Genomic DNA, 52,608 nt, shown 5'->3' on the forward strand with positions numbered 1-52,608 from the left:
CCCGCTGCGCTACCGCGCGGCCCGCGCCTGGCTGATGATCTCGACGCTCCTCGGGCTCGTCGGCTTCACGTTGATGCCGACCTGTCCGCCGCGGTTGCTGGACGCGACGCACGGCTTCGTCGACACCATGGCCCAGTACAGCTCGTACGGCTGGTGGGGCGGCGAGGCGAGCGCACCGCGCGGCATGGGCAATCTGACCAACCAGTACGCGGCGATGCCCAGCCTGCACGTCGGCTGGTCGCTGTGGTGCGGCGTGATGCTCTGGCGCCACGGGCGCACCCCGCTGCTGCGCTGGCTGGGCGTGGCGTACCCGCTGGTCACCACGATCGTGGTGATGGGCACCGCGAACCACTACTTCCTCGACGCCGTCGCCGGCGCCGCGGTGATGGGCCTGGGCCTGCTGCTGACGCGGCCCGCGCTGCGGGTGCTGGACCGGATCCAGGGCCGCGCGGGCGGGGCGTCCGTCGTGGCCGGTGGTGCTGACGGTACGCCCGAGGGCGCCGAGGCGGCCGGTGAGCAGGAGCCGAAGGGAAACGCGGAGGGTGCGGAGGGCGCGGTGAGCGGCGCCGGGACGCCCCGGCCGTCCCGCGAGCCGCAGAACTCCCCACCGTCGGACGGGACATCCCCCGACGCCGCCGACGACACCGGATCCCCGATTGTCGGTGCGGGGTGCCAGACTTCCCCGGGTGAGCGAATCCCTGGACAGCGGACCACCGCGGCAGGCCCCTCCGCGGGAGCCGGCGACAGCACTCCGGCAGCGGCTCGCTGAGCTGCGCGGCCCCGCCGCACGGCCCAAACCGCTGGACGCCCGAGCCCTCGCCGCCCTCGCGGCCAACCCCGGCTGCGAGCGGCGCGCGCTGTTGGACGGCGCCGGGGTGGACAAGACCGCGCTGGCCGCCGCCCTCGGTTCGCCGTCCGGTTTCGGCCAGTCCCAGTTCGCCTTCATGCGGGGCAACGCCTTCGAGGCGCGCGTCACCTCGGACGGCGGCGCCGCGCTGATGAAGCTCCTCGGCGTCGATGAGGGCGGGGCCTTCCGGCTGCCCGACCTCACCGCGGCCGGCCCGGAGGGCCGCGCGGCCCGCACCGCGCTGGCCCTGCGGGAGGCGACCTCCGCGGCCGAGTGGACCCTGCTGCGCCACCCCCTGCTGGCCCTGGAGATCGCCGGGTCCCCCGCCTACCTGGAGCCGGACGCGGTCGTCGTCCACCCCGACGGGCGGTGGACGGTCGTCGAGATCAAGTCGTTCCCGATGATCGACGCCGCCGCCGACGCCGCGAAGGTGGGCGCCGCCGCGCGCCAGGCCGCGGTGTACGTCCTCGCGCTGGCACGGGTCGCGGCCCGCACCCCCGGCGCCGAGGTCGCCCACAGCGTGCTGCTGGTCTGCCCCAAGGACTTCTCCAACCTCCCCACCGGGTCCGCGGTCGACGTCCGCAAGCAGGTGGCCGTCACCCGCCGCCAGCTCTCCCGCCTCACCCGCATCGAGGACATCGCCGCCGCCCTCCCCGAGGGCACCACCTTCGACCTCGACCGCACCCCGGCCGAGCTGACGGCCGCGGTGTCCGAGGTCCCCGCCGCGTACGCCCCCGAGTGCCTCTCCTCCTGCGAGCTGGCGTTCCACTGCCGCGACCGCGCCCGCTGCGAGGGCGCCGTCGAGTCCCTCGGCCGCTCCCTCCGCGGCGAACTGGGCGGCCTGACCACCATCGGCGCGGTCCTCGCCGCGGCCCGCGGCGAAGCCGGCGACCCGGACGACCCGGCTGTCGCGGCCCTACGCCGCGCGGCAGCACTGCGCGCGGACGCCCTCTCGACGCCCCGTTCGACCACGGACGCCCTGCCGGCGCCCGGTGCGGCGAAGGCGCAGGGCGTGCCCGCGGCAGGCGGTACCCACGGCCCGGTGCGGGACGTCCGGCCGTCGCCGGGCGACCCCGCGGCCCGTCCGCCGCACCCCCGCTCCGGCAGGGACCACAGCACCCGCGAAGGACACGCATGAGCCTGATCACCACCCTGGCGCGGCTCGAAGCCGTCGAGTCCGGGCGGGCGCAGCCGCTGGCGACCGTGCGGCATCGGCACGTGGCGGACCGGCCGCTCGTCTTCGTGCCGTTGACGACCGCGGGCGAGGCCGGGGCGCCGCTGGGGGCGCTCGTCGGGACCGAGCGGGACGCGCCGCGGCTGCTGACCGTCGCGCAGCCGCGCGACCGCGAGCTGCGGTTCGCGTTCCTCGCCGAGCTGGCCGACGTCGTACTGCCGCACCTCGACGCGTACGCCGACGACGTCGAGCTGATCGAGCGCACCGCGGCCGACCCCGAGACCGGCAAGCGGACCACCGTCGAGGCGGAGCTGTGCGCCGACGCGCCGCAGATCGTGGTGCCCGGCCGGGCCGGCGTCGAGTTCGTCCGGCTGCTCGGCCGCTCCATGCGCTTCCGTCGCACCTCCGAGCAGGACCCCGACGCGCCCTACCCGGCGCCCCCGCGGGTACCGCTCCTCGGCCGCTGGTTCACGCACTACGGGGAGCGGGCCCGGGTCCCCGGCTCGTCGCTGCTGCTCGCCGCCACCGACCTGCTGAACCGCCACTGGGCCACCGGCCAGTCCTCCCTGGAGGACCAGCACCTGGGCGCGCTGCTCGCCTGGATCGACCCGCCGGCGGGGGAGTCGGGCGCGGACGCGGCGCTCCGCGCCGAGCTGGGCCGGGACGGACAGGGCCAGTTGCTCTGCCCGCCCGCCGGCCCCGCGACCGACCCCGCGTTCGACAACCGCCTCCTCGCCCCCGCCGTCGAGAGCTACGACCGGCTGCGGCTGCGGCTGGCCGCCGCCGAGGAGGGCGCGCACGCGGAGGGCTGGCTCGGCGAACTCTCCGTCGCCGAGCGGGAGATCCGCCGACTGCTGGCGACCCAGTTGAAGCCCACCTGGGACGCGGTGTGGCACGCCCTGGACCTGCTGCGCCGACTGCCCGATGGCGCCCGCGTGCCGGACCGCTGGACGCGCGACCGCTGGTCCTTCACCGCCCACCGCGACCGGGTGCGCGCCGGCGAGCCGCCCCAGCCGCGCCGCGACGACGCCGTGACCGCCGCCCGCAAGCTCGCCACCCGCGAGACCGCGCAGGCGGAGTTGGAGGCCCAAGAAGCCCTGGACGACCCCCTGGTGCTCGCCGGCCGTCGGCTCAACGGCGAGGCGTTCACCTGCGAGGTCACCGAAGTCGTCATGGCCTGGTCGGAGTCGAAGCGCCCCGCGCCCCGACCGCTGGTCACCGTCCGCACCGACGACCGCCCCCACCTGGGCGAGCGCGTGAAGGCGTACCGCTCCCTGGACGGCAAGCCGCAGTCCGCCGAGTTCGTCCGACAGGAGCCCGACGGCGCGCTCGTGCTGCGGCTGCTGGACCGCATGGGCCGCGCCAAGGAGCCCGCCGAGGGGTCCGTGCCGGAGAAGGGCGACCGGATCGCCTGGACCCTCTTCGAGCACGACCAGCGCGGCGGACCCAAGCTGCCCGAGCCGGAAGACACGCCGTGGACGCACGGCGGCCCGCCGACCGCGTCCGCGGAGGACCCGGACCCCGTGACCCCGGAGGACATCCTGTGACGATCCTTCCCGGCCCGCCCCGCGTCCCCGGGGCCGCCCCGTCGGGCGGTGCCCCCGACGGCGTCGCCGACCGCGCGTTCGACGCGGCCGCGGCGGCGGCCCGCGCCACCGAGGCGATCCTCGCCGACACCCTGCACGGCACCAGCCGCGGCGTCGTCGTGGACTCCCCGCCCGGCGCCGGCAAGTCCACCCTCGTCGTCCGCGCCGCCCGGGAACTGGCCGCGGCCGGCCACCCCCTGATGGTGATCGCCCAGACCAACGCCCAGGTGGACGACCTGGTGCTCCGGCTCGCCGAGAAGGACCCCGAACTGCCCGTCGGCCGGCTCCACAGCAGCGACCCCGACCCCTACGACAAGGCCCTCGACGACCTGCCGTCCGTACGGAAGTCGGCCAAGGCGGCGGACCTCGTCGGCCAGGACGTCGTGATCTCCACGGCCGCGAAGTGGGCGCACGTGCGGGGCGTCGAGCCCTGGTCGCACGCCATCGTCGACGAGGCGTACCAAATGCGCTCCGACGCGCTCCTCGCCGTCGCCGGACTCTTCGAACGCGCCCTGTTCGTGGGCGACCCGGGGCAGCTCGACCCCTTCGCGATCGTCGGCGCCGACCAGTGGGCGGGGCTGTCGTACGACCCCTCCGCCAGCGCGGTCTCCACCCTGCTGTCGCACAACCCGGACCTGCCGCAGCACCGGCTCCCGGTGTCCTGGCGGCTGCCGGCGTCCGCGGCGCCGCTGGTCTCCGACGCGTTCTACCCGTACACCCCCTTCCGCAGCGGCACCGGCCCCGAGGACCGCCTCCTCTCCTTCGGGGTGGCGTCCGACGGCTCGGCGTACGACCGGGTCGTCGACGAGGCCGCGGCGTCCGGCTGGGGCCTGCTGGAGCTGCCGGCGCGGCACACGCCCCGCACGGACCCCGAGGCGGTCCGCGCCGTGGCCCGGGTGGTGCGGCGGGCGCTGGACCGCGGGGGCGCGGCGACGAGCATGCGGGGGGCGGAGCCGACGCCCGTCACGGCCGACCGGATCGCGGTCGGCACGGCCCACCGCGACCAGGCGGCGGCGATCCGCGCGGCCCTCGCGGAACTCGGCGTCCACGACGTCACGGTGGACACCGCGAACCGCCTCCAGGGCCGCGAGTTCGACCTCACGGTCGTGCTGCACCCGCTCTCGGGCCGCCCCGACGCCACGGCCTTCCACCTGGAGACCGGCCGTCTGTGCGTGCTCGCCTCGCGCCACCGCCACGCCTGCGTCGTCGTCTGCCGCGCGGGCGTCGCCGACCTCCTGGACGACCACCCGTCCACGGAGCCGGTCCAACTCGGCGTCCAGGTCAAGTTCCCCGACGGCTGGGAGGCGATGATGTCCACCTGGGACCAATGGTCCTCCCACCGCGTCCCGCTGCGCGGGGCGTAGCGCGCCGCGGCCGGACGTGTCCCCTGACGCGCCTGCCCTCTCGCCGTTGCCCCGCGAGTACGTCGACCTCCGCGGCCCGGTGGCGGGCTGTTCGCGCAGTTCCCCGCGCCCCTGTTTCGCTGCGCCCGTCATCTGTCTGCCGGCTGAGGGCAGGGGTTTTAGGGGCGCGGGGAACTGCGCGAACAGCCACAGTGCACCCGCGGAGGCCAACGCGCCCGCGAAGCAACGGCGGTGGTGGCCAGCGGGTGCCCGAGGGCCCCCGGGTGCGGGCAACCCCCGGGGTCGGCTGGCTGCCCGCAGGGGGTTACGCGCGGGGGAGGAGGGACTCGCAGCGGGAGAGGAACGTCGGGACGCCCTCCGCCCCCCGATGCGGGGCCAGCACCGTCGCCGTGGTCGCGACCATGGACTGGATCCGCGCCGAGTGGACCCCGTCCAGCAGGTCCAGCACCCCGTGCCCCGCCTCCGCCGCTTCGTCGTGCGCACCGCCGTGCGCCAGCGACGTGGCGAGTTCGGCGCGGTACAGCGCGAGGTTGCGGGTGAAGCGGTGGTCCTGGAGCTCCGCCGCGCGCCGTGCGTGGTGCACCGCGCGCGCCCACGCCCCCAACCGGGCCCAGCACTGCGCCTGGAGGAACTCCAACTCGGGCTCGCCGAAGAAGGACATCCACTCCGGGTCCGCCGCCGCGGCGCCGCGCGCGAAGTGGGTGTGGGCCCGCCCCAGGCACTGCTCGCAGCCCGCGCGGTCACCCAGCCCCGCCCAGCCGCCCGCCTCCCGCAGCGCGAGCAGCGACAGCAGCCGGGGCGACCCCAGGTCGTCCGCCGCGCGCTGGCCCGCCTGCGCGCAGCGCACGGCCTCCCGGTGCCGCCCGGCGTCCCGCGCCAGGAAGGACGCGTTGGAGAAGGCGTGCGCCTCCAGCGCCGCGTCCCCGGCCATCCGCGCCGTCGCCAGCGCCTCCGCGTAGTGCGAGCGCGCGTCGGCCACCCGACCCGAGTCGTGGGCCAACCAGCCCACCGAGAGCGCGAGTTCGCCCGCGCCGGACTGGAGCCGGTCCATCGTCGAACTGCGCGCGGTCAAACCGGCGTCCAACAGGACGTACGCCGCCCGCAGCGGCTGCGCGGCGCGCTGGTACAGCCCGTCCGCCCCGTGCCGGTCGTCCAGCAGTCGGATCCGCCGTACGGCGTCCTCGACGGCGAGGACCTCGCTGTCGCCGATGCGCCGGCCCGTGGGCCCGGCACCGGGCTCCGGCAGGGCGCTCAGTACGGCGCCGAGCCCGAGTCCGAAGGAGGCGGCCGCCACCGTGGCGGAGCCGCCCGTCATGAATGCGCGACGCAACACGTCGCTCTCCTCGTCGTTCTTGCTGTCGTCGGTGCTGTCGGCAGTGCCTTGGGCCGCGGCCTCGACCGCGGGGTCCGCCGCGGTGACTGCCGTGCTCCGGGCGGCGTCGGGCCGTGCCGGAGCGCGCCCCCCGCCCCGTACCCGCTCCCTGGCCGTGAAGCCGAGGTCCGTCAGGTCCAGCCCGGGGAACATGTGCCGGAACACCCGCTCGTACGCGTAGTTCGGGCAACGGATCTCGCCGGCCTCGACGCGCCCGATGTAACGGGCGTCGCACGAGACCTGCTCGCCGATCTCCCGGGCCGCCTTGCGCACGACCGCAGCGAATTCACCGGGGGAGCGCTGGCCGCGCAACCGCCGGAAGGCGAGGTTGGGAACCGCCCGCGATGCCCGTGACGACGACGCCATGGCCGAGCCCTCTCTGGTGCAGCCGTGTTCCCGGCGAGGCATGAACGTACCGGCTGCTGCGCCGGTTTCGCCGGGGGTTTGACCGCAAAGCTGACCATAAAGGCGATAACTCCCCCGGGATCTGCCATGAAGTGCCATCCTTTGCGGCGGAGTGTTGCCGTAGCCCTTGACGCCCCCGGGCGTTGAACCCCTTGGAGGCGCAATCCGTGTCTCGTGGTGAGCGAGGAGGGGATCCCCTTGTTGGAGACCGGCGTCGACGGCGGCACGCGAGAGCCCGTGGCGGCCGTCAGCGACCAGGAGCCGTGCGATCTGGTGACCGTCCCGACCCGACAGGGCCTCGAAGCAGTCGACATCCTGCGGCGCACCGCCGCTCCCGCGGTCGGTCCCGTCCTGCACGACGGCGACTGCGACACCCTCGGCTTCCTCGTGCCGTCCGGCACGGCCGGCGACTGGGACGTGCCCGGCAGCGCGTGCACCCGGACCGAGGGGCCGCTGCCGCGCCTCCCGGGGCACCAGGCCGCCCGGGCGACCTGCGACCGGCGGTGGCTGCTGCCGCCCGGCGGCGGGGAGGAGGTCACCGACCCGGAGGTGCTGCGGGAGGCCCTCGGCGAGGCGGCCCGGTTGATCGAGGCAGTCGACCGATGTAGCTGACGCCCCCGCGCCGCACCGCCCTCCCCCCATCAGGCGAAACGCTTCTTCGATGTCGATAATGGGCGGATGGCGAAGAGCGGTCGGCGGCGCGGAGAGGAATCCGTGGTAGCCCGGGTGGACGGCGGTACGGCGGAGTTGGTGCCGGACCCGGAGCGTCAGCGTGCCTGGACGCTGCTGCTCGACGGCGCCCCGCAGTCCCACGTCGACCTGGCCGACCCGACGCACCTGTCCTTCGCGTACCAGCGGCGCCTGGGCCACGTGGCCGATCTCGTGGCCCCGCCGGGCCGGCCGGTGCGCGTGCTGCACCTGGGCGGCGGCGCGTGCACCCTCGCCCGGTACGTCGCGGCCACCCGGCCCCGCTCCACGCAGCAGGTCGTCGAGGTGGACCAGGCGCTGGTGCAGTTCGTCCGCGCGCACCTGCCCTGGGACGCGCGGGCCCGGATCCGGGTGCGGACCGCCGACGCCCGCGCCGCGCTCGGCAAGCTGCCGGACGCCTGGGCGGACCTGGTGATCGCGGACGTGTTCAGCGGTGCCCGCACCCCGGCGCACCTCACCAGCGTCGAGTTCCTCGGTGAGGTCCGTCGGGTGCTGGCGCCCGGGGGTTGGTACGCGGCCAACCTCACCGACGGCCCGCCGCTGGCGCATCTGCGAGCCCAAGTCGCCACCGTCGCGGCCTCCTTCGGCACCTGTGCGCTGGCGGCCGACCCGGTCGTCCTGCGCGGGCGGCGCTTCGGCAACGCGGTGCTGCTGGGCGCGGACGGCGAACTGCCGATCGCGGAGCTGACCCGGAGGGTGGCGAGCGATCCGCACCCGGGGCGGGTGGAGCACGGCCGTGCCCTCCTCGACTTCACCGGGGGCGCCGCCCCGGTGAAGGACGCCGACGCCCGACCGTCACCCGCGCCGCCCCCCGACGCCTTCCGCTGAGCCGACCCGGGGGACCGTGCGTCAGGGCGAGTTGTAGAACTCGATCTTCGGCGGACCCGCGTTCCACACGCAGAACACCGACTGTTCCTTGCCGTCCTTGGTGAAGGTGGCCCGGATCCAGGTCGGCTCCTTCCAGACCTGCACTTGCCAGCCGGGGTTGGGCGTCGCCAACTCCAGCTCCGCCGAAGCCTCGTGCAGGATGAAAACGACCCGGCCGCCCTCGACCGTCTCGCCCCGGATCTCCCCGGACGGCTTCGCCGGCGGGCCGTCGGACGCGGTGGTCGGCCGGTCCGCGGCCGGCCGTTCGTCGCTCGGCCGGGTGGACGAATCACGGTCCTTCACGAGCGAAGTGCCCGGCGCCTTCCCCGGGTCCGCCTCGCCCTTCTTGTTCCCCGGCTCCTGCGCCGAGGACGTGGGCGGGGGCCGATGGGTGCTGGAGACGCGGGGCTTGGCCTGGGTGGTGGGAGTGTCCCCGGCATTGATGGGCACGGCGCGCGGTCGGTCGTAAGCGGTCCCGGACATCACCGTGTGCACGCCCCACCACGTCAGCGTGACCGCCGCCCCGGTGGACAGCGACCACGCAATGGCATGTACAAGTCCTCTACGCATCGGGGCCATACTGCACCACACAACCCACTCGTGTCCCCAAGAGGATGGGCTTGCTCCGCATATCACGCGGTCGTCAACTACCGCGCCGCGATGGCGAACGACTGCGCGAACGGTCACTCGGGTGGGCCCCCGGGTACTCCATATGGCGTACGGTGCGGCCCATGGCAAGTGTGCTCGTGGTCGAAGACGACCAGTTCGTGCGCTCCGCTCTGATCCGGCACCTGACCGAGGCGTCCCACACGGTGCGGAGCGTCGGCACGGCCCTGGAAGCGCTGCGCGAGGTTGCTCATTTCCGGTTCGACGTGGTCATTCTCGATCTCGGTCTGCCGGATCTGGACGGCTCGGAGGCGCTGAAGATGCTGCGCGGCATCACCGACGTACCGGTGATCATCGCCACCGCGCGCGACGACGAGGCCGAGATCGTACGGCTGTTGAACGACGGCGCCGACGACTACCTCACGAAACCCTTCTCCGTGGAGCATCTGTCCGCAAGGATGGCGGCCGTGCTGCGGCGATCCCGCGTCGCGGCCGGGGAGGACCCGCCGTCACGTGTGATCCAGGTGGGCGGACTCTCCATCGATCCACTGCGCCGCCAGGCCGAACTCGACGGCTCCCCCCTCGATCTGACCCGCCGTGAGTTCGACCTGTTGACCTTCCTCGCCGGCCGGCCCGGCGTCGTCGTGCCCCGCAAGGAACTGCTCGCCCAGGTCTGGCAGCAGAGCTACGGCGACGACCAGACCATCGACGTCCACCTGAGCTGGCTACGGCGCAAGCTCGGCGAGACGGCGGCGCGGCCGCGCTATCTGCACACGCTCCGCGGCGTCGGAGTGAAGCTCGAACCCCCCACCGGACAAACAGAACACCAACGAGGTCATCAGAGATGAGATGGGCGCTGGTCAAGGTCGCACTGGCCGTCACCGTGATGGTCGTGGTCGCCTTCGCCGTACCGCTGGGACTGGTGATCAAGGAGATGGCGCAGGACAGGGCGCTCACCAATGCCGAACGCCAGGCCGCCGCCATCGCCCCCACCCTGTCGATCACCACCGAGCGCGCCCCACTGGAGGTCGCCGTCCAGGCCACCCAGGCGGGGGCCGCCGGGCGGATGTCGGTGCACGTGCCGGCCGGCCGCGACGGCGGCGGACCCGTGGACATCGGGACGCAGCGGGCCGGCGAGGCCGACCAGGAGCTCGTCCAGGACCTGCGCCGCGCCGCCACCACCCACGTCACCGGCGGCTCCGTGCTGCTCCAACCGACCGTGATGAAGGACAGCCGGGTCGCGGTCGTCGAAGTCTTCGTCCCCAGCAGCGAGATGAGCACGGGCGTGGTCACCGCCTGGCTGATGCTCGCCGGCGTCGGCCTCGCGCTGATCGTCGGCTCCGTCGCGGTCGCGGACCGCCTGGGCGTGCGGATGGTGCGCTCCGCCCAGCGCCTCGCCGGCGCCGCCCACGAGTTGGGAGAGGGCCGGCTGGGCGCCCGGGTGCCCGAGGAGGGTCCCACCGAGCTGCGGTCCGCCGCCATCGCCTTCAACGCGATGGCCGACCAGGTCGTCCAACTGCTCGCCAACGAACGCGAGATGGCCGCGGACCTCTCCCACCGGCTGCGCACCCCGCTCACCGTGCTGCGGCTGAACGCCGCCTCCCTCGGCGACGGGCCGGCCGCCGAGCAGACCAGGGCCGCCGTCGAGCAGTTGGAGCGGGAGGTCGACATCATCATCCGCACCGCGCGCGAGGCGAAGCCGCAGACCACGGCGGTCGGCCCGGGCGCGGGCTGCGACGTCTCCGAAGTCGTGCGCGAGCGGATGGACTTCTGGTCCGCACTCGCCGAGGACGAGGGGCGCAAGGTGCGGGTCGCCGGCGTCGACCGCCCGGTGCGCATCCCGGTGGCCCGCCCCGAGCTGGCCGCGGCCCTCGACGCCCTGCTCGGCAACGTCTTCCGCCACACCTCGGAGGGCACGGCCTTCTCCGTGGACGTGCACAACGGCGAGGACGCGGTCATCGTGCTGGTCTCCGACGCCGGCGCCGGCATCGCCGACCCCGCGGCCGCGCTCGCCCGCGGCAACAGCGGCGCCCGCGACGGCTCCACCGGCCTCGGCCTGGACATCGTGCGCCGGGTCGCCGAGTCGACCGGCGGGGACGTGCGCATCGGCAGCTCGGTCCTGGGCGGCACGGAGGTACGGGTCTGGATCGGCCTCGGAGCCGTCCCCGGCGCCCCCGAGGAGCGCCGTCGCGGTCATCGCGGCCCGGACCGCCGGCGTACCCTGATCACAGCGGGACGCCGGGTCCGCGGCGACTTCTGAGCCGCGCTGCACCCCGAGGCGTCCCGGAGATTAACCGAAGCCGATGCTGTCCTTAAGGCGGCCCTAAAAACCGCGCTCCATGTCCGCTATGCGCTGGATGCCGGTTTACGAATCGCTAACGTGCTCTTCACCTCGCCGCGCCGTCGGCGGGGCACCGATCCACCTGCACCACAACCCCCCACCCGCGCGTCCCGGTCGGCCCCACCCCCCCCACATCCGACCGGGACGCGCGCTTTTCTCGGCGGCCCCGGCCCGGTCGCGGGGGATGCTGGCCCAGCCCGATCGCCTGATCCGTCAGACGGGCCCACGGGCGCCCCTGAGGCAGCCACTGGGCACAAAGCCAAGGGCCCCGGTCTCGCGACCGGGGCCCTTGATCAATCAGGGTGAGTGACGGGACTCGAACCAGTTTTTTGACCCTACTGTGACCTGCGACGACGCTGGAAAGTAGGGCAAACCAGCCCAGTTCGATGCCACTCAGAACCACTCAGAACCGCGGGATCGCCGGGGGTGTTCCCGCGGGAACACCCCCTTGGCGATCACCGCAGCACCCACCCCGGTGAGTAGAAACGAGCCAATCCGCAACGCCCGGGAACGACGAAGCCCCCGCCGAAGCGGGGGCGTTCGCCGGTGCTCCCATCCGCCTGGGGGTTGGACCAGGAGCACCAGCCTGATGGGGGGCGAGATGAATGTAGGTTCTGCCCTACATACATTCGATCATGGCCCCGTGAGCGTTGGTCCGTGCCACGCTCCGCCCCGCCCCCTGCCTGGGTCATCGACCGCCGCCGCGTCATTGGCGACCAGATCCGCGCGGCACGGCTCCACCGGGACCTCACGCAGGAGCGAGTCGCCCTGACCATCGGGATGGACCGGGCGACATACAACCGCATCGAGCAGGGGCACGCGTCCCCGCTGTTGGACTCGCTGATCCGCATCGCCGACGCCATCGGCGTCCCGCTGTCGCAGCTCGTCGCCGACGACGCGGGCGAGTAGCGCCTACACCGGGGGCAGGCCCGGCGTCGGGGTGGGCGCCGGCCGGGGCGGGTGCGGGCCAGGGTCGGGTGGCATCTGCGGCGTCGGCTTCCCGTGCTTGCCCGCCTCCACCATCCGCTCGGTGACCCCGTACATCCCGAACGGCGGGAACACCACAACGCGCAGCGGGCAGTCGCCCGTGGCGCAGGAGACGCACAGCAGGGCGCGCCCGCGGGAACCGGTGCGAACGACGGTGACGGGCTCGCGCCAGCAGGACTCGCACGTCGTGACGTCGGTCTCGGTCAGCTTCGCGCGGCGGACGGGGATCAGGATCATCACGCCGCGCTCCTCTGGGGTAGGCCGTGCGGGGCGATGACGAGCCGCCGGCGGGCGCGCGCGGCCTGCTCCTCGAACAGCCGCCGCGCCTCCTCCTTCGTCGGCCCGGTCCACGGGCGGGACCAGGCGCTGGGAACGAACGGCGCCGGCGGCGGGTACGCCGTCAGGTACTCGGCGGTGTGCCGGCCGGGCCGGCGGCGCCGCCGGGTCCGGCGATGGCGAGCGAGGGTAGGCATGGGTGCCTCCTGTTGAACGGGGGGTGGATGCCCCGGCCCTACCTCAGGGCTGTAGGTAGGACCAGGGCGGTGCCCGTGCGCCGGCGCGGGGCAATGCGCAGGCGCACGGGGATCAAGGGGCGGCCGCGGTCGCCTGACGGCCGTACAGAAGCAGCGTCTTGATGTACTCGGCGAGGACCATCAACTCCTCACCGGGCAGCACCGCGGGGTCGACGCCGACGGCCGCGGCGCGCGCGCTCGCGATGCCTGCGATGACGATGCTCCGATGCCCCTCGTCGGTGATGGTGTCGGCGTACGCCTCGGCCGGGCCGGTCAGCGCGCCGATGTGCTGCCGCAGCCGGTCGCGCAGCGCCTGCTGCCGCATCGGGGCGGCCTGGGCCAGAGTCCAGGCCAGGCGCACATCGCGGTGCAGATCGGCGTCGCTCGCGGATATGACGAGTGGGCCGGTCACGCGGGCCACCGCCGCGGCGCGCGGTTGACCTCGCGGGTACGGGCGCGCAGCGCGGTGAGCGTCGCCGAGTCGCTGCTGTCGTTGTCGGGGGCGGGCCGGTCGGGGCAGACGGACTGGCCGCACGTGCACGCCGGCCACCGCTGCGACGCCGGCAGGGCGTCGGCTTCTGCGGGGATGGGTGTGAGCTTCATCGGGGGGCTCCCAAGGAGTGGGCTGAAGCAGTCCCACGACGGTAGGGAGCGACCGCGGTCCTGCGGCAGTGTGTGAAGGGGTGCTGCTGCATTGGTCCTTTCACACACTGTGTGAACCACTCACCGCTACGCTCGGTGCACCGATCGACACAGGGGGCCGCCGTGGAAGCCAACACCCTCCTCGACGCGCTGCTCGAAGAGGCCGGCGTGAGCCGCGTCGGACTCGCCGCCCGCGTCAACCAGGCGCTCCGCGCCCGCGGGACCAAGGCGTCGTACGACCACTCCAGCGTGATCAGGTGGCTGAAGGGCCAACGCCCCCGCGGTCACGTGCCCGACGCGATCTGCGAGATCCTCGGGGCCCGCGTCGGGCGCACCCTCAGCCTCGACGACGTCGGCATGGGCAACACGGACGCTCCCGCAGCCACACCCCTGGGCGGCTTCATCGAGCGATCCACCGCGATGTGGCGTGGCGACGCGCAGGACCGACGCGATGTCCAGGAAGCACCCGTGATCGCGGGTCTACCGGCCGTCGGGCCCGTGTGGGAATGGGAGAACCCGCCGGAGGACGCCGACGTATCGCGCAGCGGCACGATCCACGTCGGTGCGGAGGATGTCGGCGTCCTGCGCACTGCCCGGTCCCACTACGAACAGATGTACCGGAAGGCCGGCGGCGTCGCGACCCGCGGCCGGGTGCTCGCGTTCCTTAACACCGAGACGGCCCCGCTGCTGCACGGCTCGTACAGCGACGCCACCGGGCGCGAACTCCACCGCGCCGCTGGTGGACTCGTTGCGGTCGCCGGGATCTGCGCGTACGACTCCGACGCCCAGGGGCTCGCGCAGCGCTACTTCCACCAAGCGCTACGGCTCGCGAAGGCGTCCGGTGACCGGGCGTTCGGCGGGTACGTGATAGCGCTGCTGGTGAACCAGGCGCTGTTCCTGTCTGACTACCGGCAGGCCGTCGCGTTCGCTGAGGCCGGACTCCGCGCGGCAGGAGCAGCAGTCAGCCACGCATTGGCGTGCGACCTGTACGCGATGCAGGCGAAGGCGTACGCACACCTCGGCGACGCGGGCGCCGCGCACCAGGCCATGTCCCTCGCCGAGGCACGAGCCGGCCTGATCCGCCGCGAGGATGAGCCGGCCGAGACTGCGTACGTGCAGCAAGGGCTGATGGAGACGTGCGTCGGTGAGGCGCTGACGAGCTTGGGTGACCTGGGCGTTGCGGAGGAGTACGCGATAGAAGCCGCCCGGGCGCCCGCTCACCCCCGCGGGCGCGCTCATCGCCTGGCCTCGCTCGCGACCGTCCAGGCTCGGCGAGGACACGCCGACGCCGCGGCGGCCACCGCGCTCGACATGCTGGACGTGTCAGCGGGGATGGAGTCGCGGCGGCTGACCGACCGACTGACCCAGCTACGCCGCGTCCTTGCCGAGGGCGGTCGGGCGGGCGCGGACGCGGTCGCGGCGATCGACGAGACACTGCGTGTCCGCTGGTAGTGGGTGTGTGGTGAGATGAAGAGCATCCCAGCGAGAGGCGTGACCCCCTGTGTCGGTATGGCGGAATCTGTCCGAGCACACCGTGTACGAGAACCCCTGGTTCCGCGTGAACCTCGCTGACGTCGAGCTGCCCGACGGCCGGCACCTGGACCACTACCTCATCCGCCAACGTCCCGTGGCCCTGGCCACCGCGGTGAACGAGGAGAACGAAGTCCTGCTGCTGTGGCGCCACCGCTTCATCACCGACAGCTGGGGCTGGGAGTTGGCCGCGGGCGTCGTCGAGGACGGCGAGGACGTCGAGACGGCGGCGGCCCGGGAGATGGAGGAGGAGACCGGCTGGCGGCCGGGCCCCCTCCACCACCTGCTGACCGTCGAACCGGCCAACGGATTGGCGGACGCCAGGCACCACCTGTACTGGGCGGAAGGCGCAACCTACATCGGGCACCCCGAGGACGACTTCGAGTCCTCGCGCCGGGAGTGGGTGCCGCTGAAGCGCGTGCCCGACCTCATCGCCAGGGGCGAGATCCCGGCGGCGAACATGGCGGCCGGGCTGTTGCTGCTGCACCACATGCGGCTGAGGTGACCGAGCGCGGGTGCGCCCCTCCCGGTGGGTCGGCGGGAGGGGCGCGAGCGGACACCGGATCGGGCAGATGCGTCCGCCGAGGCGTGCTGGTCGACGGACCCCGGGTCCGCTGAGGGGGTCTCCCAGCATGGCACCGGATCCAGCCACACAACAGGGGTACGACCGGATCCGGCTGTACGCGCCGGAGCCGCCCCAGGCCCAGGCGCCCGAACGGAGCGACGCCCTGCCGTAGGATCCCGCCGTGGCAGATATCGAACTCCCGGACGAACTGATCGCGCTGGAGCAGACCGCCTGGGAGGAGATCCAGGCCGGCGCCCTCACGATCCCCACCGCCGCCGCGGTGCAGGCCGCGATCACCGCGCACGCCGAAGCCACCGGGCAGGGGCGCTACGCCGTGGAGAAGGCGCTGAAGCGCGCAGTGCGGCACGGCGTCGAGGACACCGCGGCGTAGCCCGGGCCCAGCCCTGCTCAACCGGCCGTCTCGTACACGCCATCCCAGCGCGCCTGCCAGCCCGGGTGGCCCTCCGCACGTGCGGCCTCGGCGAGGATCAGCACTGCGCGCGACCACGCCGCAGCGGCCGCCTCGGCTGCCGGAGAGGGATCCTCCGCAGCCCTCATCGCGTGCGCGCAGTAGGCGGAGACGATGGTGCTCCGAGCCTCCCGATCAGGGCCGACGGGATACGTCCCGAGTACGCCCAGGTACCAATCGACGATCTCCTGCACGCGCTCCGTGCCGTAGGTCATGCCCCCAGGATGGCCGGGCCGACGCGGGCGGTGTGCACTACCGGTGCACATCGGCCGAGATCTGGCGCACCCCCGCAGACGGCGCCCTGGCCGGGTAGCCTCCCGCCATGACCGCACCCGATCCGCGCGACCAGCACACCGCAGACCTCCGCGCCGCCCTGACCACGGCCAAGGCGTGGCTCTCGTTCTCAGCCGGGATGCTGGCCGCCGACCACCCCGACCACGCTGAGCAGCAGATGGAGGTAGCCGAGCAGATGACGCGAGTCCTGGACCGCACCGCCCCCGGCAACCCCGCAACGGCGGGGACGACTACGAGCTGAGACGGAAACACGGAGCACCCCCGCGACGGCGGGGACGACAGCCCCAGGTCTCGAAGCTGCTGGATGGTCACCGGACAATCCCCGCGCGGCGGGGCGCCGACCACCGTAGCGCAGCCGCCCGCCCGTGACGCCACGCCGGGCCGCGCCGTTGCACCAGCATGGACCTCGACCTCGCCCAACTCCTCAACGACACCGACGGAGACCGCCTCGCCCTCCTCACCGCAGGCGAGGCAGCCGCCGTGATCGCCATCCTCCGAGCTGTAGCCGACGCACCCGGCACCGGCGAGGAGACCGCCGCCGCAGCCGGCGATCTGTGGGAGCGGCTTGCCCGCCGGCTGCCGAGTACGTGACAAATCTCTGACAAAGCGCCGCAACTCCCAACGATCAAGGGGCTGGCGGCCGTACCGTCGTTGGCATGCCCCCGTACACCCACGGCCCGTACATCGCCGCGTGCGCCGCCGCGATCACCGCCGCCGGCGTCCCCCTCGCCGACCCGGTACTCGGCCGCGACCCCACCGATGGCGAGCAGTACGCGATCCTGACCCCCGACCCCGACTGGGTCAGCCAGCACTTCGGCGGTCTCCACGGCTGCGACGACGACGCCGGCTACGGTCTGCTCTGGGGCGAGGGCATCGGATGGAACGTCGGCATCCACGACGAGAACTACGGGCACGAGAGCCACATCCGCCCCAAGATCCCGCTCACGCGCTTCCTGCTGCATGGGGCCCCCACACCCGCAGAGGTCGCCGCCGACGCTCACCACCTCCTGACCCAGGCCCGCGGCTCCCAGTCCAGCAAGCTCAGGATCTACGACGACACGCCCGCCGGCCTGCGCGAACTGGCCGCCGTCCTCGCCACCTACACCAGCACATGACAAAGCCGCCCCCGCCCACCCCACGAAGGGGCAGACGGGGGCAGTCCTCAGCTGTGGACGGACGACGGCAGCACGTCCCGATGCACATCACGGTGCACCAGCTCCACCACGTACCCCGCCGCGGCGGCGTACGCTCGCGCTTGCTGCTCGATCTCCCGAGCCATCCCAACCGCGCGATGCCGACCGCCTACACAGCCCGTGGCGACGGTCACCACCGGGCTACTGGTCTCCGTCAGCAGCATGTGCGCCGCGAGCGTGGTCTGGGAGGCGAGGTGCCGCGCCCCCGGGGTGTCGAGGACGTGCCGGTACACGCGGTCGTCGAGGCCGGTCAGCTCGCGCATGGCCGGGTCGTGATGCGGATTCCTGAGGGAGCGCCGCAGGTCCAAGGTGATGTCCGCCAACGGCGGGGCGGCGTGGCCGTACCCGAAGGACACGACCCGCAGTAAGGGAGTCATGCGGCCAGCGTGCACCGCGACACCACGCGCCAACAGGGGTTTCCCGTTTCCTCTTTCACCGGCCGACGCTCTGCCACAGCGCAACAGCGAGCGCACCCAGCGCGGTCAACGCCGCCATCGACGGCAGCGGCCACCGCGCCCGCTCCAGAGCCTCCACCCGCTGCTCCAGCGCCGCGATGTCGGCCTCCGACTGGCCCGTACGCTGGAGCGCCAGATCCAGCCGGCCGTTCAGCTCGGCAAAGCCCGTACGAATCTCGCCCTTCACCTCCGCCAGCTCGACCGCGACCTGCGTCGTCTGCTCGGGAGTCACCGGCGACTCCGGGGTATCCAACCGACCGTCGACTGATCGCCGATGGCCGTGCCGACGGCGGCCTTCAGCACCGACAGGCCCGCCGGAATCGCCGCGATCGCCGCGGCCTTGAGCGCGGACAGGTCGGTGAGGTCGAAGCCGTCGGCGAGCAGCAGCCCGAGGAGGGCGACGACGTACGTGCCGGCGGTGCGTTCGATCGTGTCGAGGACGAGTCGAGACATGGGGGGTTCTCCGTTCTTCAGGGGGTGATGGTGAAGCCGCGGCGGTCGCGGTGACGCTCTCGTCGGGCAGTTCGGCACGGAATGCACAGACGCGTTCCGCGGTGGTCGATGACCGAGTGGTCGGCGTACGAATGGCCGTTGGAGCAGTGCGTTACCGCTGCCTTCTGGGCTGCAAGGGCCTGCCTGTTGGAGCTGCGTGCCGTGTTCTCGGCCGTGCTTACGGGCTCCAGGTGGTCCGGGTTCACGCAGCAGATGTTGCGGCAGAGGTGGTCGAGCGGCAGGCCGTCGGGGATCTCGCCGACGAGAAGTTCCCAACTCACTCGGTGGGCCAGCCGTGTCTTCCCGCCCTGCCAGAACTTCCCGTAGCCCGCAGGGGTCAGCCCTGCCGACCACTCCCAGCAGAGGCCGACGTCGACCTTGCTCCAGAAGCGCTCGTGGACGTCCGTTGCGGTCACGGCGTCACCTGGAAACCGCGCCTCGCCCCGAGCTTCCTCAACGACTCCAGGCCCGGCACACCGTCGGCGTCGGCGCCCTTGTAGCCGCAGCGCCGCTGCCAAGCCGCGTACGCGCGCACGGTGGCGGTGCCGTAGTGCCCGTCGGCCAACTCGCGGGACAGCAGCCGCTCGGCCACCAGCGCGGATTCGACCGTCTTGGTGCCGTAGTAGCTGACAGGGGTGCCCTTCTTCGGCGGGTCGCTCCGGGCGGCGGCGATCAGCCGGGACAGGTCGACGACGGGCTTCGCGGGCGGTCGCGTCCCGGGCTTCGCGGGCGGTACCGGATCGGAGCCGCCGGGCCGCGGGGCGCCGCGCTCCACCCAGTCGTACAGCGCATCCCCCGGGCACGCGGTCGCGTACCCGTCCCGGTGTCCGCGGACCTCCTGGCCGGCGCCGTGCTCGCGCAGGTACTCGATCGCGTCCCGCAAGCCGTGCAGCATCGCCTCCGTCGGGGTGACGAGGCCCTTGCTGCCGAGGAGCGCACAAATCGCGTAGTGCTGCTCGTTGAGGGCACGGCTCCCGTTGGCGCCCGTGCGGCGGTACGCACCCCGCCCCTCGAAGACGTACCCGTGTTCGCAGACGAGGACGTTGTACGCGATGTCCGAGTAGTTCTCGGTCCTGTCCGCGAGGTGAGCAGCGCGGATCGCGCGAACCTGGTCGTCACACCGGTCGTGCGCACGCGAGGTGTACGCGGTCCCCAAGTAGTGGATCTTCGACCCGCGGACCTTCGCGATCCGATCAGCGGCTGTGGCGGGCGCGCCCCAGTCGGAGCGCCGGACGAATTGCATGATGGGCCTCCAGGGCACACGAGAAAGCCCCAGGCCAAGCACGGCATGGGGCTGAGGAAAGTGAAGGGGGGAACGGGTCAGGTGACCTCGTAGATCACGACCTCCAGGCGCGAGTTGATGTGGAAGAGGCCCGCGCCACCGGACGCGTTGATCACGCCCAGCAGCGTGAACGTCTGCGTCCCTGCGGCGCCGAGGGTGCCGGACCAGGACATCGCGACCGTGTCTCGGTCCAGGGTGTCCATTGCATGGATCGCCAATCCGCTCTGGTCGGTGCCGTTGACCTGCAACTTTCCGACCATGAGGTTCGAGGCGTGGACGGTGGTGACCGAGCAGTCGAACACGCCGCTCGCTGTGTATCTGGCGCCCGCTGTCTCGGTCGCGATCGTCGCGGTGAGCCCGGGAATCGGCTGGTACGTCGTCGTGCCGTTCAGAGCGGCGGTCGCCTCCGCGCTGTACGGCGTCGGCTGCATGCGGTCCAGTGCGGCGGCGGTGACGATCTGGCCTGCCAGGATCGGCATGACCTCTCCATTCTGGTCAGAGCGCGGTGCGCATCGGGTGAGCGAGCGCCACCGCGGCGCCCGCCGAGTGCGCCTTGACGACGCCGTTCACGGAGCGAGTCACCGTCGCGAGCTGCGGCGTGATGATCTCGAACGCGTCGAAGCGGATCTCGGGCGCCGTGTTGGTGTTGCCGTTGAACGCCGACGCGGTGAGGCCGAGTTCGCCGGCGGCGATCGTGTCCGTGGTGATCGTGGCCGTGTGGGTCCAGTCGACGGGCTCCGGCTGGCCGACGGGCCACACTCGCATCTGCACGGTGTGCCCGACGAGCCGCACGCGTACCTCGAACTCCTGGCCCGCGGTGTACGTGTACGGCAGGCTCGGCGCCGAGCCGACCTGGGTCGTGCCGCGCGTGACGGACACCGACAGGGCACCCGCGAGACCGAAGTGCACCCGCGCCCGATAGAACACGGAGGTGCTGACGGCGCGCAGGCAGATGCCGGGGATGAACGCGGCCCCGGTCGCGACCGCCGACACCGACATGCGCACCCGTACCTCGGCATCCGCGACCGGCCCCGTGATCGTCTGGAAACGGATCGACCCAGCGTTGGCCGCCAGGGTGATGACGCCCCGGCCGCTGGCCACCGTCCGATCTGAGGTGGCGCCGCCGACCTCCATCCACGCCTGCCCGGACGACGACGTGCCCCACGTGCCCGACAGGGTGCGCGCGAAGTCGTCCACGCGGTTCGCGATGCCGGACACGGTGACGACCTCCCCGCCCAACCGCAGGTCGAAGGGGAAGTGCGAGGCGTAGCCGGCGCTGTCGATCCAGCGGGGCCCGCTGTCGGTCTGCACCTCCAGAGCCGTCTGCGTCTCTGTCGCTGGGGCGCCGAGGCTGGACGCCTCCGTGTCCGGCCGCCCCAGAACGGCGTCTTCGGCAACCCCCACCGCCCACGGCCCCCCGGGCGCGCACATGAAGTCGATCGTCCACGCGAACTCGGCGAACGTCTCCGACCAGCCGAGGACCATCAGATCCAGCGGCCCCGGAGGCAGATAGTCCGGCAGCCCGGTGATGCGGATGATGTCGCCCTCCCGCAGCGCCGCCACCGCGGGCGCCAGCTCCGGGAACTTGTGGACCATCATCCTCAGCCGCGGGTACCGGTACTCATCCCAGGTACTGAGAGCGAGGCGCCACGCGGCGATCTGCTCCGGCTGCCCGTCGTGGAACAAGTTCAGGCCCACGGAGTCCTCGTATAGGCCGATGCCCGCAGGCGGCTCCGCAACGGACAGCGGCCCGCTGGTCAGCTCGACCGTGGCCGAGGAGCCGTTCTCCCGCGTCACCGTCACGCTGTTGCGGACCGTGTCCTCTTCGACCGGTTCGAACGGCTGCGTCAACTGGGCATAATCCAAGGTCAGAGCCGGCCGCTGGTTGTACAGCCCGACCCGCGGCCGGTACGCCAACGCCAACACGTCCGCGCGCTCCCCGAGCAGCCCGCCGTCCGCAGCCTCCGCGTCCTCCAGCAACTCCAGCAGCGGCCCGGGCAACTGGTAGCCCATCTCGGTGGTGGGGCCGCCGTCAATGACCGCAGCCACGGCCTCCTCGGAGGTGAGGCGCCGCAGCCGGTCCCCCGCTGATTCACCGACGTACGCTTCGTCCGCCCGGTTGTAGATCAGCGTGTCGTCCCGTGCGAACACCCCCAGGTGCCCGATCCGCATGCCGGCGACCGTGGCGGGGGCGCCGATGACCGCGTTGATCCGGGTCACGGCGCCCGCGGTCGCGGCGCTGATGGTCTGGTTGCCCCACGACCCGAGACCGCTCACCGCCATGTAGCCGACCTGGTAGGTGACCTGCCCCGGCAGCGCGCCCGGTTTGCCGATGATTTCCAGCCGATTCCACTCCGACAGGAAAGAGGGGAAGAGCCCGACGGACGTGTCGATGATCAGCGTCCCGGAGGCGTCGTAGCCGTACAGCCGCAGCCCCCAGCCCGCCTCGTAGACAACGGAGAGCCGGCGCACCGTCCCGGACGTCCCGAACTCCAGGATCTCCGTAGGCGCAGAACCGGCCGGCGACGGGTCCAGAAGGAAGACGTACGACACCATCCACGACGACGTAGGCGTGTACGCGGGCACACGGCCCGACATCGTGACGACGTAGCCCTCATCGAGCACCCGCGGGAGCGCCTTCGAGCCGGGCAAACTCCCGTCCGAGCCGTACTCCAGACCCCTCGTGATCAGCGGGCCGACACCGGGAATCCCGGCCGCAGCCTGCGTCGCGTCGCGCGAGTCCTCCATCGGCCAATACGCCCGCACGGTCGACTCACTCGGAATGCGGCGCCGCAGCGTGGACTCCAGGTCACGGCGCCCCGCTTCCAGCCGGCGCAAGAGTCCGCCGGCGGTGATCGGCACGGTCACGTTGTGCCCGCTGCGGTGCCAGCGAGGCTCCCACTTCGGGACCTCCACGCGGGCACGGATACGGCGGCTGGTGATCGCGGCGCCGCCCGAGAGCGACCACGACCGGCCGGCGCCATCGGCGAAGCTGGTCGCGCCCTCGGCCTGAGCGCCGAAGTCGGGGTTCGCCGCGATCACGCCCCCGATGCCGGACCGCAGTTCGAAGCCGTGTACAACACCTTCGGGGCAGGGGAAACCCAGATCACCAAAGCCCGTGCCAACACGCACGGGCGCCGTGCTGGCGAAGACGGACGTCACCCCGGCCGTGACGATCGGGGCGCCGAGCGGCGTCCACGGGCCAGCCAGTGTCGGGGCCGTGTAGAAGACCACGGTGTGGCCGCCGCTGCCGTTGTCGACGTCCAACGTCACGCGGACCGCGAGCCGGCCGGACCGGACCGGGAGCAGCACGGTGGAGTCCCGCTCCAGGGTGCTGGTGCCGGCGGTCGACCATTCGAAGTGCAGCCGGCCGTCTCGGGTCATGAACAGCCAAGAGCGCTGGTTGGTGAGTTGGTTGCCCTTGCCGCACAACTGGAGCGACCCGGAGGGCACCCAGTTCTCGGCCGTCGCGTCCATGCGGATGTCGAGGTCGCCGGTGATGTCGACGGGCGTCCCGGCCGGAGTCGTGGCGTTCTGGAAGCCGCCGGTGGGGCCGAGGTACAGCGCCCGCTGCCCGCTGTCCACGGACAATCGCAGCGGCGTGTTCCTGCCGAGCTTCCCGTAGTACGGCGAGCGCGGGTTGCGGTTGTCGTACAGCCCGCCAGGGCTGTCCAACGTGAGTGCGACCTCGGCCGCGTCCGCCCGGGACCCGCGCGACCGCCGGCCGCGCGTGTGCGTGATGCCCGGCTCATGCCGCACCACGGCCGGCGTCCACACACCGTCGATCTGCAGCTCCACACGCGCGTCAGGGATCGCCATCGGATCCTCCTCTCATCGCTTTCCGAAAGCCCTCTGGACGTCGCCGCCGCCGAGCAGGTCGGCCCGGCTGCGGATCTCTTCAGTCAGGAAGTCGCCATACCGGCCGCCGTCGGAGCGGATCTCCAGCACGATGCGCCGCTCTCCAGCGGCGCCCGCCGTCGCGCCGGCGCCGGCCATAGCCAGCCCCGGCATGCCCGCCCCGGGGAGCGCGAGGCCCGCGCCGAGGGCCTGTTGCGCGGCGGCGAGCATGCCGCCCGCCGCGTGCGCCACCGTGGCCTGCTCGCCCGTGATGCCGGCGGCGAGCGCCTGGCCGATCGACTGCCCGCTGTAGAGGACCCACCCCTTGCCCGAGAAAGGGCCGGTTTTCGCGGGGCTGAAGGGGAAGAAGTCGCGCGCCTTGCTCACGATGCTGCTGACCGCGTTGGCGATGTCGCCCGCGCGGCTCGTGATGCCGTTGATGAAGCCCTGCACCAAGCTGCGCCCCGAGTTGTACAGGGTCGATCCGATGTTGCCGAGCGCCCGCCCGGCACGGCCAGGGAGTCCACGGACCCACTCGACCGCCTTGGCGACCCCGTCCCGCACGGCGGTGATCATCTGTGACGCGGCGGTGCGCGCCGGGCCCGCTACTGCGGACACCAGCCCGCCAAGGGCTGAGAGCGCCTTGCCAGGGAGCCCGGCAAACCACCAGACGATGGCGTTGACCAGGTCGGGAATGATGCTGTTCCCGACGAGCAGGTTGTACAACCAGGAAAAGGCATCGGCGATGCCCTGCGTCAGCCACGTGACGGCCGCGATCGCGGGCTGCAACGCCGTCTGAAGCCCAGCCAGGATCGCCACAATGCCGGAGATCGCCGGGACCACAACGTTCGTGATGACGCCCGTCGCGAGCCGCAGCCAGAGAGACGCGAGCTGCACGAGCACCGGGAGCAGCGGCAGGATCGCCGGCAGCAGCGCGGACACGAGCTGCACGCCCAGCAGGGTGATCTGCGGCAGGAGCGGCGCGATCGCCGTGAGCACCTGCCCGACGGACTGCCCGAGCTGCACGAACAGCGGAGCGAGGACCGGCACCACCGGGATGAGCATCTGGAGCATGCTGAGGGCCTGTGCCGCGCCCTGCTCCACCAGCTCAACCATGACGCTACTCAGGCCCTTGATGACGGGTTGGAGGGTGGAGCCGAGCATCGTCGCGACCTGCTGCACCACCGGCGCCAGCGCCACGAAGACGCTGGTGATCGCGGCCAGCATCGGCGAGAGCGCCGGCAGTAGCGCCGCGACAAGCTGGCCGATCACCGGCAACAACGGCGACAGGGCCACCACAAGCGCACCGACCGCCTTCGCGGCGGCCTGGAGTACGGGACCGAGAGCAGCGATGATCGGCCCGAGGGCGGCGCCGAGCGCCTTGATCAGCACCTGCGCCGGAGGGCCGAGCGCGGCGAACACCGGCCCAAGCGCGCTGAGGGCGGACGCAAGGAGCGGCGCGGCGGTGCGCGCCAGAGTCGCAACGGTCTCGAAGATCGCCCGCAACCCGGCCTGGACGGCCGGCGACGCGAACGCATCCGCGAGCGCCCCCGTGATCTGCTGGAGCACCTGGATGAAGGAGCCGCCCGACGCGTTCGCCGCAGAGAAAATGCTGCCGACGATGGAGAAGACATTCCTTGCGACGTCGACGAGGTCGCCGATGACGACGATCGCCTGTTCGATCGCCCGCCGCATGCCGCCGCTGTTGAACGCCGCCGTCATCTTCTCTGACAGGCCAGTGAACGCGTCACCGGCCCAGCCCGTGAGGTGTGAGAACGCCGGGGCGGCTGCCGCACCGATCTGCACCAGCCCGGTGACGACCTGCCCGGGTATCGACGCCATGTTCGCCAGGCCCGCGTTCGCGCCCTGGATCGCCTGGCCGAGGGTCCCGGACCGGCCGAGCCCAACGGCCGCAGATCCGATGCCCTTCGCCATCCCATTGAGGGCGCCGGCCGAGTTCGTCAGCCCAGTCCGGAGCACGGGCAGCGTGTGCTTGCCCATGGCCTTCAGCGTGCCGTCGAGGCCCTTGAACAGCCGGTCTTGGACCGCCTGCTGCAAGCCCTTGAACGCCGGCTGCATGGTGCGGATCTGCCCGACGAACGCACGCGCGTTGGGTGAGAGCTTCTTGAGGGCCTCGGCGTACGCCTGCGGATCGGACGGGTCCATCGCGGCCGAGACGGCGTCCCCGACCCCCTGCATGCCGATCTTCAGCGCCTTGGACGCCAACTGCACCGCGATCAGGCCCGTCACAGCGACTGCCGCCGCCGGGGCGATGTTGCCCACCGTCGCGGCGAGCCCGGCGGCCACCGGGACCGCCGCGCCGAGCCGGCCGGCGACGGCGCCGATCGACATGGCCACGCCGCCGATCGCGGGCCCGGCGGCGGCAAGGCGGCTGAAGTCCAGGGCGCCGACGCGCTCGGCGACGCGGTTGACCATGCCCGCCAGCGAGGTGCCGAGCCGGCCGGCCTCCTCGCGGAGGCGTGCGAACCTCGCGCGCATCGTCCTGGACTGGGCGTCCGCGACGCTGCTGTACACCGTGACGATCCGGGTACCGGCCCGCTCAGCGTCGGAGAAGCCGTCCGCCAGGGCGTTGCCCATGACCTCGGACTCGCGGATGAAGCGTCCGGAGAGGTCGCGGAGGCGCCCGGCGGTGTCGAGGCGGAAGCCCTCCATGCGGAGCTGCGACCTGGCAATGCCGCGCTCGAAGTCCGAGCCATCCGCGCGGATGTAGCCGACGAGGTCACCGATCGTCATGGACGACATGCCGCACCGCCTCCTTGGTGGTCAGCCGCGGAGGGCGGCGCGGATCAGATCCGGGTCGTCGACGACGTTGAGTTCGTCACCGGCGACGCGGCGGAACACGGACTCAGGCGACAGGCCGTTGAGGAGGACCCAGAAGCGGCGGCGGGTCAGGCGGACGATGTCGCGCGGCCCGATCCCGTACTCCCGCTGGAAGTCCGCTTCGACCGCCCACCACCAGCGGTGGACGGCTTCTTCTGCGCGGCTCGGCGTGCGGCCCGATTCGCCGGCTGCGCCGGCGCTTTTCCCGGGTCGTCACTGGTCAGCGCCTCGTACGCGTCCCGGAACGTGAAGTCGCGCTGACCGCTGCCCTGAGCCATGCCCCACGTGAGTACGGTCATGAGGCCGATCGTCCCGATACCGGCCGCCTCCCACTGATCGAGAACATCGGGCCCGAACAAGGCGTCGACCAGCTCCGCAACGTCCTCCCTCTCAGAGGACTCGGACAGGTCCGCCAAGCGCTCCTGGAACCCGAACGGCACATCCGTCGGCACCTGGACGCGAACGCCTTCGATGACCTCGGTACGGTCGCCGAAGACCTCCTTCTTGAAGCTGTCCCACGACTCCGTCTTGCGGGCGGTCATGCGATGGCCGCCGTGGTCGACGGGCCGGAGCGGGTCACGGTGACGGACCACGACGCCTTGTCGTTGTTGCCGCCGCCGGTGTCACCCAGTTGGAAGTGAGCCTTCGGCCACACCTCCCAGGTGGTGTCACCAGGAGCGGCGAACCTGAAGCCGCACAAGGAGGCATTGCCGAGCCGTTCGGCCTGCGCCTCGATCAGCGCCTGAGCCGGGTCCAGGGCGCCCGTGACCTCGTCCTTCAGCCGGAGCCCCTCCAGCGTCAAGGACTTGCCGATCTGCATGTTCTGGGACTCGGCTTGGCCCTGGCTGCCGAACGTGGTGGTGTCCGTAGTTTCGTACTCGTAGCTCTTGGTGAAGGTGGTGATGCCGCCTTCACCGCTCCCGTTCTGGGAGGTACGGAACTCCAACCAGGTGCCCGGGTTGTTGAAGTCCTCGACTGCGAACCTGCAATCGCGGGCGTTGTACTTGATCGGTGCCATGTCTCCTCCGGGGCATGACGAAGAGCCCGGCACCGGTCGGCGACGGGCTGAAGTGTGTAAGGGGGGTCAGGCGCGGTGCGCCGTGCGGTTGACGATCTCCATGCGGAAGTTCGCCACGTGCTCGTGCCGGGCGTTCTGGTCGACGCCGAGGGAGCCCACGCCGCCGGACAGCGCCACCGCGAGGATCAGCGTCGTGCCGTCCGGCAGGACCACCGGCCCGAGGCCGTGAAGCTCACTGCGGATCCGCGAGCACAGGGCGCGGGACACGCGCGGGTCGCGCCCGCCTCGGACGCGGACCTGCATGCGGGGCTCGTCGTACGGCAGCAGCGAGTCGGGCTCGGTGCCGTCGTCGTACAGCGTCAGCACCGTCACGACGTCCGGAGTGGACGGCATCGATTCAAGGAAGCAGGTCCCGGACACGCCTGCCGGGTCGTACTGGACGATGCCGCGGGCGGCGAGGTGCTGCGCGATGCCGTCGAGGAGGTCAGCCACGAAGCCACCTCCCCAACGGGACCGCCATCATCCTCAGAACCACATCCCGTTCGCGGTTCATGGGGATCTCCAGGTACTTCGCCGACCTGCCGGGGGCGTGCTTCCAGGTCAGCTCCTCGTGTTGCCTCACGGCGTACACGGTGTCGAAGGTGATCATCCCGTCCATCGGCGTGATCATGTTGACGCGGCCGGAGCGCTCAAGGGTGCCCTCGTCCAAGGGCACGATCTTCCGGGCCTCGCCCAGGACGTGTTCGAGACCCTTCTGAAGCCCTTCGGACGCGAGCCGGCGCCCGCGCGACGTCCACTGGCGGCGGGCATCACCCGGCCGGAAGCGGGTGTACTGCGGCATCGCGCACCTCCTAGAGCAGTTGGACTTCCAGATGGGACGGCACCGGGAGCTTGCCGCCGTCCCTGCGGAGCGCGGCGATGACGGTCGTCTGCCGGCCCGAGGGCAGGGTCACGCGGGACTCCGCCGGGCACACGGTGTCGAGCTGGGCGTAGAAGGTCGACGTCGAGGTGACCTCCTGCCCGTCCGCTGCCCGGACCGTGCGGGTCTGGTCGTCGAGGAAGCACCGCACGGTGGTCGCCGGCCCGTACTGCGGCCCGTACGCGCTGTCCCCTATATAGGGGGACACCGTGACCGTGTGCTGGAGCAACCAGCCGGGGACTCTCACGAGACCACCAGCCCGATCGTGAGGATGTCCGGGGTGAGGTCGGGCGACCGCAGGTGATCCCAGACGGCCGGCGCGATCTGTCGCCCCGGCGCGTCGTCCCCGCTGACCGCGGTGACCGACCGGCTGAGCTGGACGGAGCCGATGCTCACGGAGCCCCAGCCGACCCCGGCCGCACCGGTCGTGTCTCCGACCTCCTCGCCCCACTCGGCCTGTGCGCACGTCGCGTCGGCGAAGGCGCTGCGCACGAGCGGGTTGCTGGGGTAGCCGTCCGGGTCCGTCTCGTACCAGCACAGCCGGAACACCCGGGACTCCAGCAGCCGCGATGCGTACGCCAGCAGCCGGCCGACGTCCGCCGGAGCGGGGCTGCCGGTGTACTGCTCGTACTGGGCGCTGGTGGCGAAGATCCGAGCCACCGCCACCACCCCCTACGCGCTGGTGCCGATGATGACGATGTCGTACGTGACCGCCGAACCGGCCGCGCTGTTGGCGACCTTCAGCAAGTCGGCGGTCCCCGCAGTCACGGCGTAGGCGGTCGCGTCCGTCGCGCCGGCCATCACGCCCACGGTCGCGCCGGGGCGCAGCGTGATCGTCCCGGTCGCGCCGAGGAGGGTGGACCACGCGTTCGCGGTCGCGTTCCCGACGACGACGTTGTTCGCGTTGGCCGAGGCCGCGCCGATGAACAGGCCCTTGATCTTGGCGAAGGTGATCGCGCTCCCGTAGACGTCCAGCAGCGTCCCCGCCAGGTCCAGATCCTCCGTCGCCGACGCGGCCAGGGTGCGCCGGTCGTGGAACACCTTGTCGGCCATGCCCGCGGCCGTGCCGGACTCCAGGTGCACACCGCGCCGGAAGTCCAGCGGATCCGACACCACCGTCAGATCCTGCGCCTTCGTCTGCCGCACGAACGCGCTCATCCCGAAGTCACTGACCACCGGCACCGGAGCCACCTCCTGCCTTCCTCGGCTCGCGCTTCGTCTTCAGCTCCGCGGGCTCGTCGACGCGCCGCCACCCGGACGCCGGATCTGCGGCCAGCGCGGCGTACCGCTCCGCATCCTCCGACCCGGGGACCGGCTGCACCCGCTCCGCGACGTGCGGCCCTGAGCCGCGCTCATAGATCGCCATGCGGCATCACACCTTCAGCCCGGTCAGCACGCCGTGCGCCCGCTCGTTGCCGTACTCCAGCCCGGTCTCGCCGTACAGCTGGACCTCGTCGCTCGCGCCGGTCTTGGCCAGCGGCTCCTCGAACAAGGTCCCCTTGCCCGGCACGTTGAGGAACACGGGCCGGCACATCTCCAGCGACGCCACCGTGATGGTGTCCTGCGGCAGGTGCCTGTCCATCATCACGTTGAGGGTCCCGAAGTCGGTGACGATCGTGTCCACCGCGACGCCGCCGACGGTGCGGGACGTCTCGTGGTACTGCCCGTACGCCGAGGCGAACGCCTTCGTCAGGGCGCGCCGCTGCGAGGAGTTCACCACCAGCGTGGCGGTGCCCTGCTCCGAGATGCCGCCGTTGTCGTACACCATCTGAAGCAGGTCCGACACGTGGTCGGTCGTCAGCGCGGTCGCCCACGGCTTGGTGAACGCCAGGGTCGCGGTGCCGAGGGTGATCGGCGCGCCGCCCGCGGACGTGGAGACCTTGAACGTGTCGGTGGTGATCTGGTCGACGTAGTAGGCGCGGCCGGCGACGACGCCGGTGGCGGCCCCGGTCGCGGTGAACACGACGCGGTCGCCGTCGACGAGGCCGTGTGCGGTGGAGGTGATGGTGTCCGTCGCGCTGGTGGCGCCGGTGACCGTGGTGCCCTTCGCGATCCGGTTGGTGGTGATGGCCTGGAGCAGGCCGCGGGTGCGGCGCGCGTTGGCGTTGGTGGTCGGGTTGGCGAACGTTCCGTTCAGGTACGACCAGTTGATGTCCAGGGCGAGACTCTTCAGGGCCTGCTCGACCTGCCAGTCCAGCTCGTTCGTGACGGGGTTCGAGCCGGCCGCGCCGCGGTAGGGGGCGGCGGTCGGGGTGGCCAGCATGCCCATGGTGGCCTGCTTGGTGTAGGAGACGGACACCTTCTCCTGATGGATCTGGACCACGTTGCGGACGTTGGCCCGTACGCGCTCCTCCGCGGTGGGTGCCGCGGCGCCTTCGACCTTGGTCCGCTGGCCGGGGTCGCGCAGGTCGTAGGTCTGCCACTCGAACTCGGTGCCAGCGGTCATGCCGCCGCCGGTGAGGCCGCCGATCGCGGAGAGGAAGGGCGTGTTCTCCGGGGTCAGGGCGAACAGTTCGCCCACGTAGTTGGGGAGGTCGAATGTGGTGCCCATCCCGGTGATACCGGCCATGGTCGCTCCTTAGGTCTGTGCGGCCTTCTGCCGCTTGAGGGCGATCGCGCGCCGCATGTCTCCCTGGGACAGGGCTTCGGCGATCTGCTTGTCGATGGAGGGCTGGTCGCCGGAGCCTCCGGCGCCGAGGTCCCCGCCCGAGCGGCCAGCGCGCGCTGGGGCGAGCTTGGCGAGCTTCTTCACCGCGGCCTCGATGGCCTTGGTGTCCACCTCGCCGTCGTCGCCGACGAACTGCTTCGTGTCGATGAGGGCGGCGGCTTCGCCGAGGTCAAGCCCGGCGCGAGCAGCGGCAGCCTCGAAGGAGACGGCGGCCAACTTGGCGCCGTACTCGGTGGCGGCGGCCGTGCGGCCCTCCGTCCGAGCGGCGTCAACGGCCTTCTCCTGCTCGGTCATCGCGGCCTTGCGGTGCTTCTCCAGCTCGGTGGCCGCGTTGCTGTTCTCCTTGGCGCGCTTCTCCCACTGGCGGGCCATGGCCTTCCAGTCGGTGCTGTCACCGCCGTCGGCGGCGGGAGCCGGAGGCGCGGGTACGGGTGCGGGGGTGGTGGATGCGTCGCCGCCCGCGCTGCTGCCACCCGCGGTGGGCTCGGCGGCGGACGGAGGGGGAGGGGTGGACATGGAAGCTCCCGTTTCGGGATGGCCCGGTGCCGTGCGGCCCCGGGCATGCGGAAGGCCCCGCCGATGGACGGGGCCCGGATGGTGGTGCGGTCAGTGAAGGTCGATACAGGGCCGGTCGGTGGCCCGTGGGGAGACGCGGTCCGCCGGGCCGTACTGCTGCTCGGCGTCCGCCCGCGCACCTACCATCTGCTGCTCCAAGGCGGCCCGGTCGGCCGGGGACAGTGCCTTGAGGGCGGCCAGGCGCTCACGCAAGGGCATGGCGCGCAGGGTGTCCGGGGTGATCACGGGGCCTCCCTGAGCAGTCCGAGCCGCCGGAACGCGGCGTCGAGGGCATCGGCGATGGGGGCGAAGTCGTCGGGGTCCCAGTATCGGGGATAGCCGTCGACCAAGCCAGTCCCGGCAATCACCTGTTCGCCGTTCGCCGGGTCCCGAGCCACCTCCAGGGCGGACAGGAGACGGCGGTCGCCGGACCGTAGCGCGATCCACTGTGCGTAGGCCCGGCCGAACGCTTCTCTCGGGCTGGAGAGGTAGTCGATGTACTGGTGGTCCACGTCGAGCGTGTACCGGGTGCCGTCAGCACGGACGCGGTCCACGAGCGGGGACCCGTTGTCCATGGTCCCCAGGAAGTCCAGCATGCCGGCCTGCTCGCTGTCCTGGACGGCGGTCCACCATGCATGGAGGGTGCCGCCCGGGCGGATCGCCTCGTCGGTGAAGAACGCCCGGCCGCCGGGGCCGAGTCCGGCATGGTCGAGGAAGTGTCCCAGCTCGTGAGCTGCGGTCAGGGCCGGGGCCTGGCCGTCGGGGTTCAGGGTGATCCGACGGCCGGTGTAGGCACCCTGGTAGCCGGGTCGGGTCTCTGCTTCCAGCGGGATCGGGCGCATCCCGGGCGGGATGGTGTGGACGCGGCCGATCGCGGCGAGCGCGCCGGCCATGGCCGAGCCCGCGGGAGTCTCCGGATCGGCACCGGTCACCAGGTCGGCGGCCAAGACCGCTGTCCGGTCGGAAGGGATGCCCTGGCCGTCGTCTGCGGGCTGCTCGGGCCCAGTTCGGTCCGCTGCCTGGGTTGGGGCTGCGGTCTGGATCTGCTCGCGCTCCGGTTTCCTGCGCAGGTCGTCGTGTGCGGCTACGTGCTCGCGCGCGGCCTTCTGCCACCGTCGTACGTAGGTCGCGGCGCGGCGCCGGTCGGCGTCGCTCATCGCGGCGGCCTGCGTGCGCTTCCAGCGGCGGATGTGCCGCTCGATCTCCCGCTGCCGCTGCGTGTCCTCGTACGACGTGCCGGGGGTGGGGTGGTGCGGTGGCCGGGTCGTGACGCCTGGGAGGTAGGCAGCCAGGGAGTGCCTGCAATTCGGGTGGAAGAGCCCCGCGGCGCGGGCTTCCAGCAGGCTGCCGGCGACGTGCACCACCACGGTGGGGGTACGGCGCAGCAGCCCACGGCGGCCGGGCGGATCGGCGTGCGGGGCCCGGATCGTGTGCGGCCCGGATTGCCCGCCCAGGCTGAGGACTTCGCCTTCCCAACGGGAACACAACGGGCACTCCAGCGGGGCGTCCGACACGATGACCAGCCCCACACCGAGTTCGGCGAGGGCATCGGTGTGCCCTTCGACAGCGGCGCGCGCCGTCACGCTGCGCACCGCCATCTCCGCGTAGGCGGCCATGTCCCAGGAGCGTCCAGCGCGGTCGACGAACCCGGTCACACCGCGGGCAGCGAACTGGTTGAGCGCTCGTTGGGATGCTGCGCGGCGGGTGATGCCGGTCAGCAGTTGCGTGCCAGACGCCGTGGCGGTGATGCGCCGGTACGTGTCCGTCACGGCACGGGTGATCCTCGCGTACACCGGGCGGGTGTCGTCCGCCATCGACGCGGCGAGGCGATCGACTGCGGGCGCGTTCGGCAGCGCCGTGCGGGCCGCCAGTTCGCGGCCGATGTCGAGCGCGCCGAGTTCAGCGACGGCAGCTTGCCGGCCGCGGCCGTACGCCTCGATCAAGGCCCGCCGCACGGCGCCGTTGGTGTCGGTCTCCAGCGCGCGGGCGATCTCCTCGACGGCGTTGCGGAGGTTGCCGAGCGCGGCGAACTTGAGTTCTGCCCACCGCGGCGACTCGATGTCGGCCGCGAGCGCCGCAGCCAGCTTCTCCAGGAGCGCCGTCTCTGCGTCGTCGTAGAGGGCGCGCACCTCACGGGCCAGATCCTCCGCCATCGCTGGGGACACCGGCATTCGGCACCCCCCCGGCTCCGGTCCTGGTCGGGTCGGCGACGTCCCGGCCGGACTCCTGGAGGATTCGCTCCGCTTCCGCCTGCACCTGCTTCTCGTCGAAGCCCGGGTTGGTGAGACGCACCAGGGTCTCCGTCGAGGCGGCCTCGGCGCGTCGCAGCAGCTCCGCCGTGGTGGCCAGCTCTACCGGCCCCTCGGTGACCGAGTCTCCGAACTCGACGCGCGGCGGCTCGGTATCCAGGCCATCGACGCCGAACCGAGGGCCGGCCTCGACCGCCAGGAGCGCGCCGAGGATGTCTGAGATCGCTGGCCGCCAGTACAGGGCCTTGCGTGCCCGGGTGGACAGGCTGCGCCGGTCGCGGGCTCGGATCTCCGTCGCGGTGACCGCCGAGCCTTCGCCCTGCTGCCCGAACGTGGACGCCGAGTAGCCGGCTTGGCGTACGGCTTCGTCTCGGAGCGCGGCGCAGGTCTCGCGATGCTCGGCTACGCGGATCTCGAACTGCACGATGCTGATCGGGTCGGCGTCGCCGGGGCGCGGCAGCATGTTCAGCCCGGTGAAGATCTTCTTCTCTTCGTCCCATGTGGCGCCCTTGCCGGGTCCTGCGGACTGGAGCAGGGAGTCTGCGACGATGACGCGGCCCTTGCCGGTCTGGATGTCCCGCATCCAGGAGCTGTAGGTCTCGTCAAGGGCGTCCATCAGTCCCTCGATGCCCTGGAAGTCCGATTGCCCGAGGTAGGCGGCGCTCGGGATGTGTCGCCAGCCGCGCGCGGGGCGGACGTTGGGGACGTAGGCGGCGGTGAGATGGTCGGGCGCGCCTGTGCCGAGCCCGCCTTCGGCGTCGACTTCGGCGGCGAGGGGCGCGGTCGCCGGATGGTCTGCGAGCGGCCGGGGCGCGCCGAGGCTGGTGAGGCCGCCTTCGTAGAGGCCGTGGTAGATGCGGCCCTTCTCGTGACGCTCCAGGTGCCGGAACACGCGCTGGTCGGTAGAGCTGTCGTTGGGGAGCACGGTCCAGAACGTCACCGCGACGAGCCGGCCGTAGCGGAACTCGGGTACGGCGCGGTCCCCGGCGACGACGTCAATCCACGGCCGGTCGGAAACGTCCTCGTCCCAGACGACGCGTAGGTAGGCGCCGCCGATCGCTGCGCACACCTCGCCGGCTTCGAGAAGGGTGGGGTGGAGCCCGCCTTCGGTGAGCTGGTCGAGCCTGTCCTTCGTCGCGTCGTTGGCGCCGAGCAGCTTCGGGGGCTCGGAGAACAGCAGCTCGCTGCTCGCGCGGGCGATGTCGCCGGCGAGCGGCACGTGAAGCTTCGACCGCTTCTCGCCGGCCGTGGTCGGCTGGCCCCAGAACCAGCGGGCGAGCCGGCCGCGCCACCCGTGCGCGTACTGCGCCGGGCGGTTGGGCGGACCCTCCGTCCGGTAGCCGCGGTCTTCGTACCGCTGCTCCAGCCGGTCCGGGTCAGCCGAGTACCAGGCATCCCAGTCGGCGAGGGCGACTTGGACGCGGAGTGCGGTGGGGGGCCAGGGGGTGTCAGCCGTCGGCAGCGGCATCAGGCACCTCCGGCGTCTCATAGGGGATGGTCAGCTCCGTCATGAGCGGGCAGCCGGCGTGCACTTGCTTTCGCCCGGCGTCGTCCGTGACGTACAGCCGGACGGTGATGCCGCGCTGGGGGTCCACGGTCACCTTCGTGGCGAGGTTGAGGGGGATCCCGAGGGAACTGAGTGCTTCCTGTACCTGCGCGAGCGTCACGCTGTTGGGGAGCCCGTTCACGCGGCGACCTCCAGGAGGGTTGGGATGTGGGGGCGCCACAGGGCCTCGGTCGTGCGCACCCCGTAGCGGAGGGCGTCGCACGAGTGGTCGTCCTGCTTGATCGGAGCGTCTTCGCCCTTCTCCGACTTCTCGTCATCCCAGGAGTAGCCCGGGATCTCTTCCACCAGTCCGCGTGCGGACTCGTGGATGAGGAGCCGGCCGGCGGAGAGGAGCGTGCTCGTGGTGCGGATGCCGTCGAGGACTGAGTTGTCGGCCGGGGTGACGCCGTGGACGCCGTCGCGGTGAAGCTGTTCGATGTAGCTGGCGGCCGACGGGTCGACCACGGTCCACTCGGGCTGGACGCCGATGACGGTGGACTGCGGGTGCGGGACCGAGGCGAGCCAGCGGCGGCGCGCGGCGGAGTACTCGGCGTCGGTCTTCTTCCGGCGCTCGGCGCGGGAGTCCCATCGGTACTCGGAGACGACGTACAGGTTGTGGTCGACGCCGAGGCCGAGGAGGAGGTTGGCGTACGGGTTCGTGGTGCCGTAGTCGATGCTGTCGCACAGCCAGCGGACCATGGGCGGCAGTGTCCGGACGATGTGGCGGGTCTCGTCCCAGGAGTCGTAGATCGCGCCGGATGCCTGCACCCAGTGGCCGAGGATGTTGCGCCGGTAGAACAGGCCGGTGTACGTGGACTTGAGCGAAGCGACGTACTCGGGGTCGAGGAACGGGTTGTCGTCCAGGGTGAAGTGCCACGAGCGGAGCCGGGTTTGTGCGGGTCGCTTGAGGTAGTCCCGCCTCACCCAGTGGCCGGGGTTGTCCGGATTCGTCGTGGTGAAGATTTTTGCGCCCTTGACCGAGCAGCGGGCCACGAGCTGGTCGAAGAACGTCTTCGGGAGCGTCGTCAGCTCGTCAACGTAGCCTCCGGAGCAGGTCATGCCTCGGATCTTCGGCTCTGCCTTGGCGTCGTTGGCGCCCAGGATGTGGACCTGGCGGCCGAGGATCGTGGCGACTGGAGCGAGGTGGTTGGCTACGGTCTGGGTGGCGAGGTCTCCGAAGATCTCCGGGTTGGTGAGCGGGGCGATGATGTTCCGGTAGAGGCTTTCCCTGGTGCGCCCGACCATGACCAGCTCGCCCCCGCGGGGGGCGGTGGATACGAAGTGCAGCCACCGGAGCAGAGACGCGATGGTCTTCCCGGACCTGACCGAGCCTTCCCACACGTTGATGCGGGCCTCGGCCTGGACGATGGAGAGGATCTGCTTGCGGGAGAGGGGGAGCGCGTCAAGGAGACTCACCTTCCGCCTCCTCGCCGTAGGGTTCCGCCTCCTTCGCCAGCTCGGAGAGGCCAGCGAAGAGCTGGCCGAGCATCGATCGGGCGTTCTCGTTGCTCGACTCGGGTGCGGGCGGTACGAGGCGTACGGATTGGGCTGCTGCCGAGGTTGCGGCGGCCATGAGGGCGCGCTTGTCGGCCGCGATGGGTTCGGGGAGGTCGCGGGAGTTGTAGGTGTTGTCCTTGCCGCCGAAGGAGTGGATGGTGGCGGGCTCCCAGACTTGTGCGGAGAGGCGTAGGGCGTCGTCGGTGAGGGCGTCGGCGAGGATGGCGCGCTTCTCGGCGAGCTGTGCCATGCGGTGCTTGGTGGCGACTTCGGTCGCGGCGACATCGAAGACGAGGCCCATCTCCGCAGCGAGGACGCTGACGGTGCGGGTGCCGCGGTTGATGCGGCGGGCGATTTCGTTGCGGCCGTGGCCGGCGGCGTGGAGGTCGCGGATGCTGCGGCGGTCGTCGTCGGTGACGGGCCGGTGTTGGTTCTTGCCCACGCGGCGCACCTCCCGGGGCATGAGAAAGCCCCCGCGGCGGGCGGGGGCTGGTGTGGCTACTGCTGGTGGGGTGGCCCGGAGGCTCCTGGCGGGGGCTGCTGGGGGCCTCCGGGCGTCTGGGGGTTGGGCCATGCCTGCTGCTGGGGTTGGGCCCAGCCGGGTTGCCTGTGCCCCTGCGGCGGCTGCTGGGGCTGCTGCTGTTGGGGTGGGTAGCCGTAGCCGGGCTGCCCGTAGGGCTGCTGTCCGTACGGCTGGCCTGGGGGGAGTTGCTGCTGCGGCGGGTAGCCCTGCTGCGGCTGCTGGTAGACGGGGACCGTGGTGGTCGTCTTGCGTCCCATGGCGGCGGCGATGGGCCATCCGGTGATCGCCCAGAGTCCGCACGTCAAGATCGTGAGGACGATGTGGAGTCCGTGGTTCGCGCCGCGCTTCTGCACGTAGCGCTGCTGGTTCATGGTGTGTGCCCCCCAAAGTGCTTGGTGAGGGCATCGTGGCACGGCTGTGGTCGTGTTGTAAGGGGAATGCGAAGACCGGACAGCGCTGGCTGTTTCCGGGCGCGCGAGTACCGCGCAGGGTCAGGATGCCGTACGGCGGGACGGGACGCAACTACAGGTGTAGTGCGCGGTGCGCCCCGCCGCTGGGGGTGGGAGCGGCGGGGCGCGGGTCCGAGCGCTGCGCCCAGCCAGAGGCGCGAATGTGGACGCCTCCGACGGTACGCCCGGGGTGTGACAGCGGAGCTACCGCCGCCACTCAGGGCGCCACTCGGTCCGATAGTCGGGGTGGGTGGCGTGAGCGTGGGCCAGGACGCGGAGCACGTCAGCGAGCATGAGCTGTTCGTTCTGGGCCGTGAACTTGTTCACGGAAGGCGGGAGAGCGGGGTTGGTCTGGGGGTTCTCGTAGCGGTGCAGCAGCTCCATGATGGCGGCGGCGTCGCTGAGCGTGCGGAACGGGGATTGGCGGGCGACGTGCGCGCGATCCCCGGTGTCGAGCCCTGCAAGGCTCGGGTCGTCGAGCAGGTACGTGCAGGAGCCCCCGGCGGTCTCGGCGACGGCTGTGTCCTCGGCGATGCGGGCGCGGAGGAACGCGATCAGGTCGTCCATGGGCTCATCCTCTCTCGGACGTTGCGGTCGCCGGGTAGTACTCGGCGAAGTCGTCCGCGACTTGGAGCAGCGTCGCGGCGTGGTCGCGGAGTTGCTGCGCCCAGGCGTGGGCGGTGGCGGTGGGTATCGCGACGTGCGACGGCCGGGCCGCGACGACGGCCGCGACGGTGGTCTCCAGGTCGCGCATGGCGTCGCGGGCTTCCTGCGCGCGTCGCGCGAGGGCGTCGCGGCGGTGTCGCGGTGCAGCCGGTTGTGCCTGCTCAGCGGGTCGCGCTGTGTCGCGCTCGATCGCCTGGACGTCGCGCCACACCACGTGCTTGGAGACGTTCAGGCGCCGGGCTATGTCGGCTTGCTGGACGTTGTCGCGGAGGAGTTGCGCGACGCGTGCGCGACGGGCCGCGACGGTCGTTGCGGTGTCGCGGGTACGGTCGTTGGTGGCCATGGGGATGCTCCCGTGGTTGGGCCCGTCCGGTGGTGGCTCACCGGGCGGGCGTTGTCGTGTTCAGGCGGCGGCGGGCGCTGCGGTGCGTGCCGAGCACCAGCCGCAGCGGATCACCGGGGGTTGTCCGTCGCCGCCGTCGAGGAGGAGTTCGCCGCCGCAGGCGCAGTGCCGGCCGGTGGGGATGGTGCGGCGGCTGGTGCCGAGGGCGTGGGTGAGGCGGGCGGCGGCGTGGTCGGCGACGTGGGCGATGCGGTCGTGCTGGGGGCCGGTGAGGGGCTGGCAGGGGCCGGGGGCGCCGACGATGCGGGCGTGGAGCCACAGTGCTGCTGCGGGGGCGGTGCGGGTGCCGGTGTACTGCCAGCGGGCGGGGTCGGTGCGGTCGTCGTGGGCGAGTTGGTTGCGGCGGGTACGGTCGGCGGCCGGCCAGGACGCGGGGGCGTCGCTCATCGGGGTGCGCTGGACCTGGGCGGCGATCTGGTCGGCGGTCTCGACGAGGGCGACGGTGATGGTGCGGATGGTGTCGATGATGTGGAGGCGGACGGGGGCGCTGCGGTCGGCGGGGTCGTACTCGTCCAGGCTGCGCAGGTAGGTCTGGAGCGAGGAGGGCGGCCATGCGTCGTGGGGGCGGGTGGTGCGCTGCTGGAGGAGGTCGGGCCAGTGGGCGATCACGGTCTGAAGCTGCTGCGCGGTCGTGGCGGTGGTGGTGTGCATGGTGCGCTCCGTGCGGTGGCGGGTGGGTACGGTGGTCGCACCTGGGGGCGTGCCTGGTCTGGGGAGATCACGGGCACGCCCCTGTCGCGTGCCTGGGGTCAGGTGGTCGGCTCGTCGGGGCCGGTGCGGGGTAGGTCGAGGGCGTTGCGGAGGCGCCGTAGCCGGTGCCAGGGCATGCAGCGGTGTTGGGCGGCGTGCTGGACGGTGGTGTCGGCGCTGGTGTGGGCGGCGGCGAGGAGGCGGAGCCAGTCTGAGTCGATCCAGACGGTGGAGCCGTGCACGCACCGGCCAGTAGCGGGGTCGGGGGTCGACGGGCAACCGATCTCGACGAGGCCGCCGGAGTAGCGGCCGATGACGAGGTCGCAGTGGGCGTGCCCTTGGATCTGGTCGCGGATGGCGTCCTCGGCGCCTTCGGGATAGTGGTAGCTGCTGCTGGTGGCGATGGCGGGGTCGTGGGAGAGGCAGAGGATGCGGTAGGCGCTGCTCACGGCTGGTCCTTCGGCTGCTCGTCGAGGGCGGCGCGGAGCTCGCTGATGACGTCGGCACGTTCGGGACCGCCCCAGTCGGCGTCGGCGAGCGCGGCGTGGACGCGCTTGATGGCGGCTTCGGCAGCCTCGGCGCGGGCCCGCAGGGTCTCGGTGCGTCGGGCAAGGAGCTGCTTGGTCTGAGTGGTGACGGCGTCGGAGATGTTGGCGGCGCGCTCGGCCTTCTCGGCGCGCTGGTAGAGGTGGTCGAGGGCGTCATCGGTGATGGTGTCGGCGGTGTGCCGGGTGCTGGTCACGGTGGGGCTCCTGGTGTCCGTGTGCGGGCGTGTGGTGGTGTGGTGGGCGCGGGGGCCGCTGTACGGGTGTTCGGCCGTCTGGCGGGCGTACAGCGGCCCCGGCGGGGCTCTCAGAGGAACTGGATCTCGGCGCTGGCCCACTTCACGCAGTAGGCGTAGTGGCCGACGATGACGGCGAGGCCGATCGTGGTGCGGCTGAACTGGTTCTCGTAGCGGTTCCATGTGGCGCGCGGGCGGCTGGGCAGGTCGTCGGCGATGCGGTAGCGGTAGAACTTCGGGCGGTGGTACCGGGGGCGGTGGTTGATCTCTCGTCCGAGGTCGTCGAAGTTGGCGCCGGGCATGGTCAGTTCTCCTTCGTGGTCGGGTTGGCGAGCGCCAGGAGCACGGCTCCGTGGCAGTGGTCGGGCTCGCCGGGGGCGGGCAGCGGGGATCAGGGTGTCTCCGTCCGGCCGTCGAAGGCCGGGTCGACCTCGGGGTGGGTGAAGTCGATCCGCTTGCCCAGCGACCGGGCGTAGGCGATCTCTGCGCGGGTGGAGTCGCCGATGTAGTCGCCGACGACGAGGACACGCCACGCGAGCCGGATCTTGGCCCGGTGGAGGTCGTCAAGCCGCTGCTTCCCGGCGTCGGCGTCGGCGGGGTCGGCCCACAGCGGGTGCGGGGTCTTCATGTCGCAGCCGGGGCGGACGACGATGCGCCCGGCCCAGGTCAGCTCGCGGTCGGCCTCGTTCATGGCGTCCATGAAGCGGGTGCTGCCGCAGATGGCGACGATCTCGGGGATGTTGAGGCCGAGCATGCCGGCGCAGAGCCGCTCGGCGGGGGTCTGGAGCTGGGGGTACGACATCAGGAGTTCTCCTTCGTGGGCGCGGTCGGCGCGGAACCGGGTGGCCGGTGGTCAGGTGGCGGTAGCTCGGTCGCGTCGTCGCTGGCTGGCGAGTCGGTTGACGACGCGGCATCGGGCGCAGGGGCGTTCGCCGAGGCGGCGGTGGATCTGGTAGCCGGTGAGGCTGCCGCCTTTGGCGTGTTCGTCGGCGAGCCGGTGGCGACGGTCGGCTTCGAGGGCGGTGGCCCACCAGGTTTCGCACGCGGTGCAGGTCTCCTTGCGGCGGCGGTGCTTCTGGATGGCGCGGTGTGTGCGGCACTCGGGCTCGCTCGCGGATCTGGCTCGGCGTGCCTGTCGACGGCGGTCCTTCTCGGTGAGTCCGCCCCAGGTTCCCCAGGGGATGTTCTGGGCGGTCGCGTACTCGGTGCACGGCTTCCGCAGGGGGCAGAATCCGCATGCGGTGACGGCTTCGGCTTGGTCCTGGGGCTTGGTGGAGAACCAGAGTTCCGGCGCGGCGGTGCACGGGGTGGGGGTCATGACGCGGCTCCCCATTGGAATGCGGCGTGCTGGTCGGCGCTGATTTCCTGGATGTGGAGGACGATTTGCCCGCCGGTCGCGGTGGGGCCAATGCGCATGTCGGGTCCGACGACGCGGGTGTGGTCGTCGTCCTCAAGGACTCCCGCATCGACGATCCCGTCGACCGCGGCCTTGAAGCTCGGGTACCAGTTCGCGGGGTCGGCGCGGCGCCGGGACGGAGGGTGGAGCACTCCGAGGATGTAGGCGCGGTGGAGCACCGGGGCGGCTCCAGCGGCGGTGAGGGCGGCGCGCATCGTGTCGTTCTCGGAGCAGGCGGTCATGGCGGCGGCGCGGATGGCTGCGGTGGTTTCGGCGCGTACGCGGTGGTGGAGGCGCTGGTTGGCGTTGAGGAGCTTCAGCCCGGGTGGTAGCGCGAGGGTGAAGTGGCGGGTCATATGAGGGTCTCCTGCACGGGGTTCGGTGGACAGACGTGGTCGGCGATGACCGGGTGTTTCGAATGGGCTGCGAACCCGGGGTTGCGCCAGACGATGCGTCGGACGCCGAGGGCGGTGGTGGTGAGGTGCCAGGTGAGACGTCCGTCGAGGCGGGCGAGGATCTCGGTGGTGGCGTCGATCGGTGTCGGGTCCGCGACGACGTCGAGGGCGGCGACACGGCCGGCACGGGCGGTGAGCACCGGAGCGTGGCAGCGGGAGCAGGTTGTGTTGCGGGCGTGGTCGGAGCTGGCGGCGATCTTTGCTGCGACGCCTGGGTTCATGGCCATGGCTGGTCCTGAATGAGTGACCGCAGTGACAGCAGTGACCGATCCTGGGGTTCTTTGCATTGACCTTCTTGCGCACGTACGGAGTTGGAACCCGAGAATTACGGTCACTGCGGTCACTGGCGTTCGGAAGGTGCAGGTCAAATGAGGAATCAGGCAGTGACAGAGGGATGGTGCGTACGGTCACTGATCGGTCACTGCTGTCACTGATGACGAGGGGCCTGGCGCCGGGTATGAAAAGGATGTCCGAGTTGTGCTCTCCGGGCTGAAGGATCACGACCACGGTCTACTCCTCGGGCTCGTCGTCGCGGTCGTCATCCAGTGACCGATCGAGGACCGCGATGCCGACGTAGAAGCGGCGCCCGTTGGAGCGGATCTGCTCAATGCCGAAGCGGGTCCGCAGCTCTCGGCCGAAGACCTGAGGCTTGAGGGGGGTCTCGCCTTCGGCGCGGCACCAGTCGTCGTACGCGGCCCGGAGCTTGGCGGTGTTGATCAGTACGTGGGTTCCTCCGCCGAGGTGGCAGGAGTCGCCGATGAACCGGGCGAGGGCGTCTTCCTCGGCGGCGTACTGGGCGGTCGCGGCCTTCACGGAGTCTGGGTCCTGGAGCCCGCTGCGGAACACGGCCACCGCCCCGGCCGCGATCCAGGCGAGGATCCCGGGGCCTTCCTCGGTGATGAGGAGTTGGTCAAGGTCTTCGATGATCTCCGTGGGGGTGTGAGTGAAGGGGATGAGGCGCAGCCGCCGCCAGAAGGAGTTGCCGCCGGCGGATACGCGGGGCTGGTGGTTGCCCATCAGCCACAGCTTGTGGGTGGGCTCGAAGGTGAAGTGGTCCTGCCGCATGAACCTCGCGGTGAGTCCATCCCCGCCGGTGAGTTCCTTGACCTTCGCCTCGTCGAACTTGGCGTCCTGGTTGACCTCGGAGGCGATGACGAGGCGCAGCCCGTGGAGGCGGGCGATCTCGGTCTCGTGGCGCTGTCCTCCGGCCATGAGGAACGCGTTCGGCGCGGTCGCTGCGTAGTCGCCGAGGAGGCCCCGCAGCACGTTGAGGAAGACGCCCTTGCCGTTGCCGCCCGGGCCGTGGAGGAAGGGGAGGATGTGCCACTTCACGGAGCCGCTGGCGGAGTATCCGGCCATGCGCTGGACGTAGCCGAGGAGTTCGGTGTCGTCGCCGAAGGTCTGGGCGAGGAACTCGTTCCACCGCGGGGTGGGTGCTTCGGGGTCGGGGGCGACGGTGGTGGACCGGGTGTGCATCTCGTCGGGGTTCGGCGCCGTGATCGTCCCGGTGGTGAGGTCGACGGCGCCGGCGGGGGTGTTGAGGAGCATGCGGTGCGCGTCGAGCTGGTGGGCGTGGGCGACGGTGCGCGGGTCGGTGGTGGCCATGGCCACCATGGCGGAGATCCCGGCGGCGGAGAGGGAGCGGGCGCGGTGCTTCGCTTCGCCCTCTCCGTTGGGGAGTTCGCGGGCGATGGCGCGGGCCATTTCCCGTACGGCGCCGGCGTCGTCCCATGCCCAGCGGTGGCCGTCCCAAACGAGCCAGCGACCGCGCTGCGGTACGTAGCGGATCTCGGTCTCGTGGGTGTCGATGAGCCGGAGCGCGTTCCCGTCGTCGGTGCGGGTGTACGTCTGCGGCTCGGAGGTCGGGTGCTGCACGACGTTGAGTGCGGCGGTCCCGTCCACAGGCGCGACGGGGGTGGGGACGGCGGTGAGGTGGCGGCGTGGGGGCTCGGGCGCGGGCTGGCCGTAGCCCTGGCGGCGGAGCGCTCCCGCGGCGGCGGTGTGGTCGCCGCCGTGGTTGAGGAGGGCGTGGGCGCCGAACTTGGTGTACGGGACTTCGGTGGCGAACTCGGTGGACGTGGTGAACACGTAGAGGCGGTCGCGTGCCGGGTCGCGGCCGGTGGTGGCGCTCGGCTCTCTCCCGTTCTTCCCGGGGCGCTGCCAGTACGAGGTGTGTCCCGAGGTGAAGAGCAGCTTCCACCCGTGCGGGGTGAGGATGTCGGCCCAGGTCGTCTTGGCTTCGTAGTCGTCCCCCGGGGAGACACCAGTGTCGGGGCCTGGGCCGGTGCCGAAGAGGAACGCGGCGGCCTCGTCGACCGGTTCGTTGATCACATTCGAGGAGCCTCGAATGTGATCACCAGGCTCATCCGTGGGGACGGTGTCGAGCATGCGGCACACGGCGTGGAGTGCGCGGTGCTCGTCCGCGGTGATGCTTGGGGTGGTGGCGGGTCCGCCGGCGAGGAGTTCGTACGGGGCGCCGGTGGGGTGCACCGGTCCGCTGCTGGGCGCGGTGACGACGAAGCCGCCTTCGCCGCGGGTCTCGATGAGGGGCCTGATGATGCGCTTCCCGGGGTGCCGGGCGAGGAGCTGCTGCTCGGCGTCGGTCAGCTCGTCGTCGCGGGCGAGGCGGGAGGCGAGCTTGGTGTTCCCGGGTACGGGGGCGTCGGCGACGCGGTAGTGGAGGTGGAGGCCACCGGAGGGGGAACGTTCCGCCCAGCCGGTGGCGAGGCGGGACCACAGGTCGCCGAGTCCGGAGGCGTCGAGGACTGTGGTCAGGTCGTCGAGGACTCCTTCGACGACGGCGCGGCCTTCGAGTTCGAGCATCTCCAGTCCACCGGACACGGCGCCGCACACCACACCCACCCCGGGGTGTCCGTGGGCGAACCAGGCGCGCACCTGCTGCTCGTCGGCGCGCTGGGTTTGGGCGTGCTTCCAGTCGCCGAGGGGGCGTTTCGTCCCGTCGGCTCGTACGGCCACCACTGAGCAGCCCGCGGCGTGCAGCGCGAGCGCTGCGGTGAGCGTTGGGGTTGTGGTGTCGCTCAACGGTGGCTCCTTGTACGTGTGCGTGAGGGTCGTCGCCCGGGGCGGGGTGTGGAGGCCGGCCGCCCCGGGCGGTGTTGCAGGAAGGCGGTACTGCGAGGGGGTTAGAAGGGGGCCACGCCGCCGCTACTGGCTGCGGCTGCGGCTTGCTGCTGGGCGACGAGCGCCGCGGTGGCCGGGGAGTTCATCGCGGCCTGGAGCTGCTCCGCCGTCATCCCCGGGACCTGAGCCGCGGCGGGCGGCTGCTGCGCGATGGGCTGCTGCGCCACCGGGTCAGGGGTGTTCAGCTCGTTCTGCGCCGCCGGGACGTAGGACGCGTCGAAGTTCTTGGGCGCGTTGAACCGCGGGTTGGACTTCTGCCCGTCGCGGGCGTAGGTGACCGACAGGGTTCCGCCGACTTCCAGACCGCGGGCCCCGGCGCCGCGGACCGCGGCGGCGACGGCGTTCTTCATCTGGCCCTTGACGTAGAGGCGGCGGGTCCCGTCGTCTTCCGGGTTGGCCGGGTCGCGCTCGGCGGTGGCGAGGGTGACGACGAGCTGCATCTGCGGCTTCCCGTCGTCCCAGAACTTCAGCTCGCCGGTGGTGAAGTCGCGCTGCTGCTCGACGGTGGGCCGCTCGGTGATCCGCCCGGACACGGTGGTGCCGAGGGCGGGGAACTTCGCGCTCGGGACGCCGCCGCCCATGAGGAAGTCGTCGGCGGAGGGAACCTGCTGCTGCGGGGTTGTCATGGTGTGTCTGCTTTCTGTGTTATGCGATGAGTGCTTCGAGCTGGCTGCTCTTGGCTTCGGTCTGGGCTCCGGGGCATCCCTGCGAGAGGTCGTCGCTTCCGGGCTTCAGCCACGGACAGAAGCGGCAGTTCGCCGCCTTGTCGGTGGGGATCTGGGACCAGCGCTCCGGGTGGGCCTCGGGGTTGAGGTCGTAGATGCGCTGGTAGATGCGATCCAGGCGGGCGAGCGCGTCGAGGGCGATCTGCTTGTCGTACGGCTCGGACCACACGTGGACGCGTAGCTCGTGGTAGCGGGCGATGAACACGACCACGACCCGGGACGGGGGCTGGCCGGCGTTCTCTTGCCCGAGCCCGTAGAGGTGGGCTTGGATGCGGTACTTCTGGCTGGGGCCCTGGCGCCGGTACTTGTCCAAGCTGGACAGGCCGACGAGTTTCCAGTCGTAGTTGAGCGCGGTCAGCCGGTCGAACAGGTCCGACGATCCGGCGAGTGCCGCGTTCGGGGTGGAGCCCTCGCGTACGGTGACGCGTTCCTCGATGCGGTACCGCGGCTGCCCGTTGGCGAGGGTGGTCTGCCGGGCCTCGAACTTCTCGGCCATCCACATGTGGAACCCGGTGCCAATGACCGCGGCGATCGGGTCGTGGCGAGTGTTGACCTGGGGCCAATCGTGGATCCGGTACGAGAGCTGCCGCTCGCACGGTTCCCCGACGTCGCTGGGGCCAATGGCGGATTGCAGGCTGCGGGGGCTGTTCGCGTCGGAGTCGACGATGAACTGACCGATGCGTTCGGCGAGGTGCTCCGAGTACTCGTCGCTTCCAGTAGCGATCACCGGCTGCTCCGGAGGGTGTAGTGCCGCCCGTCGTGTGGGCCGCGGGTGTCGAGGTGCCCGAGGCGGGCGAGGAGTTCGAGGTCGCGCCGTGCGGTGCCCCGCTGCGTGACCGGGCTGCCGGTTCGGCGCCGCCAGGTCTGGACACGGCCGGTGGACCACCGGCCCCCCTGGGCGTGGATCGCGGCGAGGAGTTGGGCGACGCGGGGTCGGAGGGGCGCGGGCCCGGTGGCCGGGGCGGTGTGCGCCCCGGCCAGCGCGGTGTTCGTCATGCGGCGTCACCGCCCGCGCGGCGAACGCGCGCCCGGTCTCGCTGCTGGTCGCGCTCTGCCTCTAGGCAGGGCTCGCAGAGCGGCTCCCTGCGGTAGCGGTGCTGCTTCGATCCGGCGTAGGTGCCGTGCGCGATCGGCTTGCGCTGGCTACCACCGCGGGGTCGCTTGAGGCCGATGTCCTTGATGAGCTGGTCCAACTCGGCGTCGGTGAGGGTCATTCGTCGGCCTCCTCGTCGTACACGGCGGCGACGGTGAGGGCCTCGACGACGTAGCCGGTGGTGCGCTCCATGCCGCCGGCCTCGATGACGAGTTCGGCGACGCCGCCCTCTTCGTCTTCGTCCTCGATCCAGTCGAGGGTGGCTCGCCGACCGGCGCGCCACGTCCGGCGCTCTTCGGTCTCGCAGTGCCGGCGGGCCTCGGCCGCGGACTGGTAGAGGCCCATGACGATGGAGTCGTGGGAAGCGCGGTAGACCGTGACGTCCTCGGCCGCGGGCGGCACCAGCTCGGCGGCGGGCGCGGCCTCGGCGGCCATGCTGCGGATCGCGTGCCCGGCGTCGGCCCACGATGCCGCTGCCCGTGCCTCGGTCGGGGACCCTGCGATCCGCCGCATCCGAGCGGCCCGCTGGCCCAGAGCGTCAGCGGCCTCCCGCAGCGCGGCGGCGCGCACCTCGGCACGGATCAGTGGACGGGCTGCGGTCAGGACCGCATCAGCCAGCGACTCGTACGGGGCCATGAACGTGGTGCTGGGATGGTCCCGTACAGCCTGGATCGCGGCGAGGCGGGCGGGCGACTGATCGCCTGGATTGGGATCGGCAAACGCGCTCATCGGGGTCCTCCGGTCGTGGTCGTCGTGGTGGTGGGCGCGGGAGCGGGTACGGGGCGCCAGCGGCCGTAGTCGCCGAAGCCGTCCTCGGCCATCGCGCGGGCCCAGTCGGGCGTCTCGTCGAGGTCGTCGTCACGCACCGGGGCCTCCCGGGCAGTCCGAGCAGCGGGCGGCGGTCGACGCGAGGGGCCGGCCGCACGAGCAGGCGGCCAGCACCGGGCGTCCCGGCTCCGACACGGTGGTGGTGTGCGGCTCGACCGCGTACCGGATGGCGATGCACCCAGCGCCCCAGATCAGCGCGGCGACGATGACGATCCAGATCACGACACGTCACCCGCCTCGGCGTCGGCGGCCGACGCCTTCAGCTCGGCGATCCGGTCCGCGGCGTCCAGCCAGGGCTGCACCTCGACGGCCGGCCGGTCGTGCCCGAGCGGCAGCGCACCCTGCTCAGCCACCGCGGCGGCCACCTCGTCCCGGGCGCTCACGACGCCACCGCCCGCAGCAGCTCCGGCATCACGGACTCACCCACCGGCACCGGCACGGACACCCGCACCGGCACCCGCGAACCAGACGACGACGGCAGAGCGAACGTCCGCAGCGACCACAACTGCACGCCCTCGAACACGGCGGACCGCTGAATCTCCCCGCCCAACGCCCCCAGCCACTCGACCAGCTCGTCCGGGTCGGCGACCGACACGTACACCAGCTCGGGCCGGGCAACGATCGTCGGCGCGGGCAGGCTCAACTCCTCGGCCAGCCGCTCCACCACGAGGCGGTTCGCGTGCTGCTCCTTCAACCGCGCCGTCTCGACGGCCACATCCCAGGCGACCGGCGGCAAGCTCGTCGTCGGCGTCGTCATGCCGCACCGCCCAGCGTCGCCGTGGACGGGATCACCATCTGGGCCGTACCACCGAGCCGCTTGTGCAACTCGTGCAGCCCCTTCACCGTCACCCGCAACTGCGGGGCGTCCAAGACCAGCTCACCCGTCCGCGGGTGGTAGTGCGACTGCGGCAGCTCCGACAACCAGCGCCGCTCGATCGCGTACTGCTTCGCCCTGTACCGGTGGTCCGCGTTCTGGACGTAGGCCCAGCTCAGTTCGTGAAGGATGCCGAACAGTCGGTTCCTGCCGGTCTTGATGCTCGGGTCGCGGGACAAGATCTTCGCCGCGTCCGCGACGGCGAAATCCCCCTCGGCGGTCGCCAGCGTGTTCCACGAGTGCGCGACCGGCTCCAGCTCGGCGACGCGGGCCTCCGCAGCGACACGAGCCTGCTCCGACTCGATCGCCGCGTGGAGCGCGTCGAGCTTCGTCATCTCCCGCGGCGCGGCGCCGTACGCTCCGGTGCGGCGGATCGACGGGATCACTTCGTGCGTCAGCCAGCGTCGGAACGGCTTCACCCGCGGCGAGCGGGAGATCAGCATCAGCGCGTACACACCGGGCTCGGAGACGAGCACCATCTGCTGCGGGCCGCCAAGGGTGTCCACGACCGCGGACACCCTCTCGTCGGCGTCGAGTTGGGCGAGCGCGTCGCGGTACTTGCTGATCCCGACGACGTCGCAGGCGTCCTTGCCGACGAACCACGGCTCGCCGTCGACCATGACGGACCGCACGTGCTGCGCGGTCTCGGGGAAGGTGAACACCAGCGGGGTGTTCATGGATGATGAGGACACGCGTCCTCTCCTCTCGATCGTGTACTGATCGGTGGGGTTGGTGATGCGCAGGGGTCGCGTACGGACCAGGCCCGGTCCGGGGCGGCCCCGACCTATGCGGTACGGCGCGAGGGCAGCGGCTTCAGGTACGCCAGCGGGTGCGCCCCCGCCATCGGCGCCGACGCCACTGCCAGTGGGCCGGTCGACGGCTCGTGGTGGTGCATCTGGTCGATGCGGTCGAGGTCAGCCGCCGTGAAGGTCACGACGCGCCCCTTCTTGGAGTGCGGCAGTTGGCCGATGTTCCGGCGCAACCACCGCTCCTCGACGCGCAGTTCCTCGGCGGCCTCGGGGTAGGTGAAGCGGCGCGTCGTCATGCCGTCGCCACGGCGCGGAGCTGCGCCCGGGGGAGCGCCGACGCGGCGCGCTCGTCGGGGAGCCACAGGACCAGCAGGTCCACGCCGAGCGCGGCGGCGATGGCGTGGGCCGTGGCCTCGTCCCGGACGCCGATCTGCTCGCCGGTGAGGAGGTTGCCGATGGTCCCGTGAGGGACGCCCGCCCGGTCGGCGAGCTGGCGGATGCTGACCGCGTCGCCACGGCCGGTGCGCTTCATCAGCGCTTCCAGGAGGGTGATGCTGACGATCTTGTAACAGGGGGCAGGTCTGGTCACGTCCACCTCGTGCGGCGATTCATTGCACTGCTTGGATGGCTGAAGCATTGCACAGCTTGGATGGAACGTCCAGGGGCTTGGATATCGCCTATCTGGCAGGGGAGTTGGCGCAGCCCCCTCTGGCGGTGCCGGCCATTTGCGTGGACAATCTGTCCAGCGTGCGGGATGAGGGGTCCCGCACCACCAGGGGGAATGCGCCTCTCACCCCGCTGGTCACATGGACACCCCACAGCCCATGACATGACACGGAGTGGCAGGATGAGCCTCATGGCTGCCGAAGACCGAGCGCCCGCGCCTGAGCGGACACAGCTCCGAGACCTCCTCAGGGAGCGACGGGCTGCCCTGGGCTTGAGCTACCTCAAGCTCGCTCAGCGGTGCGTCGATCCGGAGAGTGGGCAGCAGTCCGTGAAGGACAGTTGGCTGCATCGCCTGGAGACCGGACAGCCCGTGGAGCCGCCGAAGTTGGCGGCGCTGCGAGGTATGGCGGTTGGGCTCGCCGTGCCGCTGCGCGTGGTCCAGGATGCTGCGGCAGCAGAGTTCTTCGGTGTGGACACCGTGTATGCCGACGACGAGGAGGGGCGGATGTTCCTCTCCCGCTTCTCCGCCTTCTCTCCTGAAGATCGCAGGAAGATGCTCGCCGTGATGGATGCGTGGCTCAAGCAGTAAGCCTCACCTAACCCTGCGTGCGACTGGCGTAACTGCTAGTCAAACGTTTCACTCCGGTGCATGATGGTGCTCCGCCTGGGGGTGGAATGTGAAGCTCCGGTGCGCACTGCCGTTCGAACGTACGTGCGACTACGGTGGAGTGCGCCGATAGCATGGGGGAGAGATGCGCACCATCGCTAAGATCCGCTACCAGATCGACACCGACGGCTGCATCCCAGCCGATCGAGTCGCGTACATCACCGAGGCTGCCGGACACGCCACCGCGTACTTCCGCCCCGGCCACGCCACCGCCGCTCTGTGTGAGCGGCTCACCGCTCTTCAGCGGCCGCTCCTGGAGTACGGGCAATGGGTCCAGGACTGGGACGAGTCGGACTGCGCGCACCGCGCGGACAAGCCAGCAGAGGGCCGCTCCATCGCCCGTGCCTCCTGGGAGATCGTCCCCGCCCGACTCCTACCCGACGGCGTCCTGTGCTTCCCCGTCGAGAAGCCCGGTGCCTTCGTCTGGATGATCCGCGAGAAGCAGATCACCGCGCAATGCCTCGCCGAGATGAACGCCTACTGCGCGAGGATCGTCGGCGACGGCCTGTGGAGGCAGCAGTGGGGCGGCTGAACCGCCCCACCACCATCAGACCGCCCTAAGCCCCGCCCGCGGCGCCGGAACACCCATGACGGCCTCGACGGCGGTAATGATGTCGTCGTCGAGGCTACGCACCAGATGCCCGTACCGGTCGACCGTGGTCTGAATCGACTCATGGCCCAACCGGATCTGGATCGCAGGCAGCGGGATGCCCGCACCGATCAGCCACGCCACATGCGTGTGCCGCAGGTCATGCAGACGCGGTCGCTTCGGAAGCCCCTTCTCGATCGCGAGCCGCACAGCCGGCTGCCACTTCCGGTGGTAGAAGTTCGAATGCCGCCAGTGCCGCCCCGTGGCCGTGCGGAACAGGTAGTCGTCGTGGCTGCGCCCCGTCGCGTGACGCCGAGCCACCTCCACCTGCGCGGGCGCCAGCGCGATGATCCGCCGCGCCTTCTTGGTCTTCGGCGGCCCTAGGAAGAACGACCCGCCAAGGCTCCCCTTCTTCGCCTTCTTCCACGCCCTCTGGACGCTCACGGACGGCCTGTCCGAGGTGAGGTTGAGATCGGACACCTTCAGCGCGGACGCCTCACCCCAGCGCATCCCCGTGCCCACCAGCCAGTCGGCCAGGTCCCGCGCGTCAGGGTCCGTGATCTCCGCCGCGACACGGGCGTACTCGTCGCGCTCAAGGAAGCACATCTCCTCGTCGACGTGATCGTCCACACGGGGCAGGTTCGTCCTCTTGCAGGGGTTCGTGGTGCGGAGCTGCGGGGTGGCCTCCACGGCGGCCTGGAAGATGCAGAACATGAGCCCGTGCCGGTTCGCGATGCTCTTCGGGTCAGCCGGCCGCCGCGCCCACTTCTCTAGGCCGTCGGGGTCCGGCTCGCCCTTCTCCTCGACACGGACCCAGTCGGTCACGTCGTCCTGGGTGACGTTGCACACCGTTGCCGGGTGCTCGCGGCCGGCGGCATCGACGTGCTGGAGAAGGGAGAGGTGGATGCGCAGCTCGCGGAGGTAGTCCTCACGCGTGCGCTCGTCGATGCCGGTGAGGCGGTTGATGTAGCGGGTGCCGTATTCGACCCAGGGGACGTCGCCGGGGATGGAGGGCTCCTCGACGAAGCCCTTCCCTCGAACCCAGCCGTGCGGCCACCGGTTGCCGTGGGCCTCGACCAGCTTCTTGAACTG

73 protein-coding genes (2 of these 73 running past the window's edge) are annotated in these 52,608 nt (G+C 71.6%); 17 read left to right on the forward strand and 56 right to left on the reverse strand.

The window, feature by feature from the left end; translation table 11 throughout:
- The 4 genes in view from ACH4E8_RS29270 to ACH4E8_RS29285 are tightly spaced (at most 2 nt apart) and all read left to right on the forward strand, a layout consistent with a single transcriptional unit that may run on beyond the window.
- Positions 1-769: the 3' portion of a phosphatase PAP2 family protein gene (locus tag ACH4E8_RS29270; RefSeq protein ID WP_398453778.1), read on the forward strand. Its footprint begins 296 nt before the window's first position; the window shows 769 of its 1,065 coding nt (coding positions 297-1,065); the start codon falls outside the window, past its left edge; it ends in the stop codon at positions 767-769.
- A complete protein-coding gene (locus ACH4E8_RS29275; protein WP_398453779.1) occupies positions 687-1,985 on the forward strand; it encodes a hypothetical protein in 1,299 nt (432 codons plus the stop codon). The genes ACH4E8_RS29270 and ACH4E8_RS29275 overlap by 83 nt, the downstream gene beginning before the upstream one ends.
- Positions 1,982-3,568 carry a hypothetical protein gene (locus tag ACH4E8_RS29280; RefSeq protein WP_398453781.1) on the forward strand — a complete coding sequence of 529 codons (1,587 nt, stop codon included), beginning with the start codon at positions 1,982-1,984 and terminating at the stop codon, positions 3,566-3,568. Before ACH4E8_RS29275 ends, ACH4E8_RS29280 begins: the two co-directional genes overlap by 4 nt.
- Before the next feature lie 2 nt (positions 3,569-3,570).
- Positions 3,571-4,971: an AAA domain-containing protein gene (locus tag ACH4E8_RS29285; RefSeq protein WP_398453954.1), complete on the forward strand. Its 1,401-nt coding sequence runs from the start codon at positions 3,571-3,573 to the stop codon at positions 4,969-4,971.
- Positions 4,972-5,275: 304 nt separating this feature from the next.
- On the opposite strand, the gene ACH4E8_RS29290 is transcribed toward ACH4E8_RS29285, so the two are convergent.
- A complete protein-coding gene (locus ACH4E8_RS29290; RefSeq protein ID WP_398453783.1) occupies positions 5,276-6,709 on the reverse strand; it encodes a tetratricopeptide repeat protein in 1,434 nt (477 codons plus the stop codon).
- 213 nt (positions 6,710-6,922) lie between these two features.
- On the opposite strand from ACH4E8_RS29290, the gene ACH4E8_RS29295 reads away from it, so the two are divergent.
- Positions 6,923-7,360, forward strand: a complete 438-nt coding sequence (locus ACH4E8_RS29295; RefSeq protein WP_398453785.1) for a hypothetical protein — start codon at positions 6,923-6,925, stop codon at positions 7,358-7,360.
- Between the two features lie 66 nt (positions 7,361-7,426).
- Complete coding sequence (locus ACH4E8_RS29300; RefSeq protein WP_398453787.1) at positions 7,427-8,284, forward strand: spermidine synthase; 858 nt, start codon at positions 7,427-7,429, stop codon at positions 8,282-8,284.
- 21 nt (positions 8,285-8,305) lie between these two features.
- Here the strand turns inward: ACH4E8_RS29300 and ACH4E8_RS29305 are convergent, their stop codons facing one another.
- Positions 8,306-8,806, reverse strand: a complete 501-nt coding sequence (locus tag ACH4E8_RS29305) for a hypothetical protein (protein ID WP_398453789.1) — start codon at positions 8,804-8,806, stop codon at positions 8,306-8,308.
- Between the two features lie 248 nt (positions 8,807-9,054).
- Between ACH4E8_RS29305 and ACH4E8_RS29310 the strand changes: the two genes are divergently transcribed.
- From ACH4E8_RS29310 to ACH4E8_RS29320, 3 genes are all read left to right on the forward strand, one after another.
- On the forward strand, positions 9,055-9,777 hold the full coding sequence (locus tag ACH4E8_RS29310) for a response regulator transcription factor (protein ID WP_398453791.1): 723 nt from the start codon (positions 9,055-9,057) through the stop codon (positions 9,775-9,777).
- A complete protein-coding gene (locus tag ACH4E8_RS29315) occupies positions 9,774-11,189 on the forward strand; it encodes a sensor histidine kinase (protein ID WP_398453794.1) in 1,416 nt (471 codons plus the stop codon). Before ACH4E8_RS29310 ends, ACH4E8_RS29315 begins: the two co-directional genes overlap by 4 nt.
- Before the next feature lie 738 nt (positions 11,190-11,927).
- On the forward strand, positions 11,928-12,179 hold the full coding sequence (locus ACH4E8_RS29320) for a helix-turn-helix domain-containing protein (RefSeq protein ID WP_398453796.1): 252 nt from the start codon (positions 11,928-11,930) through the stop codon (positions 12,177-12,179).
- A gap of 3 nt (positions 12,180-12,182) precedes the next feature.
- Here ACH4E8_RS29320 and ACH4E8_RS29325 read toward each other — a convergent pair whose 3' ends face one another.
- From ACH4E8_RS29325 to ACH4E8_RS29340, 4 genes are all read right to left on the reverse strand, one after another.
- Positions 12,183-12,494, reverse strand: a complete 312-nt coding sequence (locus ACH4E8_RS29325) for a hypothetical protein (protein ID WP_398453799.1) — start codon at positions 12,492-12,494, stop codon at positions 12,183-12,185.
- A complete protein-coding gene (locus ACH4E8_RS29330; protein WP_398453801.1) occupies positions 12,494-12,730 on the reverse strand; it encodes a hypothetical protein in 237 nt (78 codons plus the stop codon). Before ACH4E8_RS29330 ends, ACH4E8_RS29325 begins: the two co-directional genes overlap by 1 nt.
- Before the next feature lie 112 nt (positions 12,731-12,842).
- On the reverse strand, positions 12,843-13,181 hold the full coding sequence (locus ACH4E8_RS29335) for a hypothetical protein (protein ID WP_398453803.1): 339 nt from the start codon (positions 13,179-13,181) through the stop codon (positions 12,843-12,845).
- Complete coding sequence (locus tag ACH4E8_RS29340) at positions 13,178-13,372, reverse strand: hypothetical protein (RefSeq protein WP_398453805.1); 195 nt, start codon at positions 13,370-13,372, stop codon at positions 13,178-13,180. The genes ACH4E8_RS29335 and ACH4E8_RS29340 overlap by 4 nt, the downstream gene beginning before the upstream one ends.
- A gap of 162 nt (positions 13,373-13,534) precedes the next feature.
- Between ACH4E8_RS29340 and ACH4E8_RS29345 the strand changes: the two genes are divergently transcribed.
- The 3 genes from ACH4E8_RS29345 to ACH4E8_RS29355 all read left to right on the forward strand — a co-directional run bounded on the left by ACH4E8_RS29345 (position 13,535) and on the right by ACH4E8_RS29355 (position 15,897).
- A complete protein-coding gene (locus ACH4E8_RS29345; RefSeq protein ID WP_398453807.1) occupies positions 13,535-14,863 on the forward strand; it encodes a transcriptional regulator in 1,329 nt (442 codons plus the stop codon).
- Between the two features lie 49 nt (positions 14,864-14,912).
- Positions 14,913-15,446, forward strand: coding sequence for an NUDIX hydrolase (locus tag ACH4E8_RS29350; RefSeq protein WP_398453810.1), 534 nt, complete (start codon positions 14,913-14,915; stop codon positions 15,444-15,446).
- 241 nt (positions 15,447-15,687) lie between these two features.
- Positions 15,688-15,897, forward strand: a complete 210-nt coding sequence (locus tag ACH4E8_RS29355; RefSeq protein ID WP_398453812.1) for a hypothetical protein — start codon at positions 15,688-15,690, stop codon at positions 15,895-15,897.
- Between the two features lie 17 nt (positions 15,898-15,914).
- Here ACH4E8_RS29355 and ACH4E8_RS29360 read toward each other — a convergent pair whose 3' ends face one another.
- On the reverse strand, positions 15,915-16,190 hold the full coding sequence (locus tag ACH4E8_RS29360; RefSeq protein WP_398453814.1) for a hypothetical protein: 276 nt from the start codon (positions 16,188-16,190) through the stop codon (positions 15,915-15,917).
- Positions 16,191-16,297: 107 nt separating this feature from the next.
- On the opposite strand from ACH4E8_RS29360, the gene ACH4E8_RS29365 reads away from it, so the two are divergent.
- The 3 genes from ACH4E8_RS29365 to ACH4E8_RS29375 all read left to right on the forward strand — a co-directional run bounded on the left by ACH4E8_RS29365 (position 16,298) and on the right by ACH4E8_RS29375 (position 17,384).
- Entirely contained in the window at positions 16,298-16,510 is a 213-nt protein-coding gene (locus ACH4E8_RS29365) for a hypothetical protein (protein ID WP_398453817.1), read from the forward strand.
- Between the two features lie 158 nt (positions 16,511-16,668).
- Complete coding sequence (locus tag ACH4E8_RS29370; protein ID WP_398453819.1) at positions 16,669-16,860, forward strand: hypothetical protein; 192 nt, start codon at positions 16,669-16,671, stop codon at positions 16,858-16,860.
- 65 nt (positions 16,861-16,925) lie between these two features.
- Entirely contained in the window at positions 16,926-17,384 is a 459-nt protein-coding gene (locus tag ACH4E8_RS29375) for a hypothetical protein (protein ID WP_398453822.1), read from the forward strand.
- A 47-nt stretch (positions 17,385-17,431) separates the two neighbouring features.
- Here the strand turns inward: ACH4E8_RS29375 and ACH4E8_RS29380 are convergent, their stop codons facing one another.
- The 48 genes from ACH4E8_RS29380 to ACH4E8_RS29615 all read right to left on the reverse strand — a co-directional run bounded on the left by ACH4E8_RS29380 (position 17,432) and on the right by ACH4E8_RS29615 (position 50,183).
- Entirely contained in the window at positions 17,432-17,839 is a 408-nt protein-coding gene (locus ACH4E8_RS29380; protein ID WP_398453825.1) for a hypothetical protein, read from the reverse strand.
- A gap of 55 nt (positions 17,840-17,894) precedes the next feature.
- The gene (locus ACH4E8_RS29385; protein WP_361964042.1) at positions 17,895-18,149 is read right to left on the reverse strand and encodes a hypothetical protein; all 255 of its coding nucleotides are present in this window, start codon (positions 18,147-18,149) and stop codon (positions 17,895-17,897) included.
- Positions 18,146-18,370: a holin gene (locus tag ACH4E8_RS29390; RefSeq protein ID WP_398453828.1), complete on the reverse strand. Its 225-nt coding sequence runs from the start codon at positions 18,368-18,370 to the stop codon at positions 18,146-18,148. The genes ACH4E8_RS29385 and ACH4E8_RS29390 overlap by 4 nt, the downstream gene beginning before the upstream one ends.
- Positions 18,371-18,387: 17 nt before the next feature.
- Complete coding sequence (locus ACH4E8_RS29395) at positions 18,388-18,825, reverse strand: HNH endonuclease signature motif containing protein (RefSeq protein ID WP_398453831.1); 438 nt, start codon at positions 18,823-18,825, stop codon at positions 18,388-18,390.
- A complete protein-coding gene (locus tag ACH4E8_RS29400) occupies positions 18,822-19,652 on the reverse strand; it encodes an N-acetylmuramoyl-L-alanine amidase (protein ID WP_398453833.1) in 831 nt (276 codons plus the stop codon). Before ACH4E8_RS29400 ends, ACH4E8_RS29395 begins: the two co-directional genes overlap by 4 nt.
- 77 nt (positions 19,653-19,729) lie before the next feature.
- Complete coding sequence (locus ACH4E8_RS29405) at positions 19,730-20,170, reverse strand: hypothetical protein (protein WP_398453836.1); 441 nt, start codon at positions 20,168-20,170, stop codon at positions 19,730-19,732.
- Positions 20,171-20,186: 16 nt separating this feature from the next.
- Positions 20,187-23,510: a hypothetical protein gene (locus ACH4E8_RS29410; protein WP_398453838.1), complete on the reverse strand. Its 3,324-nt coding sequence runs from the start codon at positions 23,508-23,510 to the stop codon at positions 20,187-20,189.
- Positions 23,511-23,522: 12 nt separating this feature from the next.
- Positions 23,523-26,291: a hypothetical protein gene (locus tag ACH4E8_RS29415; protein WP_398453840.1), complete on the reverse strand. Its 2,769-nt coding sequence runs from the start codon at positions 26,289-26,291 to the stop codon at positions 23,523-23,525.
- 146 nt (positions 26,292-26,437) lie between these two features.
- Entirely contained in the window at positions 26,438-26,911 is a 474-nt protein-coding gene (locus ACH4E8_RS29420) for a hypothetical protein (protein WP_398453843.1), read from the reverse strand.
- Positions 26,908-27,387: a phage tail tube protein gene (locus ACH4E8_RS29425; protein WP_398453845.1), complete on the reverse strand. Its 480-nt coding sequence runs from the start codon at positions 27,385-27,387 to the stop codon at positions 26,908-26,910. Before ACH4E8_RS29425 ends, ACH4E8_RS29420 begins: the two co-directional genes overlap by 4 nt.
- A 66-nt stretch (positions 27,388-27,453) precedes the next feature.
- The gene (locus ACH4E8_RS29430) at positions 27,454-27,879 is read right to left on the reverse strand and encodes a minor capsid protein (protein WP_398453847.1); all 426 of its coding nucleotides are present in this window, start codon (positions 27,877-27,879) and stop codon (positions 27,454-27,456) included.
- Positions 27,872-28,228 carry a hypothetical protein gene (locus ACH4E8_RS29435; protein WP_398453850.1) on the reverse strand — a complete coding sequence of 119 codons (357 nt, stop codon included), beginning with the start codon at positions 28,226-28,228 and terminating at the stop codon, positions 27,872-27,874. Before ACH4E8_RS29435 ends, ACH4E8_RS29430 begins: the two co-directional genes overlap by 8 nt.
- Before the next feature lie 10 nt (positions 28,229-28,238).
- Entirely contained in the window at positions 28,239-28,514 is a 276-nt protein-coding gene (locus ACH4E8_RS29440) for a hypothetical protein (protein ID WP_398453852.1), read from the reverse strand.
- A 35-nt stretch (positions 28,515-28,549) separates the two neighbouring features.
- Positions 28,550-28,966: a hypothetical protein gene (locus ACH4E8_RS29445; protein WP_398453854.1), complete on the reverse strand. Its 417-nt coding sequence runs from the start codon at positions 28,964-28,966 to the stop codon at positions 28,550-28,552.
- 12 nt (positions 28,967-28,978) lie between these two features.
- Positions 28,979-29,488: a hypothetical protein gene (locus tag ACH4E8_RS29450; protein ID WP_398453857.1), complete on the reverse strand. Its 510-nt coding sequence runs from the start codon at positions 29,486-29,488 to the stop codon at positions 28,979-28,981.
- Positions 29,472-29,672, reverse strand: coding sequence for a hypothetical protein (locus tag ACH4E8_RS29455; RefSeq protein WP_398453859.1), 201 nt, complete (start codon positions 29,670-29,672; stop codon positions 29,472-29,474). The genes ACH4E8_RS29450 and ACH4E8_RS29455 overlap by 17 nt, the downstream gene beginning before the upstream one ends.
- A gap of 6 nt (positions 29,673-29,678) precedes the next feature.
- Positions 29,679-30,875, reverse strand: coding sequence for a DUF5309 family protein (locus ACH4E8_RS29460; protein WP_398453861.1), 1,197 nt, complete (start codon positions 30,873-30,875; stop codon positions 29,679-29,681).
- Between the two features lie 9 nt (positions 30,876-30,884).
- Entirely contained in the window at positions 30,885-31,490 is a 606-nt protein-coding gene (locus tag ACH4E8_RS29465; RefSeq protein WP_398453863.1) for a hypothetical protein, read from the reverse strand.
- Positions 31,491-31,580: 90 nt separating this feature from the next.
- Complete coding sequence (locus tag ACH4E8_RS29470) at positions 31,581-31,748, reverse strand: hypothetical protein (protein ID WP_398453865.1); 168 nt, start codon at positions 31,746-31,748, stop codon at positions 31,581-31,583.
- A 23-nt stretch (positions 31,749-31,771) separates the two neighbouring features.
- Positions 31,772-33,700, reverse strand: coding sequence for a phage minor capsid protein (locus tag ACH4E8_RS29475; RefSeq protein WP_398453867.1), 1,929 nt, complete (start codon positions 33,698-33,700; stop codon positions 31,772-31,774).
- Positions 33,660-35,246, reverse strand: coding sequence for a capsid protein (locus tag ACH4E8_RS29480; RefSeq protein ID WP_398453869.1), 1,587 nt, complete (start codon positions 35,244-35,246; stop codon positions 33,660-33,662). Before ACH4E8_RS29480 ends, ACH4E8_RS29475 begins: the two co-directional genes overlap by 41 nt.
- On the reverse strand, positions 35,227-35,466 hold the full coding sequence (locus ACH4E8_RS29485) for a hypothetical protein (RefSeq protein ID WP_398453871.1): 240 nt from the start codon (positions 35,464-35,466) through the stop codon (positions 35,227-35,229). The genes ACH4E8_RS29480 and ACH4E8_RS29485 overlap by 20 nt, the downstream gene beginning before the upstream one ends.
- Complete coding sequence (locus ACH4E8_RS29490) at positions 35,463-36,740, reverse strand: PBSX family phage terminase large subunit (protein ID WP_398453873.1); 1,278 nt, start codon at positions 36,738-36,740, stop codon at positions 35,463-35,465. The genes ACH4E8_RS29485 and ACH4E8_RS29490 overlap by 4 nt, the downstream gene beginning before the upstream one ends.
- Complete coding sequence (locus ACH4E8_RS29495) at positions 36,727-37,263, reverse strand: helix-turn-helix domain-containing protein (RefSeq protein WP_398453875.1); 537 nt, start codon at positions 37,261-37,263, stop codon at positions 36,727-36,729. Before ACH4E8_RS29495 ends, ACH4E8_RS29490 begins: the two co-directional genes overlap by 14 nt.
- Before the next feature lie 56 nt (positions 37,264-37,319).
- Positions 37,320-37,715 (reverse strand): hypothetical protein, encoded by a 396-nt coding sequence (locus ACH4E8_RS29500; protein ID WP_398453877.1) that lies wholly within the window; start codon positions 37,713-37,715, stop codon positions 37,320-37,322.
- Between the two features lie 282 nt (positions 37,716-37,997).
- A complete protein-coding gene (locus ACH4E8_RS29505; RefSeq protein ID WP_398453879.1) occupies positions 37,998-38,360 on the reverse strand; it encodes a DUF6221 family protein in 363 nt (120 codons plus the stop codon).
- Positions 38,361-38,364: 4 nt separating this feature from the next.
- The gene (locus ACH4E8_RS29510) at positions 38,365-38,802 is read right to left on the reverse strand and encodes an HTH domain-containing protein (RefSeq protein WP_398453881.1); all 438 of its coding nucleotides are present in this window, start codon (positions 38,800-38,802) and stop codon (positions 38,365-38,367) included.
- Positions 38,803-38,862: 60 nt separating this feature from the next.
- Positions 38,863-39,513: a hypothetical protein gene (locus ACH4E8_RS29515; RefSeq protein ID WP_398453883.1), complete on the reverse strand. Its 651-nt coding sequence runs from the start codon at positions 39,511-39,513 to the stop codon at positions 38,863-38,865.
- 98 nt (positions 39,514-39,611) lie between these two features.
- Positions 39,612-40,001, reverse strand: a complete 390-nt coding sequence (locus ACH4E8_RS29520; RefSeq protein WP_398453885.1) for a hypothetical protein — start codon at positions 39,999-40,001, stop codon at positions 39,612-39,614.
- Positions 39,998-40,294, reverse strand: coding sequence for a hypothetical protein (locus ACH4E8_RS29525; protein WP_398453888.1), 297 nt, complete (start codon positions 40,292-40,294; stop codon positions 39,998-40,000). The genes ACH4E8_RS29520 and ACH4E8_RS29525 overlap by 4 nt, the downstream gene beginning before the upstream one ends.
- Before the next feature lie 110 nt (positions 40,295-40,404).
- Entirely contained in the window at positions 40,405-40,635 is a 231-nt protein-coding gene (locus tag ACH4E8_RS29530; protein WP_398453890.1) for a hypothetical protein, read from the reverse strand.
- Between the two features lie 89 nt (positions 40,636-40,724).
- Positions 40,725-41,135, reverse strand: coding sequence for a hypothetical protein (locus ACH4E8_RS29535; protein WP_398453892.1), 411 nt, complete (start codon positions 41,133-41,135; stop codon positions 40,725-40,727).
- 51 nt (positions 41,136-41,186) lie between these two features.
- A complete protein-coding gene (locus ACH4E8_RS29540; RefSeq protein ID WP_398453894.1) occupies positions 41,187-41,651 on the reverse strand; it encodes a WhiB family transcriptional regulator in 465 nt (154 codons plus the stop codon).
- On the reverse strand, positions 41,648-42,085 hold the full coding sequence (locus ACH4E8_RS29545; RefSeq protein WP_398453897.1) for a hypothetical protein: 438 nt from the start codon (positions 42,083-42,085) through the stop codon (positions 41,648-41,650). Before ACH4E8_RS29545 ends, ACH4E8_RS29540 begins: the two co-directional genes overlap by 4 nt.
- Positions 42,082-42,411: a hypothetical protein gene (locus ACH4E8_RS29550; RefSeq protein WP_398453899.1), complete on the reverse strand. Its 330-nt coding sequence runs from the start codon at positions 42,409-42,411 to the stop codon at positions 42,082-42,084. Before ACH4E8_RS29550 ends, ACH4E8_RS29545 begins: the two co-directional genes overlap by 4 nt.
- 283 nt (positions 42,412-42,694) lie before the next feature.
- Complete coding sequence (locus ACH4E8_RS29555; RefSeq protein WP_398453901.1) at positions 42,695-45,226, reverse strand: phage/plasmid primase, P4 family; 2,532 nt, start codon at positions 45,224-45,226, stop codon at positions 42,695-42,697.
- A gap of 101 nt (positions 45,227-45,327) precedes the next feature.
- The gene (locus tag ACH4E8_RS29560) at positions 45,328-45,951 is read right to left on the reverse strand and encodes a hypothetical protein (protein ID WP_398453903.1); all 624 of its coding nucleotides are present in this window, start codon (positions 45,949-45,951) and stop codon (positions 45,328-45,330) included.
- 19 nt (positions 45,952-45,970) lie between these two features.
- Positions 45,971-46,777, reverse strand: a complete 807-nt coding sequence (locus ACH4E8_RS29565; RefSeq protein WP_398453905.1) for a hypothetical protein — start codon at positions 46,775-46,777, stop codon at positions 45,971-45,973.
- Complete coding sequence (locus ACH4E8_RS29570) at positions 46,774-47,046, reverse strand: hypothetical protein (protein WP_398453908.1); 273 nt, start codon at positions 47,044-47,046, stop codon at positions 46,774-46,776. Before ACH4E8_RS29570 ends, ACH4E8_RS29565 begins: the two co-directional genes overlap by 4 nt.
- Positions 47,043-47,264: a hypothetical protein gene (locus ACH4E8_RS29575; protein ID WP_398453910.1), complete on the reverse strand. Its 222-nt coding sequence runs from the start codon at positions 47,262-47,264 to the stop codon at positions 47,043-47,045. The genes ACH4E8_RS29570 and ACH4E8_RS29575 overlap by 4 nt, the downstream gene beginning before the upstream one ends.
- A complete protein-coding gene (locus ACH4E8_RS29580) occupies positions 47,261-47,872 on the reverse strand; it encodes a hypothetical protein (protein WP_398453912.1) in 612 nt (203 codons plus the stop codon). The genes ACH4E8_RS29575 and ACH4E8_RS29580 overlap by 4 nt, the downstream gene beginning before the upstream one ends.
- Entirely contained in the window at positions 47,869-48,009 is a 141-nt protein-coding gene (locus tag ACH4E8_RS29585) for a hypothetical protein (RefSeq protein WP_398453915.1), read from the reverse strand. Before ACH4E8_RS29585 ends, ACH4E8_RS29580 begins: the two co-directional genes overlap by 4 nt.
- On the reverse strand, positions 48,002-48,193 hold the full coding sequence (locus tag ACH4E8_RS29590) for a hypothetical protein (RefSeq protein WP_398453918.1): 192 nt from the start codon (positions 48,191-48,193) through the stop codon (positions 48,002-48,004). The genes ACH4E8_RS29585 and ACH4E8_RS29590 overlap by 8 nt, the downstream gene beginning before the upstream one ends.
- Entirely contained in the window at positions 48,190-48,354 is a 165-nt protein-coding gene (locus tag ACH4E8_RS29595; RefSeq protein WP_398453920.1) for a hypothetical protein, read from the reverse strand. Before ACH4E8_RS29595 ends, ACH4E8_RS29590 begins: the two co-directional genes overlap by 4 nt.
- Positions 48,351-48,728, reverse strand: a complete 378-nt coding sequence (locus tag ACH4E8_RS29600; RefSeq protein ID WP_398453921.1) for a hypothetical protein — start codon at positions 48,726-48,728, stop codon at positions 48,351-48,353. The genes ACH4E8_RS29595 and ACH4E8_RS29600 overlap by 4 nt, the downstream gene beginning before the upstream one ends.
- Positions 48,725-49,537: a phage antirepressor gene (locus ACH4E8_RS29605; protein ID WP_398453923.1), complete on the reverse strand. Its 813-nt coding sequence runs from the start codon at positions 49,535-49,537 to the stop codon at positions 48,725-48,727. The genes ACH4E8_RS29600 and ACH4E8_RS29605 overlap by 4 nt, the downstream gene beginning before the upstream one ends.
- A 92-nt stretch (positions 49,538-49,629) precedes the next feature.
- On the reverse strand, positions 49,630-49,890 hold the full coding sequence (locus ACH4E8_RS29610; RefSeq protein ID WP_398453925.1) for a helix-turn-helix domain-containing protein: 261 nt from the start codon (positions 49,888-49,890) through the stop codon (positions 49,630-49,632).
- Positions 49,887-50,183 (reverse strand): XRE family transcriptional regulator, encoded by a 297-nt coding sequence (locus ACH4E8_RS29615; RefSeq protein WP_398453927.1) that lies wholly within the window; start codon positions 50,181-50,183, stop codon positions 49,887-49,889. Before ACH4E8_RS29615 ends, ACH4E8_RS29610 begins: the two co-directional genes overlap by 4 nt.
- Positions 50,184-50,450: 267 nt before the next feature.
- On the opposite strand from ACH4E8_RS29615, the gene ACH4E8_RS29620 reads away from it, so the two are divergent.
- Complete coding sequence (locus ACH4E8_RS29620) at positions 50,451-50,849, forward strand: helix-turn-helix domain-containing protein (RefSeq protein WP_398453930.1); 399 nt, start codon at positions 50,451-50,453, stop codon at positions 50,847-50,849.
- A 163-nt stretch (positions 50,850-51,012) separates the two neighbouring features.
- Complete coding sequence (locus tag ACH4E8_RS29625; RefSeq protein ID WP_398453932.1) at positions 51,013-51,459, forward strand: hypothetical protein; 447 nt, start codon at positions 51,013-51,015, stop codon at positions 51,457-51,459.
- Positions 51,460-51,474: 15 nt separating this feature from the next.
- Here ACH4E8_RS29625 and ACH4E8_RS29630 read toward each other — a convergent pair whose 3' ends face one another.
- Positions 51,475-52,608, reverse strand: partial view of a tyrosine-type recombinase/integrase gene (locus ACH4E8_RS29630; protein ID WP_398453934.1) — the 3' portion only. 114 nt of this gene lie beyond the right edge of the window; the window shows 1,134 of its 1,248 coding nt (coding positions 115-1,248); the start codon falls outside the window, past its right edge; its stop codon occupies positions 51,475-51,477.

Origin of the sequence: Streptomyces sp. NPDC017979, assembly GCF_044328175.1 — a bacterium.
GTDB lineage: Bacteria > Actinomycetota > Actinomycetes > Streptomycetales > Streptomycetaceae > Streptomyces.

Coding starts and splice junctions, on each gene's coding strand:
- ACH4E8_RS29540 (WP_398453894.1), bottom strand. CDS start 41,651: ATGACCCCCACCCCGTGCACCGCCGCGCCGGAACTCTGGTTCTCCACC.
- ACH4E8_RS29415 (WP_398453840.1), bottom strand. CDS start 26,291: ATGTCGTCCATGACGATCGGTGACCTCGTCGGCTACATCCGCGCGGAT.
- ACH4E8_RS29480 (WP_398453869.1), bottom strand. CDS start 35,246: ATGCCGCTGCCGACGGCTGACACCCCCTGGCCCCCCACCGCACTCCGC.
- ACH4E8_RS29300 (WP_398453787.1), top strand. CDS start 7,427: ATGGCGAAGAGCGGTCGGCGGCGCGGAGAGGAATCCGTGGTAGCCCGG.
- ACH4E8_RS29470 (WP_398453865.1), bottom strand. CDS start 31,748: ATGCCCTTGCGTGAGCGCCTGGCCGCCCTCAAGGCACTGTCCCCGGCC.
- ACH4E8_RS29325 (WP_398453799.1), bottom strand. CDS start 12,494: ATGATCCTGATCCCCGTCCGCCGCGCGAAGCTGACCGAGACCGACGTC.
- ACH4E8_RS29360 (WP_398453814.1), bottom strand. CDS start 16,190: ATGACCTACGGCACGGAGCGCGTGCAGGAGATCGTCGATTGGTACCTG.
- ACH4E8_RS29580 (WP_398453912.1), bottom strand. CDS start 47,872: ATGAGCGCGTTTGCCGATCCCAATCCAGGCGATCAGTCGCCCGCCCGC.
- ACH4E8_RS29560 (WP_398453903.1), bottom strand. CDS start 45,951: ATGACAACCCCGCAGCAGCAGGTTCCCTCCGCCGACGACTTCCTCATG.
- ACH4E8_RS29455 (WP_398453859.1), bottom strand. CDS start 29,672: ATGGCGATCTATGAGCGCGGCTCAGGGCCGCACGTCGCGGAGCGGGTG.
- ACH4E8_RS29340 (WP_398453805.1), bottom strand. CDS start 13,372: ATGAAGCTCACACCCATCCCCGCAGAAGCCGACGCCCTGCCGGCGTCG.
- ACH4E8_RS29460 (WP_398453861.1), bottom strand. CDS start 30,875: ATGGCCGGTATCACCGGGATGGGCACCACATTCGACCTCCCCAACTAC.
- ACH4E8_RS29330 (WP_398453801.1), bottom strand. CDS start 12,730: ATGCCTACCCTCGCTCGCCATCGCCGGACCCGGCGGCGCCGCCGGCCC.
- ACH4E8_RS29620 (WP_398453930.1), top strand. CDS start 50,451: ATGGCTGCCGAAGACCGAGCGCCCGCGCCTGAGCGGACACAGCTCCGA.
- ACH4E8_RS29365 (WP_398453817.1), top strand. CDS start 16,298: ATGACCGCACCCGATCCGCGCGACCAGCACACCGCAGACCTCCGCGCC.
- ACH4E8_RS29405 (WP_398453836.1), bottom strand. CDS start 20,170: ATGCCGATCCTGGCAGGCCAGATCGTCACCGCCGCCGCACTGGACCGC.
- ACH4E8_RS29280 (WP_398453781.1), top strand. CDS start 1,982: ATGAGCCTGATCACCACCCTGGCGCGGCTCGAAGCCGTCGAGTCCGGG.
- ACH4E8_RS29535 (WP_398453892.1), bottom strand. CDS start 41,135: ATGTCGTACCCCCAGCTCCAGACCCCCGCCGAGCGGCTCTGCGCCGGC.
- ACH4E8_RS29390 (WP_398453828.1), bottom strand. CDS start 18,370: ATGTCTCGACTCGTCCTCGACACGATCGAACGCACCGCCGGCACGTAC.
- ACH4E8_RS29370 (WP_398453819.1), top strand. CDS start 16,669: ATGGACCTCGACCTCGCCCAACTCCTCAACGACACCGACGGAGACCGC.
- ACH4E8_RS29435 (WP_398453850.1), bottom strand. CDS start 28,228: ATGCCGCAGTACACCCGCTTCCGGCCGGGTGATGCCCGCCGCCAGTGG.
- ACH4E8_RS29290 (WP_398453783.1), bottom strand. CDS start 6,709: ATGGCGTCGTCGTCACGGGCATCGCGGGCGGTTCCCAACCTCGCCTTC.
- ACH4E8_RS29625 (WP_398453932.1), top strand. CDS start 51,013: ATGCGCACCATCGCTAAGATCCGCTACCAGATCGACACCGACGGCTGC.
- ACH4E8_RS29465 (WP_398453863.1), bottom strand. CDS start 31,490: ATGTCCACCCCTCCCCCTCCGTCCGCCGCCGAGCCCACCGCGGGTGGC.
- ACH4E8_RS29505 (WP_398453879.1), bottom strand. CDS start 38,360: ATGGACGACCTGATCGCGTTCCTCCGCGCCCGCATCGCCGAGGACACA.
- ACH4E8_RS29610 (WP_398453925.1), bottom strand. CDS start 49,890: ATGACGACGCGCCGCTTCACCTACCCCGAGGCCGCCGAGGAACTGCGC.
- ACH4E8_RS29425 (WP_398453845.1), bottom strand. CDS start 27,387: ATGGCACCGATCAAGTACAACGCCCGCGATTGCAGGTTCGCAGTCGAG.
- ACH4E8_RS29310 (WP_398453791.1), top strand. CDS start 9,055: ATGGCAAGTGTGCTCGTGGTCGAAGACGACCAGTTCGTGCGCTCCGCT.
- ACH4E8_RS29380 (WP_398453825.1), bottom strand. CDS start 17,839: ATGACTCCCTTACTGCGGGTCGTGTCCTTCGGGTACGGCCACGCCGCC.
- ACH4E8_RS29600 (WP_398453921.1), bottom strand. CDS start 48,728: ATGACGACGCCGACGACGAGCTTGCCGCCGGTCGCCTGGGATGTGGCC.
- ACH4E8_RS29410 (WP_398453838.1), bottom strand. CDS start 23,510: ATGGCGATCCCTGACGCGCGTGTGGAGCTGCAGATCGACGGTGTGTGG.
- ACH4E8_RS29500 (WP_398453877.1), bottom strand. CDS start 37,715: ATGAACCAGCAGCGCTACGTGCAGAAGCGCGGCGCGAACCACGGACTC.
- ACH4E8_RS29400 (WP_398453833.1), bottom strand. CDS start 19,652: ATGCAATTCGTCCGGCGCTCCGACTGGGGCGCGCCCGCCACAGCCGCT.
- ACH4E8_RS29550 (WP_398453899.1), bottom strand. CDS start 42,411: ATGGCCATGAACCCAGGCGTCGCAGCAAAGATCGCCGCCAGCTCCGAC.
- ACH4E8_RS29570 (WP_398453908.1), bottom strand. CDS start 47,046: ATGACGAACACCGCGCTGGCCGGGGCGCACACCGCCCCGGCCACCGGG.
- ACH4E8_RS29530 (WP_398453890.1), bottom strand. CDS start 40,635: ATGCCCGGCGCCAACTTCGACGACCTCGGACGAGAGATCAACCACCGC.
- ACH4E8_RS29375 (WP_398453822.1), top strand. CDS start 16,926: ATGCCCCCGTACACCCACGGCCCGTACATCGCCGCGTGCGCCGCCGCG.
- ACH4E8_RS29420 (WP_398453843.1), bottom strand. CDS start 26,911: ATGACCGCCCGCAAGACGGAGTCGTGGGACAGCTTCAAGAAGGAGGTC.
- ACH4E8_RS29305 (WP_398453789.1), bottom strand. CDS start 8,806: ATGTCCGGGACCGCTTACGACCGACCGCGCGCCGTGCCCATCAATGCC.
- ACH4E8_RS29545 (WP_398453897.1), bottom strand. CDS start 42,085: ATGACCCGCCACTTCACCCTCGCGCTACCACCCGGGCTGAAGCTCCTC.
- ACH4E8_RS29475 (WP_398453867.1), bottom strand. CDS start 33,700: ATGCCGGTGTCCCCAGCGATGGCGGAGGATCTGGCCCGTGAGGTGCGC.
- ACH4E8_RS29315 (WP_398453794.1), top strand. CDS start 9,774: ATGAGATGGGCGCTGGTCAAGGTCGCACTGGCCGTCACCGTGATGGTC.
- ACH4E8_RS29515 (WP_398453883.1), bottom strand. CDS start 39,513: ATGCACACCACCACCGCCACGACCGCGCAGCAGCTTCAGACCGTGATC.
- ACH4E8_RS29510 (WP_398453881.1), bottom strand. CDS start 38,802: ATGGCCACCAACGACCGTACCCGCGACACCGCAACGACCGTCGCGGCC.
- ACH4E8_RS29575 (WP_398453910.1), bottom strand. CDS start 47,264: ATGACCCTCACCGACGCCGAGTTGGACCAGCTCATCAAGGACATCGGC.